The 56,542-nt window shown below is 63.9% G+C and carries 50 protein-coding genes and 1 tRNA gene (1 of these 51 running past the window's edge); 21 read left to right on the forward strand and 30 right to left on the reverse strand.

Annotation, left to right across the window (positions count from 1 at the left end; all coding sequences use genetic code 11):
* Positions 1 to 84: 84 nt before the first annotated feature.
* On the reverse strand, positions 85 to 435 hold the full coding sequence (locus tag AC07PQ_RS05000; protein WP_101338568.1) for a BON domain-containing protein: 351 nt from the start codon (positions 433 to 435) through the stop codon (positions 85 to 87).
* A 702-nt stretch (positions 436 to 1,137) separates the two neighbouring features.
* Here AC07PQ_RS05000 and AC07PQ_RS05005 point away from each other — a divergent pair.
* Positions 1,138 to 2,121 (forward strand): hypothetical protein, encoded by a 984-nt coding sequence (locus tag AC07PQ_RS05005; RefSeq protein ID WP_493184324.1) that lies wholly within the window; start codon positions 1,138 to 1,140, stop codon positions 2,119 to 2,121.
* A 145-nt stretch (positions 2,122 to 2,266) separates the two neighbouring features.
* On the opposite strand, the gene AC07PQ_RS05010 is transcribed toward AC07PQ_RS05005, so the two are convergent.
* From AC07PQ_RS05010 to katG, 5 genes are all read right to left on the reverse strand, one after another.
* The gene (locus AC07PQ_RS05010) at positions 2,267 to 2,548 is read right to left on the reverse strand and encodes a DUF3077 domain-containing protein (protein WP_493184323.1); all 282 of its coding nucleotides are present in this window, start codon (positions 2,546 to 2,548) and stop codon (positions 2,267 to 2,269) included.
* A 508-nt stretch (positions 2,549 to 3,056) separates the two neighbouring features.
* The gene (locus AC07PQ_RS05015; protein WP_150052334.1) at positions 3,057 to 3,317 is read right to left on the reverse strand and encodes a PAAR domain-containing protein; all 261 of its coding nucleotides are present in this window, start codon (positions 3,315 to 3,317) and stop codon (positions 3,057 to 3,059) included.
* Between the two features lie 66 nt (positions 3,318 to 3,383).
* Positions 3,384 to 4,409 carry a T6SS immunity protein Tli4 family protein gene (locus AC07PQ_RS05020; protein WP_493184322.1) on the reverse strand — a complete coding sequence of 342 codons (1,026 nt, stop codon included), beginning with the start codon at positions 4,407 to 4,409 and terminating at the stop codon, positions 3,384 to 3,386.
* Positions 4,409 to 4,675 carry a hypothetical protein gene (locus tag AC07PQ_RS05025; RefSeq protein ID WP_178081082.1) on the reverse strand — a complete coding sequence of 89 codons (267 nt, stop codon included), beginning with the start codon at positions 4,673 to 4,675 and terminating at the stop codon, positions 4,409 to 4,411. Before AC07PQ_RS05025 ends, AC07PQ_RS05020 begins: the two co-directional genes overlap by 1 nt.
* 530 nt (positions 4,676 to 5,205) lie before the next feature.
* On the reverse strand, positions 5,206 to 7,470 hold the full coding sequence (gene katG / locus AC07PQ_RS05030) for a catalase/peroxidase HPI (RefSeq protein WP_101338574.1): 2,265 nt from the start codon (positions 7,468 to 7,470) through the stop codon (positions 5,206 to 5,208).
* Between the two features lie 439 nt (positions 7,471 to 7,909).
* Between katG and AC07PQ_RS05035 the strand changes: the two genes are divergently transcribed.
* The 3 genes from AC07PQ_RS05035 (at position 7,910) to AC07PQ_RS05045 (ending at position 11,089) form a co-directional block, all read left to right on the forward strand.
* Positions 7,910 to 8,500, forward strand: coding sequence for a hypothetical protein (locus AC07PQ_RS05035; RefSeq protein ID WP_493184321.1), 591 nt, complete (start codon positions 7,910 to 7,912; stop codon positions 8,498 to 8,500).
* Between the two features lie 114 nt (positions 8,501 to 8,614).
* A complete protein-coding gene (locus AC07PQ_RS05040; protein ID WP_284169400.1) occupies positions 8,615 to 9,391 on the forward strand; it encodes a nucleotidyltransferase domain-containing protein in 777 nt (258 codons plus the stop codon).
* Positions 9,392 to 9,571: 180 nt separating this feature from the next.
* Positions 9,572 to 11,089, forward strand: a complete 1,518-nt coding sequence (locus AC07PQ_RS05045) for a T6SS phospholipase effector Tle1-like catalytic domain-containing protein (protein WP_493184320.1) — start codon at positions 9,572 to 9,574, stop codon at positions 11,087 to 11,089.
* Between the two features lie 109 nt (positions 11,090 to 11,198).
* Here AC07PQ_RS05045 and AC07PQ_RS05050 read toward each other — a convergent pair whose 3' ends face one another.
* Positions 11,199 to 12,623: an MFS transporter gene (locus tag AC07PQ_RS05050; protein ID WP_492570886.1), complete on the reverse strand. Its 1,425-nt coding sequence runs from the start codon at positions 12,621 to 12,623 to the stop codon at positions 11,199 to 11,201.
* A 140-nt stretch (positions 12,624 to 12,763) separates the two neighbouring features.
* On the opposite strand from AC07PQ_RS05050, the gene AC07PQ_RS05055 reads away from it, so the two are divergent.
* Positions 12,764 to 13,654 carry a LysR family transcriptional regulator gene (locus tag AC07PQ_RS05055; RefSeq protein WP_101338579.1) on the forward strand — a complete coding sequence of 297 codons (891 nt, stop codon included), beginning with the start codon at positions 12,764 to 12,766 and terminating at the stop codon, positions 13,652 to 13,654.
* Positions 13,655 to 13,774: 120 nt separating this feature from the next.
* Positions 13,775 to 14,476, forward strand: coding sequence for an 8-oxoguanine DNA glycosylase OGG fold protein (locus AC07PQ_RS05060; RefSeq protein ID WP_007927903.1), 702 nt, complete (start codon positions 13,775 to 13,777; stop codon positions 14,474 to 14,476).
* A 127-nt stretch (positions 14,477 to 14,603) separates the two neighbouring features.
* Here the strand turns inward: AC07PQ_RS05060 and AC07PQ_RS05065 are convergent, their stop codons facing one another.
* Positions 14,604 to 16,232 (reverse strand): ATP-binding response regulator, encoded by a 1,629-nt coding sequence (locus tag AC07PQ_RS05065; protein WP_493184319.1) that lies wholly within the window; start codon positions 16,230 to 16,232, stop codon positions 14,604 to 14,606.
* A 113-nt stretch (positions 16,233 to 16,345) separates the two neighbouring features.
* Here AC07PQ_RS05065 and AC07PQ_RS05070 point away from each other — a divergent pair, with 113 nt between their 5' ends.
* Both AC07PQ_RS05070 and AC07PQ_RS05075 read left to right on the forward strand, forming a co-directional pair.
* On the forward strand, positions 16,346 to 16,951 hold the full coding sequence (locus tag AC07PQ_RS05070) for a LuxR C-terminal-related transcriptional regulator (RefSeq protein ID WP_007927901.1): 606 nt from the start codon (positions 16,346 to 16,348) through the stop codon (positions 16,949 to 16,951).
* 105 nt (positions 16,952 to 17,056) lie between these two features.
* Positions 17,057 to 17,719 carry a glutathione S-transferase family protein gene (locus AC07PQ_RS05075; protein ID WP_101338581.1) on the forward strand — a complete coding sequence of 221 codons (663 nt, stop codon included), beginning with the start codon at positions 17,057 to 17,059 and terminating at the stop codon, positions 17,717 to 17,719.
* 127 nt (positions 17,720 to 17,846) lie between these two features.
* Here AC07PQ_RS05075 and AC07PQ_RS05080 read toward each other — a convergent pair.
* Positions 17,847 to 17,921 (reverse strand) — tRNA-Gln (locus tag AC07PQ_RS05080).
* Positions 17,922 to 18,349: 428 nt separating this feature from the next.
* On the opposite strand from AC07PQ_RS05080, the gene AC07PQ_RS05085 reads away from it, so the two are divergent.
* Positions 18,350 to 20,062, forward strand: a complete 1,713-nt coding sequence (locus AC07PQ_RS05085) for an amidase (protein WP_493184318.1) — start codon at positions 18,350 to 18,352, stop codon at positions 20,060 to 20,062.
* Between the two features lie 130 nt (positions 20,063 to 20,192).
* Here AC07PQ_RS05085 and AC07PQ_RS05090 read toward each other — a convergent pair whose 3' ends face one another.
* Entirely contained in the window at positions 20,193 to 20,672 is a 480-nt protein-coding gene (locus tag AC07PQ_RS05090; protein WP_493184317.1) for a YybH family protein, read from the reverse strand.
* 16 nt (positions 20,673 to 20,688) lie between these two features.
* The gene (locus AC07PQ_RS05095; protein ID WP_493184316.1) at positions 20,689 to 21,675 is read right to left on the reverse strand and encodes a zinc-binding dehydrogenase; all 987 of its coding nucleotides are present in this window, start codon (positions 21,673 to 21,675) and stop codon (positions 20,689 to 20,691) included.
* Positions 21,676 to 21,807: 132 nt separating this feature from the next.
* Between AC07PQ_RS05095 and AC07PQ_RS05100 the strand changes: the two genes are divergently transcribed.
* Complete coding sequence (locus AC07PQ_RS05100; RefSeq protein WP_102680648.1) at positions 21,808 to 22,695, forward strand: LysR family transcriptional regulator; 888 nt, start codon at positions 21,808 to 21,810, stop codon at positions 22,693 to 22,695.
* Between the two features lie 204 nt (positions 22,696 to 22,899).
* Here AC07PQ_RS05100 and AC07PQ_RS05105 read toward each other — a convergent pair whose 3' ends face one another.
* The 3 genes from AC07PQ_RS05105 to AC07PQ_RS05115 form a co-directional block, all read right to left on the reverse strand.
* On the reverse strand, positions 22,900 to 23,685 hold the full coding sequence (locus AC07PQ_RS05105) for a PhzF family phenazine biosynthesis protein (RefSeq protein ID WP_493184315.1): 786 nt from the start codon (positions 23,683 to 23,685) through the stop codon (positions 22,900 to 22,902).
* Positions 23,686 to 23,690: 5 nt separating this feature from the next.
* Positions 23,691 to 24,407, reverse strand: a complete 717-nt coding sequence (locus AC07PQ_RS05110) for a helix-turn-helix transcriptional regulator (protein ID WP_493184314.1) — start codon at positions 24,405 to 24,407, stop codon at positions 23,691 to 23,693.
* Positions 24,408 to 24,485: 78 nt separating this feature from the next.
* Complete coding sequence (locus AC07PQ_RS05115) at positions 24,486 to 25,364, reverse strand: LysR family transcriptional regulator (protein WP_007927890.1); 879 nt, start codon at positions 25,362 to 25,364, stop codon at positions 24,486 to 24,488.
* A 182-nt stretch (positions 25,365 to 25,546) separates the two neighbouring features.
* Between AC07PQ_RS05115 and ampC the strand changes: the two genes are divergently transcribed.
* Together ampC and AC07PQ_RS05125 are read left to right on the forward strand one after the other, a co-directional pair.
* Positions 25,547 to 26,722 carry a class C beta-lactamase gene (ampC, locus tag AC07PQ_RS05120; protein WP_493184313.1) on the forward strand — a complete coding sequence of 392 codons (1,176 nt, stop codon included), beginning with the start codon at positions 25,547 to 25,549 and terminating at the stop codon, positions 26,720 to 26,722.
* 182 nt (positions 26,723 to 26,904) lie between these two features.
* Positions 26,905 to 27,459 carry a UPF0149 family protein gene (locus AC07PQ_RS05125; RefSeq protein WP_493184312.1) on the forward strand — a complete coding sequence of 185 codons (555 nt, stop codon included), beginning with the start codon at positions 26,905 to 26,907 and terminating at the stop codon, positions 27,457 to 27,459.
* Positions 27,460 to 27,570: 111 nt separating this feature from the next.
* On the opposite strand, the gene AC07PQ_RS05130 is transcribed toward AC07PQ_RS05125, so the two are convergent.
* The 8 genes from AC07PQ_RS05130 to AC07PQ_RS05165 all read right to left on the reverse strand — a co-directional run bounded on the left by AC07PQ_RS05130 (position 27,571) and on the right by AC07PQ_RS05165 (position 35,080).
* Positions 27,571 to 28,356 (reverse strand): sulfite exporter TauE/SafE family protein, encoded by a 786-nt coding sequence (locus AC07PQ_RS05130; RefSeq protein ID WP_037004885.1) that lies wholly within the window; start codon positions 28,354 to 28,356, stop codon positions 27,571 to 27,573.
* Positions 28,357 to 28,577: 221 nt separating this feature from the next.
* Complete coding sequence (locus AC07PQ_RS05135; RefSeq protein WP_493184311.1) at positions 28,578 to 29,111, reverse strand: DUF3087 domain-containing protein; 534 nt, start codon at positions 29,109 to 29,111, stop codon at positions 28,578 to 28,580.
* A 222-nt stretch (positions 29,112 to 29,333) separates the two neighbouring features.
* On the reverse strand, positions 29,334 to 30,077 hold the full coding sequence (locus AC07PQ_RS05140; protein WP_492570880.1) for a tellurite resistance TerB family protein: 744 nt from the start codon (positions 30,075 to 30,077) through the stop codon (positions 29,334 to 29,336).
* Between the two features lie 155 nt (positions 30,078 to 30,232).
* Positions 30,233 to 30,673 carry a carboxymuconolactone decarboxylase family protein gene (locus tag AC07PQ_RS05145; protein ID WP_007927880.1) on the reverse strand — a complete coding sequence of 147 codons (441 nt, stop codon included), beginning with the start codon at positions 30,671 to 30,673 and terminating at the stop codon, positions 30,233 to 30,235.
* 203 nt (positions 30,674 to 30,876) lie between these two features.
* On the reverse strand, positions 30,877 to 32,316 hold the full coding sequence (locus tag AC07PQ_RS05150; protein ID WP_493184310.1) for a mechanosensitive ion channel domain-containing protein: 1,440 nt from the start codon (positions 32,314 to 32,316) through the stop codon (positions 30,877 to 30,879).
* 433 nt (positions 32,317 to 32,749) lie between these two features.
* Positions 32,750 to 33,376: an isochorismate family cysteine hydrolase YcaC gene (gene ycaC, locus AC07PQ_RS05155; RefSeq protein WP_007927871.1), complete on the reverse strand. Its 627-nt coding sequence runs from the start codon at positions 33,374 to 33,376 to the stop codon at positions 32,750 to 32,752.
* A 56-nt stretch (positions 33,377 to 33,432) separates the two neighbouring features.
* Positions 33,433 to 34,116 carry an isochorismatase family protein gene (locus AC07PQ_RS05160; protein ID WP_062825194.1) on the reverse strand — a complete coding sequence of 228 codons (684 nt, stop codon included), beginning with the start codon at positions 34,114 to 34,116 and terminating at the stop codon, positions 33,433 to 33,435.
* Between the two features lie 97 nt (positions 34,117 to 34,213).
* Positions 34,214 to 35,080, reverse strand: a complete 867-nt coding sequence (locus AC07PQ_RS05165) for a pirin family protein (protein WP_493184309.1) — start codon at positions 35,078 to 35,080, stop codon at positions 34,214 to 34,216.
* A 108-nt stretch (positions 35,081 to 35,188) separates the two neighbouring features.
* Between AC07PQ_RS05165 and AC07PQ_RS05170 the strand changes: the two genes are divergently transcribed.
* The 3 genes from AC07PQ_RS05170 to dkgB all read left to right on the forward strand — a co-directional run bounded on the left by AC07PQ_RS05170 (position 35,189) and on the right by dkgB (position 37,790).
* Positions 35,189 to 36,097 carry a LysR family transcriptional regulator gene (locus AC07PQ_RS05170; RefSeq protein ID WP_493184308.1) on the forward strand — a complete coding sequence of 303 codons (909 nt, stop codon included), beginning with the start codon at positions 35,189 to 35,191 and terminating at the stop codon, positions 36,095 to 36,097.
* A gap of 124 nt (positions 36,098 to 36,221) precedes the next feature.
* Positions 36,222 to 36,761, forward strand: coding sequence for a PaaI family thioesterase (locus tag AC07PQ_RS05175; RefSeq protein WP_053262004.1), 540 nt, complete (start codon positions 36,222 to 36,224; stop codon positions 36,759 to 36,761).
* 225 nt (positions 36,762 to 36,986) lie between these two features.
* On the forward strand, positions 36,987 to 37,790 hold the full coding sequence (gene dkgB, locus AC07PQ_RS05180; protein WP_493184307.1) for a 2,5-didehydrogluconate reductase DkgB: 804 nt from the start codon (positions 36,987 to 36,989) through the stop codon (positions 37,788 to 37,790).
* A 4-nt stretch (positions 37,791 to 37,794) separates the two neighbouring features.
* Here dkgB and AC07PQ_RS05185 read toward each other — a convergent pair whose 3' ends face one another.
* The 6 genes from AC07PQ_RS05185 to AC07PQ_RS05210 all read right to left on the reverse strand — a co-directional run bounded on the left by AC07PQ_RS05185 (position 37,795) and on the right by AC07PQ_RS05210 (position 45,530).
* The gene (locus AC07PQ_RS05185) at positions 37,795 to 38,274 is read right to left on the reverse strand and encodes a hypothetical protein (RefSeq protein WP_007927859.1); all 480 of its coding nucleotides are present in this window, start codon (positions 38,272 to 38,274) and stop codon (positions 37,795 to 37,797) included.
* A 369-nt stretch (positions 38,275 to 38,643) separates the two neighbouring features.
* Complete coding sequence (locus AC07PQ_RS05190; protein ID WP_007927857.1) at positions 38,644 to 39,063, reverse strand: hypothetical protein; 420 nt, start codon at positions 39,061 to 39,063, stop codon at positions 38,644 to 38,646.
* A gap of 134 nt (positions 39,064 to 39,197) precedes the next feature.
* Positions 39,198 to 39,914, reverse strand: a complete 717-nt coding sequence (locus AC07PQ_RS05195) for an MgtC/SapB family protein (protein ID WP_007927856.1) — start codon at positions 39,912 to 39,914, stop codon at positions 39,198 to 39,200.
* A gap of 311 nt (positions 39,915 to 40,225) precedes the next feature.
* Entirely contained in the window at positions 40,226 to 42,991 is a 2,766-nt protein-coding gene (gene mgtA / locus AC07PQ_RS05200; protein ID WP_493184306.1) for a magnesium-translocating P-type ATPase, read from the reverse strand.
* Between the two features lie 590 nt (positions 42,992 to 43,581).
* A complete protein-coding gene (locus AC07PQ_RS05205) occupies positions 43,582 to 44,916 on the reverse strand; it encodes a lysine N(6)-hydroxylase/L-ornithine N(5)-oxygenase family protein (protein WP_493184305.1) in 1,335 nt (444 codons plus the stop codon).
* Positions 44,917 to 45,047: 131 nt separating this feature from the next.
* Positions 45,048 to 45,530, reverse strand: coding sequence for a sigma-70 family RNA polymerase sigma factor (locus tag AC07PQ_RS05210; protein ID WP_037035587.1), 483 nt, complete (start codon positions 45,528 to 45,530; stop codon positions 45,048 to 45,050).
* 333 nt (positions 45,531 to 45,863) lie between these two features.
* On the opposite strand from AC07PQ_RS05210, the gene AC07PQ_RS05215 reads away from it, so the two are divergent.
* From AC07PQ_RS05215 to AC07PQ_RS05225, 3 genes are read left to right on the forward strand one after another with little or no spacing between them, the layout of a single operon-like run.
* A complete protein-coding gene (locus tag AC07PQ_RS05215; protein WP_493184304.1) occupies positions 45,864 to 47,036 on the forward strand; it encodes an efflux RND transporter periplasmic adaptor subunit in 1,173 nt (390 codons plus the stop codon).
* Positions 47,037 to 49,010, forward strand: coding sequence for a MacB family efflux pump subunit (locus tag AC07PQ_RS05220; protein WP_493184303.1), 1,974 nt, complete (start codon positions 47,037 to 47,039; stop codon positions 49,008 to 49,010).
* 7 nt (positions 49,011 to 49,017) lie between these two features.
* Positions 49,018 to 50,427 (forward strand): efflux transporter outer membrane subunit, encoded by a 1,410-nt coding sequence (locus AC07PQ_RS05225; RefSeq protein ID WP_493184302.1) that lies wholly within the window; start codon positions 49,018 to 49,020, stop codon positions 50,425 to 50,427.
* Positions 50,428 to 50,540: 113 nt separating this feature from the next.
* Here the strand turns inward: AC07PQ_RS05225 and pvdP are convergent, their stop codons facing one another.
* Positions 50,541 to 52,163, reverse strand: coding sequence for a pyoverdine maturation tyrosinase PvdP (pvdP, locus tag AC07PQ_RS05230; protein ID WP_493184301.1), 1,623 nt, complete (start codon positions 52,161 to 52,163; stop codon positions 50,541 to 50,543).
* A gap of 207 nt (positions 52,164 to 52,370) precedes the next feature.
* Between pvdP and pvdM the strand changes: the two genes are divergently transcribed.
* The 3 genes from pvdM to pvdO are packed head-to-tail and all read left to right on the forward strand — an operon-like array spanning position 52,371 to position 56,068.
* On the forward strand, positions 52,371 to 53,795 hold the full coding sequence (gene pvdM / locus AC07PQ_RS05235; RefSeq protein WP_493184300.1) for a pyoverdine-tailoring dipeptidase-like protein PvdM: 1,425 nt from the start codon (positions 52,371 to 52,373) through the stop codon (positions 53,793 to 53,795).
* Between the two features lie 36 nt (positions 53,796 to 53,831).
* On the forward strand, positions 53,832 to 55,130 hold the full coding sequence (pvdN, locus tag AC07PQ_RS05240; protein WP_037035589.1) for a pyoverdine-tailoring periplasmic protein PvdN: 1,299 nt from the start codon (positions 53,832 to 53,834) through the stop codon (positions 55,128 to 55,130).
* 44 nt (positions 55,131 to 55,174) lie between these two features.
* Entirely contained in the window at positions 55,175 to 56,068 is an 894-nt protein-coding gene (gene pvdO / locus AC07PQ_RS05245; protein ID WP_052034498.1) for a dihydropyoverdine dehydrogenase, read from the forward strand.
* Between the two features lie 54 nt (positions 56,069 to 56,122).
* Here pvdO and AC07PQ_RS05250 read toward each other — a convergent pair whose 3' ends face one another.
* Positions 56,123 to 56,542, reverse strand: partial view of a formyltransferase family protein gene (locus tag AC07PQ_RS05250; RefSeq protein WP_493184299.1) — the final stretch only. The gene runs 432 nt beyond the window's last position; the window shows 420 of its 852 coding nt (coding positions 433-852); its start codon lies off the right edge, out of view; it ends in the stop codon at positions 56,123 to 56,125.

Below are 56,542 nucleotides of genomic sequence, written 5' to 3' on the forward strand. Positions count from 1 at the left end.
GATCCTCCTGAGGCCCCGCCGAAAAGGCTAGCGAACCCAGCGCCGCCCTGGCCTCCCGGCGCGACGCTCAAGCCTTCGCCTTGGTCATTTGTCGTCCCTCTTCGTCGCCGACGGCGAAGGGTATTCGCTGCTCTCTTCGGCGTTGGGCGCTTCGGGCAGGCTTCCCGGGGTGAACATATGGGTCTGCAAGTCACTGGCATCGATGCCGGCGACGCCGTGTACCCCACGGGTCAGGCTGACAGCCTGCTCACACTGTTTATGGGTGTTGAGCCGACCGCTCAAGGTAACCATGCCGGCATGGGTTTTGACATGGATAGGCAAACCACGGGTCGATTCGGCAAAGGTCAGTGCCGACCTCACCTTGGTGGTGACCCATGCATCGTGAACGGCCATTTCCAGACCATGGGAGTAATGCTGGAAGGAATGAAGTTTCATGGCGGGTCCCTCTCGTGTCATCAGTTGGGCGTCCCGTCCCATTGGTTGGACTGCCCTCTGCCGGGCGGGTGAGCTTGCGGGGTAACCGATGGGCGCAGCGGTACTCGCCGGGCAGATGGGGTGCTTGTTAATTATAGTTCGGCGGTTGGCGGGGCTTGGTGCGCGGGGGTTCTGGTCACCCCAGCAGGGACCGGAGTGTGGCCGTTCTTGGTTTGAAGTCCCCTTGCTATCTAACAAGCGTACCTGCAACGACAACGACTAATGCAAACCGAGGAGGTGCTGAATCAAGCTCAGCCTTAAATAGTGGCTTTTGGCCTATTCTGTTGAAAAAGTCGGACTTGAGTTTTAGCGGCAAAATGCAGGCGTTCAGAATTGAAATCTGCATTGCTTTTGGGGACTCAGGCTTCATATCTACCGCACCCATACAGCTGTTTTTCAGCCCCATTTTGGCGAATGCCGAGCCATAGCGGCTTTTTCAACAGAGTCGGCCAAAAACAGTCGGTCGTGACAGGTGAAAAACACCCCAAAGCAGCCGCTGATGCTAGGGCAGAAAGAAGTCCAACCAAGAGAATGACAGCTACTCGAGACTATTTTTTGTCTGATCCCAGAATTGACCGATAGCATACGGCAGGCCGTAGAACGTGAAACACTGTAGCCTGATCGAAATTCCTTCAACTCCACTCCACAACAAGGGCGCAATGGATGGCTGACCGATTCCTCCTCTATATCGACATCTTGGGTTTTACCGAAATGGTTCGCAAAGACCCAAGGAAAGTGGCGCGAGTTTATTCAATCCTCGATTCGCTAAATGTTCACAGACATAACAGTTTCAAGACAATTGTCTTTTCCGATACAGTATTAGTTTACAATGTCACATCACCTACTAATGACGAAGAAAGGCGATATTTGGTTTGGTATTTGACGGAGTTCGCAGAAGACCTACATGACCGGCTGATCGGTCAGGACATCTACTTTAGGGCCGCTTTGGTTGCCGGAGATTTTTTCCATTACGAACTCAATCACGTCGAGTGCTTTTTTGGAAGTGCTTTGATCACAGCTTATCTGGCAGAGAAGGATATCCCGTCTCTGGGGCTATTCATGGACAAGGAGTGCGCTAAGTACAACCAGTTCTTCCGTCTTGATCAGTTTAATTCCGACTTTTCTTTCGTTTACCTCAATCGGCAACTGGAGATGCTCAATATGCATACCTTCGGCCATTTTCCCACTGTGTTCGATCTCCCAGTCGGCGATATAGCTCCTGACGTCTACGGACAGATTAAATTCCTCCAACATATCCATGAACAAATGCGCTCACACCCTTCGCCTCAAGTGAGAGTTAAGTTTCTTGCTGCTTGGGACTTCCATAAGAAGCGCTACCCCCAGATGTTGCGCGTCCTTGAAGACAACGAGTTCAGAGCTGATTCATTGGGGGCTTCAGGAGATTGGGTGACGATGGATAAAGTGCATGAAGATAATGTCGCTTACTTCAAACGAATCGGTAGTGGAACAGTACTTTCCATGTCCATTACGGGAGCTGCGAGAAAAAAATCAAAATCACCTACTGGAAGACTCGTAAAAACTTCAACCCCAACAGTCACCAAATCCAAACCTCGAAAACCAACACTAAACGAAACCGTGGTTCAATCACCATCGAAGCTGAAGAAGCCTACCCCAAGCAAGCCTTGACGAATCTGATGATTAAATTGCCGCAGTCATAAATAACGTGAATCGACCGATTGAATCCACAGCCGAAAGCTACCTCCCCGACAATAAAAAACGCCACTTATCACCCAACAATAAGCGGCGTTTTCATGATTCACGCTATAAAGCTTTAACTCAAAATCCCCCCGTCCCCCACCCCCAAACAAACATCATCAATCACCGCCTTCCCCATCTCTGCCAGAAAGTGCGAAGCCCAGGCATAGCGCTCGCCCTGTTCTTCCATGGCCGCGTCCAATGCGAGTTTCTTGGCGTAGTACAGCAGGGTCGAAGCGTGTTCCAGGGCTTGTTGCAAGGGCACGTCGGCGTTGACGCGGAATAGGCTTTGTTCAGGATCTGCGCAATTACCGAAGGTGACGACGCCCAGGGTTTTGATGGGGGTTGGCATGCTCATAAGGCACCTCCTGCAACCGCCAGGAAGTAGGTGTTATTGAGCAGACGAAGCCGAAACGAAAGACAGAGAAATACAGACAGATTGCGGGCGTACATGGTTGAACCTCCCATATCAAAAGAGAGCTGCCATGTTCGTTCTCAGGCGAATGGGTGGCAGCTGTGCGCAGGCTGAGAAACCGGAGATACAGGAACCCGGCAGACCCGAAGGTCTCCCACGCACAGCCGCCATGACACGAGAAGACGGGCACAAAAATGCGCCTGCAATCGTGGGCGGGCGCTTGTGCGCCTGCATCTTACCGGGTTCTCAGGCCCGATCGCTGATTTTGCAGCGACAGGGACAGACTAGTTTTTTGGGTGGTGGCGAACAACCTTAAAACCGTCGCTGTTTATGTCCATCTCTCCAGCAGCAGATCCCCACTTACGCCACCCGAAACGTCAAGCAATCTGTACTCGCCGAACGGTTACTACGCCCTCGCCTTGGGCAAACAAAAACACCACCCTCTACCTGACTAACTCTCAGCATCGCCTTTCGGTCCGCTGGCAATCAGGCTGGCGCCACAGGCGGTTTTCATTCCATGGAGCGCCACGGGAACACCGCCGACATCCAGCAAGGCACTGCCCTCGGCAATAGGAAACACACCTTTGCATAGAGGGCAGGTGACCTTGTGCCCGACCCCGGCCATGGGTTTGCCGTTCAGGTCGGTCTGGTTGAACGCTTCGATCACGGTTCCACCGTGACTGGTGGAATCGCCGAGTCGGATGATGTCCATGTCTGCTCCTTTTCCGTTGTACTCACAAACACTCCTCCCTCCTTGCGCCCTCCGAAGGATAAATATTCAGGAGCCTGCTGTATTACCGTCACGCGAAGACACCGGGCGCAGGCGGACGGAGCCGATGATGGTGTCCCAGAACGCCAGCGCTTCTTTGTCTGATTTGAATGGCGGCGCTGGCAGCCTGCCGTTGCTGTCGGGGCTACGTTGAAGTACACCAAGCGCGGCTGAAATGTTTGGCTCGGTAATCGAGTCATCTTTGCCTTGAGCTTCCCAGGCGAACGTATAGATGCGTTGCCCCTTGTCAGTACTGGCCAACAGGTATTCGTCGGCAGGAACCGCGCCGCCACGCTCCTTTTTGCGCAGGGTCTCGATCCCCAGCACCGTCCTGGCGGCATCTGCGAGGAAACCACTCACCCGATCCAGCAGACGGTTCTCTTCTGCTCCGGTGCTGGAGGTGAATTCGAAGTGGGCGCCGGGGTGATCCGGGAAAGTCACGCCGATATCGAAACGTTCGCTCTGGAAGTGGTTGCCTGCGATATAGCCACGATCAATGCAAAAACCCGGCTCGGTGGGAATTTCACTGGGTTCGCGAGAGCGAAGATCGCGTACCAGGTTCTTCGCGACCTCAATGCCACGAGGCTCGCGATCTGGCTCCATCTCAATCCTCCAGTAATAAGGCTGCCACACAGGTTCTGAAACAGCATAGGCGTACAGGTAATACGACTCGATACTGGCATCGGAAGCCCAAGACAGGATCCCGGTTGAGCCTTTGCCCAGATCATACCGGCGCACAAACATGCTTCCCTTCGTATCATGCTGCTGCCGTTTAAGCTCCTGCTCGTGCTGATCGATCCTGGACGTGAATGCAGCGAGATCGTCCCTTAGTGGCTCAATAACCTGCCCACGCAAGTAATACCCCGCTCTGACTTCCGCTTGGGGCGGCAAATCGATCAGGAATCTGCCCAAGCAATGGGTGATCCATCCGGTCTTGTCCATGGAAGAGTTCCGAGAAGAGGAAAATGATGTGCAACTGGTGATACTGGTCAAGGCGACCATGCCAAGAACAGTGAAGAGCTGACGCAGGCGCATCATGAACCTCCTGCCCAGTCAGCATGCTGGGCAATCTTGATAACGCCATAGAGAGTGGCCCATTGGGCACGTTTGTCGTTGTAGCTTTTTTGATATTCGTAGCCTTTGTCGGTGTTGTACTGCCCGACGCCCTTGCCGCCCTGGCGGAAGCTGGCCTTGATGCCGGCTCTGCCGGGGGCCAGTCCGGAGTCGGTGGGAACGGTCCCGTCCCCACCGCTGCCAGATGACTCCTGTGTCACGGCAAACCGTAGCGGACCTTCGACCACAGCAGGCAGGCCACGGCGGAACCAACCGTTGTAACTGCCGTTCTCATCATCCTTGACGGCAGCAACCTATTTGTAAAAATGCACGAGGGTCAACTCCGCACTCACACCGTTTGCATGTTCTCGACGCCCGATCTGATGGGCCTGTGGCCGCCACATCAGGCGTCCAAATCAGGCTTGCCACCATACCCAAAGAGACGAAGGTATAGGGGTAGGAATTATCCAAAATTGCCGTAAGGAAAACCTGATCCTGATCAGATCAAATGCACTTGAGCAGTCAGAGAAAGGACAGGTCATCGACACCTATCAAGAGATGGATATCCCCCGTTCTGTCCCAATGAGCCCAGGCAATCTCCACCCCGCGAACAGTCACCGCTACCTTCCCCTCGGACAAAAAAACGCCTCCACACTGGGAGGCGTCAGCAACTTTCAAAAACACCGAATGGTTTATGAGGCGCCTACCTCCGGCCTGGTGCCCCCGACCTGAACCATCGGGTCGAGAGCCCTGTTTCCAGACCTCAAGGCGCTTCCCCTCACCTCAGATCAAACCGATCCAGATTCATCACCTTGACCCAGGCCGCGACAAAGTCCTGCACGAACTGCCCCTGCCCATCCGCGCTGGCATAGACCTCGGCCAATGCCCGCAACTGGGCGTTGGAGCCGAAGACCAGGTCGACGCGGGTGCCGGTCCATTTGACCTGGCCGGTCTTGCGGTCGCGGGCTTCGAACTCTTGTTGGGCGTCGGAGACAGGTTTCCATTCCACGCCCATGTCCAGCAGGTTGACGAAGAAGTCGTTGGTCAGCGCGCCCGGCCGTGTGGTGAAGACGCCGTGGGGGGTGTGGCCGACGTTGATGTCGAGCACGCGCAGGCCGCCGATCAGCACCGTCATTTGGGGGGCGGTGAGCGTCAGCAGTTGCGCCTTGTCGATCAGCAGCGCTTCGGCCGGTACCGCGTAGCGGGTCTTGAGGTAGTTGCGAAAGCCATCGGCGATGGGTTCGAGGTAGCCGAACGACTCGACGTCCGTCTGCTCCTGGCTAGCGTCCATGCGCCCTGGGGAAAACGGCACGCTGATGTCGAGGCCGGCGTTTTTCGCGGCCTGTTCGATGCCGGCGCTACCGCCGAGCACGATCAGGTCGGCCAGGGAGACTTTCTTGCCACCGGATTGCGCACTGTTGAAATCCTTCTGGACCCCTTCGAGGGTCGCCAGCACCTTGGCCAGTTGCTCGGGCTGGTTGGCCGGCCAGTCCTTTTGCGGGGCCAGGCGCAGGCGCCCGCCGTTGGCGCCGCCGCGTTTGTCGGAGCCACGGAAGCTGGAAGCCGCCGCCCAGGCGGTGGACACCAGTTGCGACACCGACAGGCCCGAGGCCAGCAATTTGGCCTTGAGTGCGGCGATATCGCTGTCGTTGACCAGGGCATGATCCACCGCGGGGATCGGGTCTTGCCACAGCAGTTCTTCGTGGGGCAGTTCCGGGCCCAGGTAGCGCGAGAGCGGGCCCATGTCGCGGTGGATCAGCTTGAACCAGGCGCGGGCGAAGGCGTCGGCCAGCTGATCGGGGTTCGCCAGGAAGCGTCGCGAGATCGGCTCGTAGATCGGGTCGAAGCGCAGCGCCAGGTCGGTGGTCAGCATGGTCGGGTTGCGCCGCTTGGAGGGGTCGTGGGCATCGGGGATGATGCCGGCGCCGGCGCCACCTTTGGGCGTCCACTGGTGCGCGCCCGCCGGGCTCTTGGTCAGCTCCCACTCGAAGCCGAACAGGTTTTCCAGGTAGTTGTTGCTCCAGCGGGTGGGCGTGGTGGTCCAGGTCACTTCCAGGCCGCTGGTGATGGTGTCGGCGCCCTTGCCACTGCCGAAGGTGCTCTTCCAGCCCAGGCCCTGCAGTTCCAGGCCGGCGGCTTCAGGTTCGGCGCCGACATTGTCGGCGGGGCCGGCGCCGTGGGTCTTGCCGAAGGCGTGGCCGCCGGCGATCAGGGCCACGGTTTCTTCGTCGTTCATCGCCATGCGGGCGAAGGTTTCGCGGATATCTACCCCGGCGGCCACCGGGTCCGGGTTGCCCTCGGGGCCTTCGGGGTTCACATAGATCAGGCCCATCTGCACCGCGGCCAGGGGGTTTTCCAGGTTGCGCCCCTGGTCGGTGCGGCTTTCTTCATTGCCAGGCTCGGCCACCAATTGGCCCTCGCCGGGTTCTTGCATGGCGGCTTTATCCGGTTTGCCATAGCGGGTGTCGCCGCCCAGCCATTTGTTTTCCGAGCCCCAATAGACGTCTTCGTCCGGTTCCCAGGCGTCCGGGCGACCGCCGGAAAAACCGAAGGTCTTGAAGCCCATGGATTCCAGGGCGACGTTGCCGGTAAGCACGATCAGGTCGGCCCAGGAGATGTTGCGGCCGTACTTCTGTTTGATCGGCCACAGCAGCCGGCGCGCCTTATCGAGACTGACGTTGTCCGGCCAGCTGTTGAGCGGGGCGAAACGCTGCTGGCCGGAACCGGCGCCGCCACGGCCGTCACCGACGCGGTAGGTCCCGGCGCTGTGCCAGGCCATGCGGATAAACAGCGGCCCATAGTGGCCGAAGTCGGCGGGCCACCAGTCCTGGGAGTCGGTCATCAGCGCATGCAGGTCTTGTTTCAGGGCCTGGAAATCCAGGCGCTTGAAGGCTTCGGCATAGTTGAAGTCCTCGCCCATGGGGTCGGACAGGGACGAGTGCTGGTGCAGGATCTTCAGGTTCAGTTGGTTCGGCCACCAGTCGCGGTTGGTTACCCCACCGCCGGCGGCGTGGTTGAACGGGCATTTCGATTCGTTTGCCATGAGGAGCTACCTTTGGTCGTATTCATCCAGCTATCCGCCCCGGATGGGCACGAAATAGCGACAGGCGAAAGCAATGACATAGGTTGCGGGGCTCACAGTTCGCTCAACTGATGGGTGTGGCCACAGGGCATGTTGCAGAGCGGCAAGCGAGTTGCCAGGACGGTGGCCCACGGTAAGCCCAGTACGCTTCTGACTCGTTCTTCGTTATCTCTTGATCAGGTCTCATCCGGCCGGCTCGCGCCAGCGCTGAATTAAGGCTAGACCCTCTGTGGCGGATCGCTAATAGCCGGACTATTGGTTGTTGATAGGGACAAACTTTTACCCGGGGCCCAAGGCCGAAGCCAATGATAGGGACAGCCCCGCGGGGCTCTGACGGCTTTTGCGACTGATGCCCCGCCCTTTTCGTCCGCCCGACGCGTACAGAGCACGGGAGAAGACCATGAACCAGCGCCCGCGTTGCACGGCCATCCACGAAGCCGGCCACGCCCTGGCCTTCTGGTGGAACGGTCAACCGATCGCCCGCATTACCGTGCGCACCAAGGCCGAAGCCGACGCGGGTCCGATGCTCGATCGGCGGGGCAACCCGCGCTATGTAGAGGGGTTGGTGGAAGCCGATTACCTGGTCCCGCGCCCGGCCTTCGACGCCCCGGGGATCGCCGAATACCTGCCGTCGATGGTCGAGGCCATCGAACGCGACCTGCTGCATTGCTTTGCCGGCCCGGTGGCCGAAGCGATCTACCGCCACGGCCGATCCGACAGGCTGATAAGAGGCAGCGGCCGCGGCGACCTGAGCCGCGCTCATGAGCTGATCAGCCTGCTGCCACCGCGCAAGCTGCTCGACGCCGAATCCCGGGCCCTGGCCCGCGCCAGTTGCCTGGTGCATCGCTACTGGCCGGCGGTCGGCGCGGTGGCGGACCTGCTGCAAGAGCGCGGCATGGTCGAGGGGGAAGCCATCACGGCGCTGTTGTGCGCGATCAACGGCGAGTCGCCGACGCCCCTCGGTAACGATCTGGCGAGCCTCGACCCGTGACGGCGTGGCGTTGAACCGCGCCGGCTTGCGCGATCCGTGAAGTCAGCCAGACTGTCTGCCAATCGCCCGCCTGGCCCGGGCGGTTTTCATCGCCATTGCCCCACCGAGATCACCATGTCGCAGTACCCAGGCGTCGACGCCGAAGGTTTTATCCAGTCCCTGCCCGACCAGCCGTTGCAACCAGCGTTCAGCCACCTAGTGGATGAGTTGCGTGCGATGCTCTCGCGGCGTTTTCCGGCGCTGCTCGATGGCCTGTACCTGTACGGCAGTGTGGCCCGTGGCGACGCGCGGCCGGGCACCTCCGACCTGGATGTGACCCTGGTCCTGGCCTGGGCACCGAGCCCCGCGGAGCGCCAGCGGCTGGAGCAGACGCGGCAGGCGCTGGAGGCGCGGCACCCGGAGGTGTCGAAGATCGATTTCGACATCGGTGTGCTCAGCGAAGTGCTGGCGCCCGACAATCGTTACCGCTGGGGTTTCTGGCTCAAGCATCAGTGCCGCTGCATCTGGGGCAATGACCTGGGGCTGCGCTTCGAACCCTTCCGTCCGAGCCGGACCATCGCCCTGGCACTGAATGGCGACTTCTCCCAAGTGCTGGAAGGCTACGCTCAGCAGCTGGAACAAAGCCGCGAACCGTTGCAGCAGCAACGCCTGCAACGGGCCGCGGCGCGCAAGGCGCTGCGCTCGGCCAACCTGCTGCGCGGCGAGCAGGAACGCGGCTGGCCGACCACCCTGGAGGAGCATGCGCAGCTGCTGACCGCGGCCGAACCAGGGATGGCCGAGTACGCCGCGTTCTTCCTCAAGCAGGCCTATGTTCCCCAGGGTTCGGTGAGTGAGTTCGTGCAGCGGTTGCGGGCCTACAGCGCGTTGCTGGTGGGGGAAAGCGCGGGGTGACTCCTGGCCGCCCTCTCCGCTCATGGCGCTGGCGTCGCTCAGGGGAACCTGATTCCGACCCGATGATGGCATTTTGACAACCTTCGACTAGGTTCACTTGAGCAGCCAGCGGGGCACCCTCACCGACCTCCATCGGCTGCATTGCCACGCCTTCCGTATCCGGTCACGGAGACCTTCGATATGCGCATCACCCTTCTGTTGAGCCTCGCCCTCCTGTCAGCCTGTTCCACCCCACACAACAGCGCGATCAAACTGCAAACCACACAAGCTCTCGACACCCAATTACTGAGCAAAGCCCGAACGGCCCCATCGCAGGCCTCAGCACAAAAGTGCGCGAATGCGTTCGATACCGAGGGTATTGAAGACGGCTATTTCAAAGTCCGGGAGCGCTGGAAACTCCTCGACTGCCTGTACAGCGATGCCAAGCCCAGAAAACTCGTGGTGCTGCTCGACGGCACGGAAAACACCAAGGAGGACAACACCAATATCTGGCGCATGTACAACCAGGCGCTCGAGCAGGCCAGGAACGGGGCCAGGGTCATTCCCTATTACGACAAGGGCGTGGCCACCAGCATTACTACTCCCTTCGGTGCCCTGTTCGGCAGCGGGGTCAGCCTGAATATCCGCCAGGCCTACCGCTTTCTGATTGAGGCTTACCGGCCCGGTGACGAGATCTATATCTTCGGTTTCAGCCGCGGCGCCTTCACCGCTCGTTCGTTGAACGGTTTTATCGAAGTCGCCGGCCTGCCCAGCAACCTGAAAGCCGATAGCCGCGACGACAGTTTCCTGTGGGGCTGGACCGGCCATATGCACGATGTGGTCGAAGACATGTACGACATCTACAAGTCGAGAAACGATGGCGTGCCTGGGTTCGACGACAAGCTGCGCAAGCTTCTGGCGCAGTACCGGCACGACAACGGCATCAGGGTCTATGGCGACACCCCCGACAAGAGCGCTGAAAAAGTCGTGGTCAAAGTCATCGGGGTATTCGACACCGTACCGGCGGTGGGCACCAATCTGAAGGAAGAGCCCGATGAACACCGCCTGGAGCTGTATGCCGAGCGCGGTTACCACGCCATGTCCCTGGACGAACAGAGAGCCTCGTTCCGCCTGCTGCGCTTCGGCCTGCAGCAATCGAAATCACAGGTACTGGAAGAGGTATGGTTCGCCGGCGCGCATGCCGATGTGGGGGGCGGTTACCTGAATGCCCCGGACACCGCCAAGTGCGGTGAAAGCCCGTATGCCAAGGGCGGCCAGGGGCTGGAGACCATCCCGCTGCGCTGGATGCTGAAGAACCTCGAGAGCGACGGCCTATTCGCCAACAGCACGAGCTGGCCGGCCGAGTGCATCGGCGGTCCGCTGCATGATGAATTCCACGATGCCAAATACGTGATCAGTTCCGCCTACAAGGAAGCCGGGCTGATTCGCCGCAAACCGGTGGAACGAGACAAGGTCCATGCCAGTGTGTTTCTGAGAATGGACATCCCCCAATTGAAGGCGCCTCATCCCTTGCGCGAACCCGAGGCCCGCTACGACCCGATCAACCTGGGTTACGCCAGGCGCGAGCGCTGCCAGAACGACGACCTGGAGCGCAACTACACCATTGTCGGCACCTACAAAGCCAACTGCACAACCACCAACGGCACCGTCAGGAAAGGCGCAAACAACGACGCGGTGAACGTCGAGAGTGCCCAATAAAACCACCGGACCAGGAACGGCCCGCGATTGTCCCACGCAATCGCAGCCGCTCCCCGCCACGCCTCGCTCCTACAGAAGATGTTTGCAGTCGGCTGACGCTGCCTGCGGGCTAAACCGTCGAATCCACTGCCTGCCGCCCACGCAGCTGGCTGGCCAGCGCAACAGACAACGCCATGACCACCAGCCCCGCGGCCAGGGCGAAGGTGAAGCCCATACCACTGCCGACGGCCTCGGCGCTCGCCGTGCTCAGGTCCCCTGTCACCGCGGCGAACACCGCGCCCATCAGCGAGGCGCCGGTGATCAGCCCGAGGTTGCGCGACAGGTTGAGCAGGCCGGAGATCACTCCGCGCTGTTCGGCGCCCACCTCGCTCATCACCGCGGTGTTGTTGGCGGTCTGAAACGTTGCATAGCCCAGGGTGATGACAACGATGGGCGCCAGGTAGCCGCCAATGCCCAGGCTCGCCGGCAGCAACGCCAGCATCAGGCAACCGAGGACCATGGCGCCGAGACCGGCGAGGATCATCGGCCGCACGCCCAAACGATCGGCGATGCGCCCGGCCGGCACGCCGCTCAGCGCGGTGACACAGGGGCCGAGCGACATCGCCAGGCCCACCGTAAAGGTTTCCAGCCCGAGCCCGTGGGCCAGGTAAAAAGGCCCGACCACCAGCGTTGCCATCATCACCGTCGAGACCAGCGCACTCATGGCCAGGCTGCCGCTCAAGGCCGCATCGCGAAACAGCGCCAGGCGTATCAGCGGCGCGGCCACCCGCGCTTCCACCCAGACAAACAGGCCGGCCGCCATCAGCGCCGCCAACAGCAGCCCGGCGTTGAGCAGGCCGAAATGGCCGCGGCCCAGGGTCATGGCCATCCCGTAGGCCAGCAGCGTGAGGGCCAGCAGCAAGGTGCCCAGCGGGTCGAACGCGCCTCGTTCAAGGGCCCGCGCCTGACCAGCAGCCGGCAGATACCGATAAGCCAGCACCCAGGTCAGCCCGCCCAACGGCACGCAGGCCAGGAACAACGCCTGCCAGCCGAACCCGGCGATCAATCCCCCGCCCAGGGACGGGCCGAGGGCGGTGCCGATCGCCGACATCGTGCCCAGCAGGCCCATGGCGCTGCCGGTGCGGGCCTTGCTGACCGTCTCGCCAACCAGGGCCAGGGTCAACGCCATCATGATCGCCGCGCCGACGCCCTGCAGCGCCCGGGCGCCGATCAGCATCCCCAGCGTCGGGGCGGCGGCGCAGAGCATCGAGGCCAGGGTGAACAGCAGGATCCCCACCAGCAGCAGGCGCCGCCGTCCCAGCAAATCGCCGAGCCGGCCGACACTGACGATCAGCGCGGTCATCGCCAGCAGGTAGGCAAGGACCACCCACTGCACCTGCTGGAAGCTCGCCCCGAACGCCTGCACCAGGGTCGGCAAGCCCACATTGGCGATGCTGGTGCCCAGCGACGCCAGCAACATCGACAACGACAGGCTGGCCAGCGCCCAGCCGACTGACACAACGTCCGGTTCTGTTCCGCTACTGACTGGCTTCACTCTGCACTCCCGCTCTGACCCGCGCGAAATGGCGCTGTCGCCAATCTAGCCCGCGGTCTAACATGGCGGAAGACGCAGCCTTTGCAGGTTATTCGTGCGCCTGACGCCATCTCACTTTTGTGCCAGACAGGACCGCCGCCATGTCCACACCCGATCTCAATCTGCTGATCACCCTCGACGTGCTGCTCGCCGAAGGCAGTGTGGCGCGCGCCGCCCAGCGCCTGCGGCTAAGCCCGTCGGCGATGAGCCGGGCCCTGGCGCGCCTGCGCGAAACCACCGGCGATCCGCTGCTGGTGCGCGCCGGCCGCGGCCTGGTGCCGACCCCGCGCGCCCTGGAACTGCGCGAGCGGGTCGGCCATCTGGTGCAGGACGCCGAAGCCATGTTGCGCCCCGTCGAACGGCTCGACCTGCAGCGCCTGGTGCGCACCTTCACCCTGCGCAGCAGCGACGGTTTCGTCGAGAACTTCGGCCCGGCCCTGGTCGCCCGCCTGCGCGCCGAAGCCCCAGGGGTGCGCCTGCATTTCATGCAGAAAACCAGCAAGGACAGCACGCCCCTGCGCGACGGCACGGTCGACCTCGACACCGGCGTGGTAGACGCCAACGCCAGCCCGGAAATCCATACCCGCGCGCTGTTCCGCGATCGTTTTATCGGCGTGGTGCGCAACGGTCATCCGCTGAGCCGCGGGCCGATCAGCGCCGCCCGTTATGCCGCTGGCGAGCATGTGCTGGTATCGCGCCTGGGCCCAGGTCGCGGGCTGGTGGACGATGCGTTGCAGGCGGCGGGCCTGACGCGCGATATCGCCACTGTCGTTGGCGGTTTCTCCGCCGCCCTGGCCCTGGTCCGCGCCTCGGACCTGATCGCCGCCGTCCCCGAGCGCCACACCCACAACCTGCGCAGCGGCCTGCACAGCTTCGCCCTGCCGCTGGCCACGCCGGAAATCACCGTGTCCATGCTCTGGCATCCACGCATGAACAGCGACCCGGCGCATCGCTGGTTGCGCGAGTGCGTGCGGGAGGTGTGTGGAAAGTGAGGTAAAAAACACGGGGACGGATGATCCAAGGCCGTCATCGGGCGCTTTGCGCCATGCTCACCATGGGCGTGCAGGAAGGATCGCGGTAAAAAGCGCTTCAACGATTTCACTACCACTGGAATGACTCTTGTGAACAAGAAAATAGCCACGACGGCTGCCACTCCTGTCAGCCTGGTCGACTTGCTCCGCGGCACCCGGACTATCGACCCCCTGCGACAGTCCATCGGCATGAAGTGGTCGAGCTTCGAACGTTATGGCGCGGCCTTCCAACCGGTATTCGATGGTGCCAAGGCAATCACCCTGAGCAGAGCGGATGTGTTCAGTGCATTCCAGCAGGATCCCCATCTGGGGGCTCTGAGCGCTATCGCCTGGGGCTTCCCGCGTGGCGGGCTGCCGGGCGGCAGAACGCTTCAACACGCACTGAACGCTCTCCCGTTCATTCTCGAGCAGATTGGCCCAGGCGCCACCTTGAACGACGAGCTATACGAGCAGGTCAACTCACTGCCCAACGTCAAGAACGGCATCACCACCAAGTTGCTGCACTTTGGCGGTATCACGACCAGCGAAGGCCATAGGGCACAGATATACGACTCGAGAATACATAAGTACCTCACTCGGACAAGGCCGCAGGAATATGCGTCCCTGACAGCGAAAATGGCCACTTACCGATACGTTCCAACGCCCTCTCAATACCTTGAATACCTGCGAATCACTGAGCAGGTGGCACTTGAGGTCGGGTACAGCGACCCGTCTCGAGTAGAAATCTTCATGTTCAGCAATGCACCTGAGACACGCAAAGCCCGGCACGGAGCCGAGCCCTGATTCGCGGTGCCTTTCACAGTGGTTCGCGAATCACCGCCCTGGCACATTTGCGCTAATCGACCCCCCTCCCCCAGCACCACGGTTTTGCGGCGCGAAGGAAGCGGCCAGGGCTCGCCGAACCGCCCTGTCACGCCTCGGGCATGACCGCCGGCGCAGAATGCTGGCGCAGCGCCCGCAAGCTGCCGCGCAGTTCGGCCGGGCGCACCGGCTTGGACAGGATGGCGATATTGCGGTCGTGCAACGCGGCCTGGATCTTCTCCACCTCATGCCCGGTGAGGATCAGCGCCGGCACCGCCCAGCCGCGCTGCCGGCGCAGGCTGTCGATGCACTCGATGCCCGTGGCGTGGTTGCCCAGGTCATAGTCGGCGACGATGACGTCGCAGTCGCTGACCAGGTCCTTACCGCAAAGCTCGGCCTGGACCACACAGCCCCAGCGCTCGAGCAAGGCCGAGGTGGCCAGCAGCACGTTGCGATCATCCTCCACCAGGCACACTTTCAAGCCGGTCAGCAGCCCCGCCTGCCGCGCCTCGTCGAGGCTGGCGGCTTGCAACTGCGGTGGCGCCAGGGGCAACCCGTACAGGCTCACCGCCGTGCCGTGGCCCAGCCGCGAACGGATCGCCACCTCGAGCCCCATCAACTGCCCCAGGCGCTTGACGATGGACAGGCCCAGGCCCACGCCTTCGACGTCCTTGTCCCGTAGCTCGCGCACCCGATAGAACTCCTCGAACAGGTTCGGCAGGTGTTCTTCGGCAATCCCCCGGCCCTGGTCATAGATGACGATGGCCAGCCCCGCCCCCCGCTGGCGCACGCCAATCAGCACCGGTCGCCGCGCCGCGTACTTGAAGCAGTTGGATAGCACGTTCTGGACCATGGTGGTGAGCAGCGCCGGGTCCGCCCGGACCCAGTGCGAACAGGGGCGCAGGCGCAGCTCGACCCCGGCCCAGCGTGCGGCTTCGGCGTTCTGCCGCATCTGGTCGGCGAGGAATTCGCCCAGGTGCAGGGTCTGGAAACTGGGTTGCACCCGCCCGTTGTCGAGGGTGTAGAGGTCGAGAATCGAGCGGAACAATTGCGAGACGTTGAGCAGCGAGCGGTCGATGTTATCCACCAGGCGCCGCTCTTCGTCGCCCAGGCGCGCCTCGCGCAGGCAGGCGGTGAACAGGCCGATGGAGTGGATCGGCTGGCGCAGGTCGTGGCTGGCCTGGGCGAGAAAACGCGACTTTTCCAGGTTGGCGGCAATCGCCTCTTCCGAAGCCTTGCGCGTGCGCTCCAGCAAGATATGGGCGTAGACCGGGATCACCGTGCTGGTGATCAGCAGCATCAGCACCATGAAGGGTTGCGCCTGCCACAGCGGCGTCAGGCGATAGACCACCAGCAGCGCCATTAGCGCCAGGGCCGTGGCAATCGCCAGGTAGCGCGAGCCATAGCGCATGCCATTGCCCAGGTTGACCCAGACCATCACCGCGTACAGCGGCAACGCCGCCTCCCCGCCGACCACCAGGCCGAACGAGGTGCCGGTGTAGTCGTGGACCATGCTCAGGATCCGTCGCGCCGGATAATGCCCGGGCCAGTGCACGATGGCCTGGCGCAGGACGATCGACAGCAGCAGGAACAGGACGATATAGATCACGATCGGCAGGTAGGTATCGACCCGCTGCCCGGGCAGGAAACCCAGCACGCCGATATAGGCCACGGCACAGGAACCGACAATAATGCGCAGGTTGGCCTGGTCGAGCTCGGTGTTTTTCTCGAATTTCATGGGGAACATCCTTGTGCGCCAGTCGTCGTACTCGACACGAACCACAGGCAGTTGCCTGGCCCGCTGCTAAAGTAGCTGCCTCAAGGAAAGCTCGACCCAAGGAGAGTCACCCCATGGCATGCCGGATTATCATAGCCGACGATCACCCGCTGTTTCGCGAGGGCATGTTGCGCACGGTCCAGCGCCTGCTGCCGGATGCGCTGATCGAACAGGCCGGCGACCTGGACAGGGTACTCGCCCTGACCCGGGCCGGTGACGAACTGGACACGCTGATCCTCGACCTGCGTTTTCCAGGCCTGACCTGCGTCAGCCAGCTGGCCGAACTGCGCAAGCAATTGCCGCGCACCACCCTGATCGTGGTGTCGATGGTCGATGACCAGACGCTGATCGGCGAGGTCATGGCCGCCGGCGTCGACGGCTTTATCGGCAAGAACATCGCCCCCGACGAGATCGGCCAGGCGGTCCTGGCCATTCGCCAAGGCGAAGTACTGGTCAAGTTCGCCCCTTCCGGCCTGCTGCCGCTGGGCACCGGCGCCACCCTGACCGCGCGCCAGCACGAGGTGCTGCGCCTGATCGCCCAGGGCAAGACCAACAAGGAAATCGCCCGCGAACTGGAGATCTCGCCCTTCACCGTGCGCATCCATGTGTCGTCGCTGCTGCGCATCCTCAATGTGCCATCACGGGCCGCGGCGGCGGTGAAATATTCAGGGGGGCTGTAGCCCGGTTCGTCGCCTGCCGACGCGTGGCCATCCAGGCAGGCCGATACTGTGTGGGTTTCCCTGCTGGCACGTCGTGCGCCCCACCCTTCACCGAGGAACCGGAACATGCCGCTGACCCTGTATTTCCATCCCCTGTCGTCGTTCTGCCACAAGGTGCTGATCGCCCTGTACGAACACGGCATCGCCTTTGAAAAACGCATCATCGACCTGGCCAACGACGCCGACCGGGCCGAGCTGCAAAGCCTGTGGCCGCTGGGCAAGTTCCCGGTCATCCGCGATCACGCCCGGCAGCGCGATGTGCCGGAATCGAGTGTGATCATCGAGTACCTGGATCGGTTTTATCGGGGCCGGCAGCCATTGATTCCGGATGATTGGGACAGCGCGCTGGAGGTCCGGCTGTGGGACCGTTTTTTCGATTGCCATGTCCAGGGGCCGATGCAGCGGATAGTCGCCGATCGCCTGTATGGCACCAATGGGGACCTGAGCCGGGAACGCGCAGCCCTGCTGAGCGCATACACCATGCTCGAACGGCGCCTGGCCTCGAGGACCTGGGTGGCCAGCCCGGACTTCAGCCTGGCCGATTGCGCCGCCGCCCCGGCCTTGTTCTATGCCAGCACGCTGGTGGCCTTTGCCGATGACCATCGCCATTTGCGCGCCTATTTCGAGCGGCTGATACAGCGCCCCTCGTTCCAGCGGGTCATCGACGAAGCCCGTCCCTACTTTGTCCACTACCCGTTTGCCGAGGCCATTGCGCCGCGCTTTCGCTAGCCGCCGAACCAGAGCTGAGGTGATGGGAATATTCCGGGCACACAAAAGCGGGCCGCTTGAGCATCCGGATGGAGCCGAGGCCGTGCCTTGGGGGGAGCGTTTGATAAATAGAGGGAGGGATGAGAGATGGCAGGGGCGGCTGGATTCGAACCAACGCATGGCAGGATCAAAACCTGCTGCCTTACCGCTTGGCGACGCCCCTATCTCTGCTGTTGCTTGCTTTCACTGCAAGCCCCGTGGGGGCCTCTGCAAGAACGCGCGGAAATTTATCAACTTTTTCGTCGTCTGTGAAGTCAAAGATGCATAAATTTGTTTTTAAAACAGCTACTTACTTTTTGGGGCCTGAGTGAGGTAAAAACCGCCGATGCCCGGCAACCGCTATACGGCGGGCGCCAGTCGCCGATCAGCCGCCAACAACGACGGCGAAACCTTTAACGATTCCCCGCCGGCAACTTGGTGCAAAATACCCCGCTCAGGTTGTAGCCCAGCCCCAGTCGCGTCGTGCCGCGCAACGAGAACCAATATGAACACCCATTGTGAGATAAGCGATGTGCCCAAGCCGCCCCAACCCCAGCGCCAGTGTGATGGCAACTTTCACTACATCACCCCTCAGCAGCCGGCGGTAACAGCATGATCGAAGTCACCGAGGTTTCCATTGCCCAACTGCGCGCCGCGCTCGAAGCTGGCCAGACCACGGCGGTCGAACTGGTCCAGGCCTATCTCGCCAGGATCGATGCCTACGACGGCCCCGATACGCCTACCGCCCTCAATGCGGTAGTGGTACGCAACCCCGACGCGCTCAAGGAAGCCCAGACCTCCGACGCCCGCCGGGCCAAGGGTGAAACCCTGGGTCCGCTCGATGGAATACCCTACACCGCCAAGGACAGCTATCTGGTCAAGGGCCTCACCGCGGCTTCCGGCAGCCCCGCCTTCGCCAGGCTGATCGCCTATCGCGACGCGTTCACCATCGAACGGCTGCGCGCCGCCGGGGCGATCTGCCTGGGCAAGACCAATATGCCGCCCATGGCCAACGGCGGCATGCAGCGCGGAGTCTATGGCCGCGCGGAAAGCCCGTACAACGCCGCCTACCTCACCGCACCGTTCGCCTCGGGCTCGTCGAACGGCGCGGGTACCGCCACCGCCGCCAGCTTCGCCGCCTTTGGCCTGGCAGAGGAAACCTGGTCCAGCGGCCGGGGACCTGCCTCGAACAACGGCTTGTGTGCCTATACCCCGTCGCGCGGGGTGATCTCGGTGCGCGGCAACTGGCCGCTGACCCCGACCATGGACGTGGTGGTGCCCTATGCCCGGACCATGGCCGACCTGCTCGAAGTGCTCGACGTGGTGGTCGCCGAGGACCCGGACACCCGTGGCGATCTGTGGCGCCTGCAACCCTGGGTGCCGATTCCCAGCGTGGCCTCGGTGCGCCCGGCGTCCTATCAGGAACTGGCCGCCAGCAGCAGCGCCCTGGCCGGCAAGCGCTTCGGCGTGCCGCGCATGTACATCAACGCCGACCCCGAGGCGGGCACCAGCGAGGCGCCGGGGATCGGTGGCCCGACCGGGCAACGCATCGACACCCGCCCTTCGGTGATCGGCCTCTGGCAGCAGGCGCGCCAGGCGCTCGAAGCCGCCGGCGCCGAGGTGCTCGAAGTGGATTTCCCCCTGGTGTCCAATTGCGAGGGCGATCGCCCCGGCGCGCCGACGGTGTTCAACCGCGGCCTGGTGTCCAAGGAGTTCCTGCACCATGAGTTGTGGGACCTGACCGCCTGGGCCTTCGATGACTTCCTGCAAGCCAACGGCGACCCGCAGCTCAATCGCCTGGTGGACGTCGACGGCCCGCTGATTTTCCCTCACGACCCGGGCACCCTGCCCAATCGCGAAGGCGACCTCGCCGCCGGCATGGACGAGTACGTGAAGATGGCCGAGCGCGGCATCACCCCCTGGGACCAGATCCCCAGCGTGCCCGACGGCCTGCGCGGCCTGGAGAAAACCCGCAAGCTCGACCTCGAGGACTGGATGGACCGTCTCGGCCTTGATGCGGTGATCTTCCCCACCGTGGCCGACGTCGGCCCGGCCAATGCCGATGTCGACCCGGCGTCCGCGGACATTGCCTGGAGCAATGGCGTCTGGGTGGCCAACGGCAACCTCGCCATCCGCCACCTGGGCGTGCCCACGGTCACCGTGCCGATGGGCGTCATGCCGGACATCGGCATGCCTGTCGGGCTGACCTTCGCCGGCCGCGCCTACGACGATTCGAACCTGCTGCGCCTGGCGGCGGCCTACGAGTCCACCGGCAGCAAACGCCTGATCCCGCCGCGCACTCCGGCGTTGCTGGCGGGCAAGTAATCGGCGGGTAAACAAGCAAGGGCGGGATGGAGCATGACCAGCTCCAATCCCACCCGCTAACAGCGCGCTTGAACACCGAGCCCCATCCGTGGCCTGTTCCAAGGCAGCGCCGCGCCTCTGCTTCCTTCAGCTACTTGCGTGGCTGGGTGGTCGAGAAGATATAGCGTGCAAAACGCCATTGGCCATCGCTTTCTCGATGCAACAGGAAAACCTCCTGATTGCCTTCACCGCTGGCAGGCTGATCCCCCCTCAGCAACTTCACCGTACCGTTGGAACGGGTCCGGGCGAACGCCCAGTCCCGTGACAGCGGCTGGATTTCATCGATGGTGAAACGCACGTCGAGCCTGAGCAGGTCGAAGATCTGCCGATACGCCGCGCGTATCGCGTCACTTCCCACGGCCGGCGGGCTGTTCTGCGGCATGAACACCGCGTCGCCGGCATACAGGGTCATGACGTGGTCGAGGTCGGATGCGTTCAACGCCGTTTCATAGCGCTTGAGCTGTTGGGTGACCGCCGCCGTCACGCTTGCCTCGGCGGCTGGCTGGGCAGCCTGGGCCGCCAGGGACAGCAACAGGCTGGCAAGCACCAATGTGATCAATCGAATACCCATGATGTTCTCCTTGAGATCAAAGCACGACGACGAGCTTGCCCAGTGCGCGATCGCTTTCTATCAGGCGATGCGCCTCGCGGACTTCGTCAAAGGCAAAGGTTCGGGTATGGATGGACGGTATGCGCTGGGCGGCGAGTTCCTTGGCCAGCCACGGCAGCGGAGTGTCCTGCAAGGGCAGGGCCGGCGTACCGAACAAGCCGCTCGGGAAAAAGTTCAGACGCACGCCCGCGGGCAGGTCCTGCATCAGGTGGAACTGCTCCAGAATCGGCGCGCCGCCAAGCAGCCCGATCACGCTCACCGCACCGAAGGGGCGCAGGGTCTTGAGGGTATCTCGCAGTGTGGGCGCGCCAACGACTTCCAGGGCCGCATCGACCCCAGCAGACGCAATTTCGCGGATGCGCGGGGCGATATCGCCGTTGTCGACCACCACCACGTCGGCCCCTGCCTGGTAAAGGCGCTGGCTGTTTTCCGGGGCGCGGGTGGTGGCGATGACTTTTAATCCACGAGCCTTGGCATAGGTGATGGCGGCCAGGCCAACCGATGAGGTGCCTCCGCGAACCAGCAAGGTCTGGCCCTTCTGGATGCCCAGGCTCTTGTCCAGCGCACCCCATACCGTGAGGTAGGCCTCCGGCAGCGTAGCCAGTTGTTCCCAGGACAAAGAAGTGTCATCCAGCGCAATCACGTTGCTGCGTAGCACCGTCACCTGCTCGGCGTAGCTGCCATTGCGGGTGAACTGCATGCCGCCCATGGCCGTGACCACCCGCTGGCCCGTGCGCAACAGACCCGAGGGGTCCTGGATGACTTCACCTACCGCCTCGATGCCCGGCACCCGAGGTGCGCTGATGGCGCCCATCTTGCCAGCGCGCAGATAGGTTTCGGCGCGGTTGAGACCAAAGGCGCGGACGCGGATCTGGACTTCGTCGGCCGTCGGCTCGGGGGACGGGATATCCCGCAATTGCAGGACTTGCGGGCCACCGGTCTGTTCGATCACATAAGCTTTCATGCTGGAATTCCTCAAGTACGCTGTGGGTCGGAGCGATTGCCGTCAAGGCAGTGGCGTCACTATCCTTCAAGCGAAACTGGAAGATAATCCACACAACAGATAGGCTTCCTCTCATAAACGAGAGGATCAGCCATGGACTTCAACGCCGTCCGGATGTTTGTCAGCGTGGCGCAGGCCGGCAGCCTTTCCGCCGCCGCCGAGCGCCTGGAGATTCCCCTGCCCACCTTGAGCCGACGCATTCGCGAGCTCGAACAGCAGCTGAAAGTGCAACTGCTCGAACGCTCGGTACGGGGCACCAAGCTCACCGACTCGGGGGCGCGCCTGTACGAACACGCCAGCCGCGGTATCGAGGCGCTGATCGAAGGGGAACAGGCGGTGATCAGCGATCAGGCCCTGTTGAAAGGCCGCTTGCGGCTGTCGTTGCCGCCCTCGTTCGAACCCTGGTGGGATGTGCTGTCGGCGTTCCAGCGCCGCTACCCGCAGGTCGAGGTCAGCGTCCATACCACGGAGCGACGCATCGACCTCATCGAAGACGGCGTGGATGTGGCGTTACGGGTCGGCGCGATTACCCATGAGACCATGGTCGCCCGCCGCCTGCTGAGCTATCGCCACCTGCTGGTAGCCAGCCCGGCGTTGCTTGAGCGGCTGGGCCCGCCCCGCAGCGTCGAGGCGCTGAATGCTTACCCCTGCGGAGTCTGGAGCCAGGGCAGCCCGGGGACCTGGCAGTTGGGAGAGGTGGCCTTCAAGCCCAGGGCCATGCTCGCCACCAACGACTATGCGCACCTGCGCAGCCGGGCGCTGGCCGGTGACCTGGTGACGGAACTGCCGCCCTTCCTCGCGGCGCGTGCCATCCGCGAAGGCCGGCTGCTGGCGCTGCTGCCCGACTATCCCTTGCCCGAGCAGCAAATCAATCTGCTCTACCCGTCCCACCGTCACCCCTCGGCCATCGTGCGGGCGTACCTGGACTTCTCCCAGGGGTACATGGGCTACCTGACAGAGGTGTCGTCCACTCAGCAGTGATTCGCTCCTGAAGGGCCCAGGCACGAGCCGAATCGATCAACCCTCCTCCAGCCGCTCCCGCAGGAACTCGATAAAGCGCTGGGCCTTCGCCGGCAGCAGGCGGGTTCGGTAAAGACGTAGAGCGGAATGGGACGCCAGAGCCGCATGAAGCGGTTCCGGCGAGCTTCGTTCACTGATGATCCTGGCGAAGGAAACGCCAGGCCGTCAGATAAAGATCGTGCCCTTCAGGTACAGCGCGCCCTGGCCGCTGATCAGCACCCGGCCGTTATCCAGCACCTCGCACCACAGCTGGCCCTTGCGCGCCCCGCCCTGCTCCGCGCTCAGCCGGGTTTTGCCCAGGCGCTGGGCCCAGTACGGCGCCAGGGAGGTGTGGGCCGAGCCGGTGACCGGGTCTTCGTTGACCCCGACGCTCGGGCCGAACCAGCGGGAGACGAAATCGAACTGCTTGCCCGGCGCGGTGACAGCGATGCCGCGCACATCGAACTTGGCCAGGGCAGCGAAGTCGGGCTTGAGGCCGGCGATGACCGCTTCGTCCTCAACCACCAGCAAATAGTCGTCGGTGCGGTACAGGGCTTCTGCGCGCGGCAGGCCGAGGGCGTGCAGCAGGCTTGGTGGCATCTCCACGGCCGCCGGCTGCTTGGCCGGGAAGTCCATGGACAGCCGCTCGCCGTCACGGCGTACGCGCAACTCGCCGCTGCGGGTGCTGAAGCGCAGCAGTTCGCTGGGTTCGTTCAGCTGTTCGAATAACACCCAGGCCGCCGCCAGGGTGGCGTGGCCACAGAGGTCGACTTCCACGGTCGGGGTGAACCAGCGCAATTCGAACAGCTCGCCGTTGCGCACGAAGTAGGCGGTTTCCGAGAGGTTGTTCTCCTCGGCGATCCGTTGCAGCGTGGCGTCGGGCAGCCAGGCGTCCAGCGGGCAAACCGCGGCCGGGTTGCCACCGAAAGGCGTGGAGGAAAAGGCATCCACCTGAAAGATATCGAGCTGCATCGGCTTCACTCCTGTTGACTGGCTTGGTCTGTGGCCCGGATCTGGTCCAGGTAGTTGTAGATGGTGTAGCGGGTGACGCCGAGGGCCGCGGCGGCCTTCTCGATACCACCCTTGACGATGAACAGCCCGCGGTCCTGCATCTGGCGCACGGCTTCGAGCTTCTGGGCTTTCTTCATCAAGGCCCGGCCGCCGGGGCAGGCTTGTTGAATGATTTGCGCCATTAACTGCTCCATGTCCTGGGGCTCGTCGTGGCGTAGTTCGGGGGCTGCGCCCAGGCCCAGCAGCTCGCCCAGGCAGGCATGGGCGGCGGCGATACCACTGAGGTCGGCGTTGGTGCACAGAGTGGCGAAGGGCTGGCCGCTGCTGTCGCGATACACCACCGTCGAGCTGCGCAACGGGCGACCGTCGGGCGCGGTGGTCGGGTAGTTCTCCACCAGCACCGGTTCGCTGCTGGAGCGATCCTCCATGGCCCGGCGCACGGCGATAAACCCCAGGTCTTCGCGCGGCCCGGCCAACACCGGGCTGCCGACCCGGCGACCGGTGACATGGCCATTGGCGATGGCGACGATGGAGGCCTCGGGCCGGCTCAGGTCATGCAGGACGATTTCGGTGTGCCGGCCCACCACGCTGCCGAGCATGCTCAGGGTGCTGTGCAGCACCTTGAACACCAGTTGGCGTTCGGCGGCACACTCGGGGGAAAAACGGCTGTCGGGGGTTTTCATGGCGGTTTCGCGAAAAAAGAATTCGGCGAAAATATCAACACCAAGCTTAATATTCAACTTAATGTTGAATCAAGCTATTCAACCTTCCTGCACGGTCCCCAACAGCCATTCCTTGAACGCCAGCATCGCCGGGCTTTGCGCCCGGGACTGCAAGCGGGTCAGCCAATAGCTGCCGGTGGTGATGCCCACCGCGAACGGCTGGACGATGCTGCCAGCGTGCAACTGCCGGGAGAACATCAGCGGCGGCGCCAGGGCCACGCCTATACCCTGCTGCGCGGCTTCCATCATGCCCAGGGACGAGTCGAAGACGATGCTGCGCGCAGGCAGGGTGCTGGCCGGCAAGCCGGCGGCGCTGAACCATTCCGGCCATTCGTCGGTGCGGTAGGAGCGCAGCAGGGTCTGGCCGAGCAGGTCGGCGGGGCTACGCAACTGCCGAGCCAGTTCCGGCACGCAGAGCACCGACAGCGGTGCTTCCAATAGCTGGACAGCATCGGTGCCGTGCCAGGCGCCGTTACCGAAGCGGATGGCGTAGTCCAGGCCTTCGGCGGCGACGTCGACCCGGTTGTTGTGGGTCGACAGGCGCAGGTCGATAAACGGGTGGCGGGCCTGGAAGTCCTCCAGGCGCGGCAACAACCAGCCGACGGCAAAGGTGCCGACCGCGCCGACGCTGAGCATTTCGCGGTAGTGCCCGCCTTCGAAGCGGCCGAGGGTTTCGGCGATGCGGTCGAAACACTCGCACAGCACCGGCAGCAGGGTTTCGCCCTCGCTGGTCAGCATCAGCCCGCGGGGCAAGCGCTTGAACAGGGTCACGTTGAGCTGGACCTCAAGGCTTTTCACCTGATGACTGACCGCCGCCTGGGTCACGCACAGCTCGATAGCCGCGCGGGTAAAACTCAAATGCCGCGCCGAGGCCTCGAAAGCGCGCAGGGCATTCAGCGGCAGATGGGGTCGGATCATGACCACTCCCTAGTTTTTCTAATGGCTCCTGCGAAATATCGTCGTTTGCCGATCCTTCGCCGACCGCCTACATTGAGCCGGCTCGCAGCGCCCTGTTCCCTGACTGCAAGGGCAGGCGCTGGCAAAAGCCGCTCGGAGTGTAGCGGCCATCACCCTGCAAAATCATGGAATGCCAGCCCATCATGCACAACAAAAACCTAGCCCTATCCGGATTTTTCACCATTTCCCTGCTGCTGTCCGGCGCCAGCATCTGCCTGGCCGCCAGCCAGCCGGACAGCGCGCTCAAACCCCTGGTCGACGCGGCGATCCGCCCGTTGATGCAACAACAGGACATCGCCGGGATGGCGGTGGCCATCACCCTCAAGGGCCAGCCCCATTACTTTAACTACGGCCTGGCCTCCAAAGAAGGGAAAAAGGCCGTCGACGCCGACACGCTGTTCGAGGTCGGGTCGGTGAGCAAGCTCTTCACCGCGACCCTGGGGGCCTATGCCCAGGCCAGCGGCAAGCTGTCCCTGAACGACCCGGCCAGCCGCTACCTGCCGGCGTTGAAAGGCAGCGCCTTCGAGCACATCAGCCTGTTGCAACTGGGGACCTACAGCGCCGGCGGCCTGCCGTTGCAGTTCCCGGAACAATGGGACAGCCAGGACAAGATGCTCGGCTACTACCAGGGCTGGAAGCCGGCCTTTGCCCCCGGCGCCCAGCGCCTGTACTCGAACCCGAGCATCGGTCTGTTCGGCTACCTGGCCGCGCAAAGCCTGGGGCAGCCCTTCGAGCAATTGATGGAGCAGCGGCTGTTCCCGCAGTTGGGCCTGCAGCACAGCTATGTCCAGGTACCGAAGTCACAGATGGACAATTACGCCCAGGGCTACGGCAAGGACGGCAAGCCGGTGCGGGTCGGCCCCGGCGCCCTGGATGCCGAGGCCTACGGGGTCAAGACCAGCGCCGCCGACCTGCTGCGTTTCGTCCAGGCCAACCTCAAGCCCGAGTCGCTGGCGCAACCCTGGCCGCAGGCCATCGCCCTCACCCACACCGGCTACTACCAGGTCGAGGGCATGACCCAGGGACTGGGCTGGGAGCTCTACCCCTACCCGCTCAGCCTGGACGCCCTGCTGGCCGGCAACTCGTCGCAGATGGCCTTCGAACCGCACCCGACCCGCTGGTTCACCCCGCCCCAGGCACCGCGGGCCGATACCCTGCTGAACAAGACCGGTTCCACCGGCGGTTTCGGCGCCTATGTGCTGTTCGTGCCCGGCAAGGACATCGGCCTGGTGCTGCTGGCGAACAAGAACTACCCCAACGCCGAACGGGTCAAGGTCGCCCATGCCCTGCTCAAGGCACTGGATGACGCGCAACCCTGAGAACAACAGCGACCGGATCGGTTAACGGGCCGATCGCTGGAGTGGCCAGGAGCGCGTCGCAGCCATGACAACGCGCTCCGCGACGATGATCGGCGCTGGATAAAAGCCGCGGAACGCGCCATCCTCCGCGTCTTTTTTCCGCGCAGCCCCTGGGGCTGCACGTTTTTCCAAGGAAACCCTCCATGCACAACCAGCCGCTCAGCCCCGCCGAGTTCAAATTCATCGAAGACACCCTGCTCAAGTATGGCGACGACCACTCCGTGCTCAACCTGGCCGAGCTCGACGGTTTTTGCACCGCCCTGGTGTCCGGCCCGGCCCAGGTGGACATCGCCGAATGGTTCCCGGCCATCTGGGGCGGGCAGAACCCGGACTGGCAGGACCCCGAGGAGTGCAAGCGCTTCATCGAGCTGAGCGTGCGCCATCTGAACGCCCTCGCCACGGCGCTGGCGAATGACTCGGCGAGTTTTCAGCCGCGTTTCGAACAGACCGAGCATCAGGACCAGCCGCTGACGCTGGCGGAAGAATGGTGTTTCGGCTACATCCGCGCCATGGCCGTGAGCAACTGGCCCGAGCTGCCCGCTGCCCAGGCCGCCCAGCTGCAAGCCATCATCACCTGCGCCGAACAGGACAACTTCGAACTGCCGGCCGACCTCGATCTGGCTCAGCATCGCCAGACCGTGGCCAGCGTCGAACAGGCCGCCCGTGGGCTGCACGATTACTGGTTGGCGCAACGCTGAGAGAGGCCTGGGGGTGGGTCCATCACGGCCCACCCCAAGTGTGCGCACTCAAACCGCAAAAACACAAAAGCCTCCCGCAGGAGGCTCTTGGCTCGACCCGCCAGCGCGGGGTCAGAACGCCAGTTTGTAGCCGATGGAAAACAGCATGAGCGCCAGGAACGGCCGCAGCAGTTCGTCCGAGACGCGGCCGGTCATGTGGCTGCCGAGCCAGATCCCCGGCAGCGAGCCCATCAGCAGAAAGCCCAGCAGTTGCCAGTCCATGTTGCCCATGCTCGCGTGCCCCAGGCCGGCGACCAGGGTCAGCGGCACGGCGTGGGCGATTTCAGTGCCGACCAGGCGCTTGGTGGCGAGGAAGGGATAAAGGATGAACAGCGCCACGGTGCCCAGGGCACCGGCGCCGATGGAGGTCAGGGCGACCATGGTGCCCAGGACCACGCCGGTGACCACCGTCAGGCCGTTGAGGCTGGAGTCCTTCAGGTGGTAGTGATCGCCGGCATGCTTCTGGGCAAATGCCAGGAGCTTTTTCTTGAACAGGATCGCCAGGGCGGTGAGCAGCAGCACAAAACCCAAGGCCTGCTTGATCACGCTGTTCAGCGCTTGCGGATCGGTGTGCAGGCTCTTGAGGAACCACAGGGTGGCCAGCACCGCGGGCACACTGCCCAGGGTCAGCCAGCCGGTGATCTTCCAGTCGATGTTGCGGTTTTTCTGATGGACCAGCACACCACCGGACTTGGTGATGGCGGCGTACAGCAGGTCGGTGCCGACAGCGGTCGCCGGGTTGATACCAAACCACAACAGGATCGGGGTCATCAGCGACCCGCCTCCCACCCCCGTCATCCCCACGATGAAACCCACCAACAGGCCCGCGATTACAAAACCAAAATTACCCACATCCATCAATAAGCCCTACGCATCAACCGCGGCCAGGTAAAAAACTGGCGGCAGCATAGCGCTAATGCTTATGTCCATTTATATAAATAAAATCTAACGTTATAACTCTTTGCCTTTTTGCCATGTATTCAGCGCATACAACCCGCGGATTGCATGCACCCATCACATGCCGAGATTGGCTCGGAAACGGCCGGGGAAAACCTTCGAAACCGCGCGCCCTTTGCAGGTCATTTTGCTAGCGGAATCCGCTTCACCGCTTCGATCCAGTCCGGATTCAAGCGCTTCTGCTCGGTGTCCATGCCCAGGGCTTGCATCCGCTCCTTGTGCCGGTCGATCTCATGCACCACCTGGCTCAACGCGCTGGAGTTGGCATCCAGCTGGTGCATCTGGGTCAGGCCCAGGTGGTAGAAGCGCAGCAGTTTCATCGCTGTCGGGTCCTGGGCCTCGACGCCCGCGGTGACGTGGTGCATGACGTTGGTCACGCTCATCAGGCTGCGCTTGAGCTGCCAGCCGTAGACCGCTGCGGCCATCCACGGCTGCGACCAGAAGCGCACGCGCATCAGCACCATGCTCAGCACCAGCCCGGCCAGCACGCCGGCGACATTGAGCTTGAAGTTATCGCCGCCAGGCGTGCCGAACAGCAGCACCGCGGCGCTGGACAGCAGCATGGCCAGGGACAGGAAAATCAGGGCAATGAACAAGGTACTGCGGCGGGTCTGCTGGCGAAAAAGCTCGGGGTTCTGCGGCTGGATCTCGAACATGGCGACGGTGCGCTCGCATGATGGACAGGCCGGCATTATCACCCTGCCCGCCCCCGGAGATGGCGAATAAATCCACGCTGCGACAATCCACCTCGGCCACCGGGGCGTGCCGTCGGAGCCAAGCAGAGATTGGGCGGGATGCGGATCGAGCATGCCGGGCGTCGAATGGCATGCCCGACGCGGACAAATGGACCGGCCCCTGGCGGAGCCGGTCCTCGTGGCTCAGGCCACCTGGCCCTTGGCCTGTTGCTCCAGGTGCAGTTGCAGCTCGGGGTCGATCCGCAGCGCCGCCGCCAGCTCGTCCAGGTAACTGCGCTCGGCGTCCTGCTGATCGTCCACCAGCATCACGCTGGCCAGGTACATTTCCGCCGCCATGCCCGGCTCGCCCGCGGCCGACTGGGCCACGTCGGCGGCGTCCAGGGGACGTGCGACTTCGTCGTCGAGCCATTGCTGCAATTGCGGGTCATCGGTGTGACGGCCGATCTCGGCGCTGATCAGTTGTTTTTCCTGCTCGTCGATGCGGCCATCGGCCTTGGCCGCGGCGATCAGGGCACGGAGGATCGCATGGCTGTGTTCTTCGACTTCCGGGCCGGCCAGCTGGTCGACGGTACGCAACGCCTGTTGCGGCGCCGCCGATTGCTGCTGGCGCTGCCAGGCCTGATAAGCCTGGAACGCCATCATCCCCAGGGAAGCTAGCGCCGCGTAGTTCGCGCCACCGCCGGAACGGCCCTGCGGGGCTCCACCGGAAGCCGCGCCGCCCAACCCGGAACCGCCCAGCAAGCCGCCCAGCAGACCACCCAGCCCGCCGGCCGGCGCTCCGCCGCCGCTGCTACCGCCCAGTAGACCACCGAGCAAGCCACCCAGGCCTCCCAGGCCATCCTGCGGTGCCGAGGCCCCGCCACCCTGCTGCGTCATCGAAGCCTGGCCGGCGCGCAGCAACTGTTCAAGCAAATCACTGGTGTTCATGGCATCGCTCTCTTCGGGCAGTTATTCAGATTGCCAACAATAGTCTTCGCCACGCATTGCGCCAACTGCTTCCGCTTGGGCCCTGATCCCTTCTCGCCAGACGCCGCGCTGGCGGCCCACTCCATCCGCCAGCCGACGGCCAGTGAGCCCGGGAATCAGGCCTGGGGCATTTTGCGGAAACCCACCGCCAGGCGGTTCCAGCTGTTGATGGTGGCGATGGCCAGGCTCAGGTCGACCTGTTCGCTGGGGCTGAACTGGCTGCTCAGCAGCTCGTAGTCGGCATCCGGCGCGTGGGTTTCGCTGACCCGGGTCAGGGACTCGGTCCAGGCCAGGGCGGCCCGTTCGCGGTCGGTGAAGAACGGCGCTTCGCGCCAGACCGAGACAGCGTACAAGCGGCGCTCGGTTTCCCCGCTCTTGCGCGCGTCGGCGGTGTGCATGTCGACGCAGAAGGCACAGCCGTTGATCTGCGAGGCGCGCAGCTTCACCAGCTCGATCAGCGACTTTTCCAGGGGCAGTTTCGATACCGCGGTTTCCAGCGCGATCATGGCTTTGAGGGCGTCTGGCGAAGCGGTGTAGAAGTCGATACGCGGTTGCATGGTGTGGCTCCAGATCAAATGAATGTGGCGCTACGTTAAGCCCGGGCCCGGTCCCAACCAATAACCAATTCCGGCTAAGACCAGGTGACCAATGCCCCCCCTCTTGCGTAGGAGCGCAGCTTGCGCGCGATCCGCGCAGCGGCCATTCACCGATGACGCTATCGCGCGCAAGCTGCGCGCCTGCAGGGGGCGTGCATGGACGCTCAGGCGCGCCGGCGCAGCCACTGCATAAAGCCTTTTTTCACCGCCGGCCGCGGGCTTTCCTGGGTCAGGGTCTGGGCGATGTGCTGGCGGAAATCCAGGAGGTTTTTCATCGCGTCGCTGATGTCGCGCCGCGCATCCAGGCACGGCTTGAGGTATTCGTTTTCGATGCGGTACAGGGTGCAGAAGGTCTTGGCCGAGAAGTCCGCCGCGGTCGCCTGATCGGCGACCCCCGCCTCGCCTATCACTTCGCCCGGCCCCATGCGCCCGGCCTCGAAGGGCTTGCCATCGCGGATCAGGCTGACCGAGACCACCCCCGATTCGATGATCAGCAGGTGATCGCTGACCTCGCCCGCCGGCAGGATGGTCTCGCCGGCGCGGAAGGTCTGCAGGGTCATGTTCTGGCTGAAGGTTTCCTTCTCTTCCTGGCGCAGGGTGGAGAAGATGCTCGAGCTGTCCAGCAGCGCCCGCGGGCGCGACAGGTGGGCCGCCACGCTGCTTTCACCGCTGGACAACAGACTGACGCCGGACGCCTGCAAGTGCCGGAAGGCCAGGTCGAACAGCTGGTTGCGCACTTCGCGCTTCTGGCCCATGGAGGCCACGAAACCGCTGATCTCGTACTCCACCCCGGCGTTGCCCGAGCTTTTCAGGGCCACGCTGGGGGCCGGCTTGGGGAGCAGGAAACGGCAACCGAGCATGGCCCGTTCCAGCGCTTCGATCACCGTTTGCGGCCGCTCATGGGGGCTGACCTGGAGGCTGATGGAAAGCCCGTGCATATCGGCGGGACGGCTGAAGTTGATGATCTTGGCCTTGGCCGCCAGGGAATTGGGGATCACCGCCATGCTGCCCTGGGAGGTCTGCAGCCGGGTGGCGCGCCAGTCGATGTCGGTGACCCGGCCTTCGGTGCCGTCGATGGAGATCCAGTCATCGAGCTGATACGGCTTGGTGGTGTTCAGCACGATGCCGGAGAACACGTCGCTGAGGGTGCTTTGCAGCGCCAGGCCGACAATGATCGCCACCGCGCCGGAGGTGGCCAGCACGCCCTTGACCGGCAGCTCCAGCACATAGGCCATGGCGGCGATGATGGCGATCAGGAAAATCACCGCCCCCATCAAGTCCTGCAACAGCCGCCCGGTATGCCCGACCCGCTGCATCATCAGGGTGCCGAGCAACACCGTCAGGGTCCGCGCACCGAACAGCCACCAACCGATCTGCAACCCGGTGGCGGCCAGGTGCAGCGGCACGTCCTCCGGCCAGGGCGCCGCCTGCATCGGGTTCAGGCCCTGGTTGAACAGCAGCACGCTGTACAGGGTGAAGATCAGCACCCGCACCAGCAGCTTCCAGTAACCGCCCCGCGCGCCGATCAGGCGCCACAGCAGCATGTCCAGCAGGATCAGGACCAGCGCGGCGAACAGCGGGTGGTCGGCGAACAGGTTCGGCATCAAGCAACTCCAGCACGGTCAGAGGCGCGACAATCTCACACAAGCGACCTTGCAGGTATAGCCGCAGAAACAAAAACAGGGGCCTCATGGGAAGCCCCTGCCTGCAACGATGTCGCTCACTCTGTAGCCGCTGCAGCCTGCGAGGCTGCGAGCGACCCCGCAGGGGGCGCAGGATCTTGAGATCGCTTAAGGACCTTCGGTCCTATCGCAGCCTGCGGCAGCGGCTACAGGGGTTGTGACCTACCGATCGGCGCTAACCCTGTAGCCGCTGCCGAGCTTGCGAGGCTGCGATCGACTGCGCAGCAGGCGCAGGGTCTTGAAACCGCTTAAGGACCTTCGGTCCTATCGCAGCCTGCAGCAGCGGCTACAGGGAATCGCGACACCTCCGATAGCCCGGTCGTGCTCGCTGCCTTGTGTAGCCGCCGCTGGCAGGTCACTTGCCCTGGGTCAAAGTGGTGTAGCTGGTGATCAGGTTGCGGTAGTCCGGGATGTGGTTGGAGAACAAGGTGCCCAGGCCCTCGATGTCGTTGCGCCAGTCGCGGTGCAGCTCGCAGGCCAGGCCGAACCAGGTCATCAACTGGGCGCCGGCGGTGGACATGCGGTTCCATGCCGAATCGCGAGTCAGGGCATTGAAGGTGCCGGAGGCGTCGGTGACCACGAACACCTCGAAGCCTTCTTCCAGGGCCGACAGCGCCGGGAAGGCCACGCAAACCTCGGTCACCACGCCGGCGATGATCAGCTGCTTCTTGCCGGTGGCCTTGATCGCCTTGACGAAGTCTTCGTTGTCCCAGGCGTTGATCTGCCCGGGCCGGGCGATATACGGCGCGTCCGGGAACAACGCCTTGAGCTCGGGCACCAGCGGGCCGTTGGGGCCGGTTTCGAAGCTGGTGGTGAGGATGGTCGGCAACTTGAAGTACTTGGCCAGGTCGGCCAGGGCCAGCACGTTGTTCTTGAACTTGTCCGGGTCGATGTCGCGCACCAGGGACAGCAGGCCGGCCTGGTGATCCACCAGCAGCACGGCGGCGTTGTCTTTGTCGAGACGCTTGTAGGCGGTAGTCATGGGGTAGTCCTCGCTTCTTGTCGATACCGACTGGACGTCGGCGTGGGGGTGCAGCTTCAGCGCTGGGAGTCCAGCACTTCGTGCTCGTTCGCCACTTGCTGGGCCTTGAGGTAGCTCTCGATCAGCAACTGGTAATGCGGCATGGCCTGGGCGTAGACCGCGGCCCACTGCTCGGCGTCCGGGCGGTTCCACGAACCCTGCAGCTCGGAAAGCGTCGCCATGATGTCGATCGGCACCACCCCGGCCTGGGCCAGGCGGGCGATGGTCAGGTCAGTGGCCAGCCGCGAATGGTTGCCCGAGGCATCGACCACCGCGAACACCTTGTAGCCTTCATGCACCGCGGCGATCGACGGAAACGCCAGGCAAACGCTGGTCAGGGTGCCGGCGATCACCAGGGTTTTCTTGCCGGTGGCTTCTACCGCCGCCCGGAACTCGGGATTGTCCCAGGCGTTGATTTCGCCTTTGCGCGCCACGTACTGGGCATGGGGCGCCTCCTGGTGGATTTCCGGGATCAGCGGGCCGTTGGGGCCCTGGGGCACCGAGGCGGTGGTGATCACCGGCATCTTCAGCAAGGTCGCAGCTTTCGCCAGAGCGATGGCATTGGCCCGCAATTGCGGCACGTCCATGTCCTTGACGATCTGGAACAGCCCGCTCTGGTGGTCGATCAGCAGCATCGCTGCGTCGTTGGGGTCGATGGTCGGCTTGGCGCCATTGAAGTTGGCAGCATTGAAGTTGTTCATGTGCAGTTCCTCTTTCGTTTAGGGCATTTATTGAAGGCAACAGCCATCCCTGGCCCTGAACCGGCCGACACGTCCTGTGCAAGTCGGTAAGTGGGGGTCAGCCAGGCATCTGGCCGAAACGACCGGACTGGAAGTCGACGAAGGCCTGGTGGATCTCGGCCTCGCTGTTCATCACGAACGGACCATGACCGACGATGGGCTCGTCGATCGGTTCGCCGCTGAGCAGCAGCACCACCGCGTCGTTGTTGGCCTCCAGGCTGAGCTGGTCGCCGTCACGCTCGAACAGCACCAGCTGGCCTTCACGCACTACTTCCTGGCCATTGACCTGGAGCGTGCCGCGCAGCAGCACCAGGGCGGTGTTGCGCCCCTCGTGCAGGTCGAGGGTCAGGGGCTTGCCGGCATTCAGGCGGATGTCCCAGACGTCGATGGGCGTGAAGGTGCGGGCCGGGCCCTTGACGCCGTCGTACTCGCCGGCGATCAACCGCAGGGTGCCGGCCTTGTCCTTCAGGGCGATGGCCGGGATGTCGCCATCGAGGATGGTCTGGTAACCGGGCGCGGCCATCTTGTCCCGCGCCGGCAGGTTGACCCACAGCTGGACCATGTCCAGGGTGCCGCCGGACCGGGCGAACGCTGCGGAGTGAAACTCCTCATGGAGAATCCCCGAGGCCGCGGTCATCCATTGCACATCGCCAGGGCCGATCTTGCCGCCGCTGCCGGTGGAGTCGCGGTGCTCCACCTCGCCCTTGTAGACGATGGTCACGGTTTCGAAGCCGCGGTGGGGGTGCTGGCCCACGCCGCGCCGTCCCTGGGTCGGGGTGAATTCAGCCGGGCCGGCGTGGTCGAGCAGCAGGAACGGGCTGATGTGCTTGCCCAGGTTGTCGTAGGAAAACAGTGTGTGCACCGGGAAGCCGTCGCCCACCCAATGGGCCCGTGGGCTGGTGTAGATACCGATGATGTTTTTCATGCGGGTGCCTCCGAAATGGGTGAGTTATTTCGTTGGATACACCTTAAAACCCATACCTTTGATGCACTAGACTGCAAAAATCGCTCTTAGCGTTCTATCTGGAGAACGATGGTGGAAGACCTCAATACCCTCTACTACTTCACCCAGGTCGTCGAACACCGTGGTTTCGCCGCTGCCGGACGCGCCCTGGACATGCCCAAGTCCAAGCTCAGCCGGCGCATTGCCCAGCTCGAGGAACGCCTCGGCGTGCGCCTGATTCACCGCACCAGTCGCCACTGCTCGCTCACCGAGATCGGCCATGAGTACTACCAGCGCTGCCTGGCCATGCGCGTGGAAGCGGAAAGCGCCGCGGAAGTCATCGAGCGCAACCGTTCCGAGCCCCAGGGCCTGGTGCGCATCAGTTGCCCGACCGCGCTGCTCAACTCCTGGGTCGGGCCGATGCTGACCCGCTACATGCTCAAGTACCCGCTGGTGGAGCTGTTCATCGAGAGCACCAACCGCCGGGTCGACCTGATCCACGAAGGTTTCGACATCGCCCTGCGGGTGCGCTTCCCGCCATTGGAAAGCAGCGACCTGGTGATGAAGGTTCTGGGCAACAGCACCCAGTGCCTGGTCGGCCACCCGGACTTTCTTGCGCGCCTGTCGAGCCCCGCCTCGCCCGCCGACCTCAGCGGCCTGCCGAGCCTGCATTGGGGCGCGGCGCAACGCGAATACCAGTGGGAGCTGTTCGGCCCCGACGAGACGCTCGCGCAGATTCGCCACAAGCCGCGGATGGTCACCGACGACCTGATTGCCCTGCGCCAGGCGGCGCTGGCGGGAATCGGCATCGTCCACCTGCCCAGCGTGGTGGTGCGCGACGATATGGCCGCCGAACGCCTGGTGCAGCTGGTACCGGACTGGGCGCCCAAGTGCGGGATCGTCCATGCGATCTTCCCGTCGCGCCGTGGCCTGCTGCCGTCGGTGCGCACCCTGATCGACTTTCTCGGCGAGGAGTTCAGCCGCAGCGATATCACCTGAGGATGCGCGCAAGGTGAAGCCTGGCCGAATCTTCCGACCTGTGGCGTTTTTGACACTGGCCGGAATAATATTTCGAACATAATATTTTCCTCGTCATCTTGTTCCGCCCAGTGAGGAAACGCCCATGCAAAGCCCATCACGCGAGGCCACCCTGGCCCAGTGGATTGCCCAGGAACAGGCCATGCGCGCGCGCCTGGCCGGTCCGGGCAGCCTGTCCCTGGCCGAGGTCAGCGCCCTCTCGCCCGCCGAGTTCTTCGACGGCATCGGCAACGGCGAATTGCCCTCGCCGCCCATCGGCACGTTGCTGGATTTCATCCCCATCGAATGGTCCGCCGGGCACTTCGTGTTCCAGGGCACCCCGGATGCCCGCCATTACAACCCGCTGGGCAGCGTGCACGGCGGTTATGCCGCAACCCTGCTGGACTCCTGCATGGGTTGCGCGATCCACACCCGCCTGAACAAAGGCCAGGGCTACACCACCCTGGACCTGCGCATCAGCTATGTGCGGGCCCTGACCGGCAGCAGCGGGCCGATCCGCGCCGAAGGCAAGATCGTCCACCTGGGCCGCTCCACCGCCCTGGCCGAAGGGCGGATCTACGACGTCGATGGCCGCCTGTACGCCACCGGCTCCACCACCTGCATGATTCTTGAAGCGCGTGGCTGAAACCGCCTCTGCGTCTGTAGAAGCGGGCCCGTTCGCGAAAAAACTACGGCTTGCGCTCAGCGGTGGCCGGGAGGAGGTCTCGCGAGCAAGCTCGCGCCTACCAGGGTTCGTGCCTGCCCGCGCATTCGTGATTCGCGGTAAAGATTGCTTTGCCTGTCCGGCGGTTTTTCTCAAGGGTGCGGATCGGGATACTCGTGGCCTTTCCACTGCCATCTGGAGTCATCCATGTCTGTACCTGCTTTCGGCCTCGGCACCTTTCGCCTGCAAGGCCAGGTGGTCATCGACTCGGTCAGCACCGCGCTCGAACTGGGCTACCGGGCGATCGACACCGCACAGATCTACGAGAACGAAGCCGAGGTCGGCCAGGCCATCGCCGACAGCGGCATCCCCCGCGACGAGCTGTTCGTCACCAGCAAGATCTGGGTCGCCCATTTCGCCCGCGACAAGCTGATCCCCAGCCTCAAGGACAGCCTGCGCAAGCTGCGGACCGACTACCTGGACCTGACCCTGATCCACTGGCCGTCACCGGACAACCAGGTACCGGTCGAAGAGTTCATGGCGGCGCTGCTGGAGGCCAGGCAACTGGGGTTGACCCGGCAGATCGGTGTTTCCAACTTCACCATCGACCTGATGCGGCAGGCCATCGCCGCGGTCGGTGCCGAGCACATCGCCACTAATCAGATCGAACTGCATCCTTACCTGCAGAACCGCAAGGTCGTGGAGTTCGCGCAAAACCAGGGGATTCACATCACCTCGTACATGACGCTGGCCTACGGTGAAGTGCTCGAGGACCCGGTCATCCAGCAGATCGCCCAGCAGCATCGGGCAACGCCGGCCCAAGTGACCCTGGCCTGGGCCATGCAATCGGGTCATGCGGTGATTCCCTCCTCGACCAGGCGCGCGAACCTGGAAAGTAACCTCAAGGCCTGTGCCCTGAGCCTGAGCGAGGCAGACATGCAACGCATCGCCAGTCTGGAGCGCGGTCATCGTCTGACCAGCCCCGCCGGCATTGCACCGGCGTGGGACTGAAGCCTTAACGCACCACGGCATTCAACCGAATGCCATCGGGGGCGATCTCTTCCTCATTGGAACTGCTGGGAAACTTTCCGGCCGCCGGGATCTTGCTCCGGTGGCCGGTGTCGATGGCCGCCATCAAGCGGCTGAGGGTCTCGTGGTCCGGCAGCGGCAGGCTGCTGATATACAGCTTGCGCTGCGGACCGAGTGGAATCGAAGGCACGCCGAGAAGCTCGGAGTCATAGACCAGCACATGACGGATCTGCGGGTTATCCATGCAGAACGCCACGATATCGAGCCGGGCCTGCAACCCCAGCGAAGCGTTGATGATCAGCAGGTCCATTGGCTCACTGCCATATTCCACGACGTTCAACACCTCGACGAGTCGATACATCGGTGCAATCCGGTAATAGCCCAGCTGGTTCAGCACCCGCTCGATCTTCATTCGATGAAAATGCTGTTCATCGGCGATCAGGATTCGTAACGTTTTATTCGGCATTTGTTCGCGACCATGAAAAAAGTCTGAGATGACAGGCTCCAAGCCTATGAATAAAGGCTAGGGGAGCAGCCGATAGTTTTCTCTAAGGGTTTTCTGAAAAGCCCTACTCCGAATTACTAAAATGCGGCTTTCCCCTACTTTTCGAGCCCGAAATGCTCGTTTCCCTGGTATTTCCGCCCACACCGGCGGCACTCATCGGCTATCCATGGGCGGCCATGAATCCTGCTTTTTGCCCGCTCCGGATGGAAACAAAAGACCCCGCCCGGCCCCGGTAGCGGCCATCGGAGAACCGCTGGCCAGGTGGTGATTCCACCTCCAGTAGCGCGACGCAAGCCCTGTTCCCAGCAACTGCGGAGGGCTATTCAGCATTCAGAAGGTTCGGTCTTTGCCCGAGGAGGCGGGAGGATTGATATGGGCAATGAAGCGCTGGAGGATCTCCTGCGTGGCGCCCTGCACCCAGAGAATCTCCTGTAGCGCAGAGGCACCGAGGACCACCGGCAATGCCTGTTCGGTGCGACCGCCATAGATCATGGCATGGCGGATCTGCGGGTTGCCCTGGCAGAACGCGCCGGCGTCCACCCCGGCGGCGAACGCCAGCTCGCCGCTGAGCAGCAACAGATCGAAGTTCTCGAAGGGGTCGCAGGAATAGTGAGTCAGGGTCACCAGTTCGCGGAAAGACTCCACCGCCGCGACGCGGAAATACCCCAGGCCATTCAACAAACGCTCGATGCGCCCACACTGCTCCCGGGACGCATCGGCAATCAATATTCTCAAGCGCTTGTTGGGCATCGGCGTGGCAACTATCGGTTGAACACAGAGGCTCGACAGACTATCCGATGGCCCCTGGCCGACTCTTTAAGACAATTCCCAAAAATTGCCGCGCACAAGACATTTCTCCCAGGAAAGCCCCCTGTACGGGCGCTTTATTCGGTGGTGCTGGGGCTCCAGAACGCCTGCTCCACCAGGGCAGAGGTGGACAGGCGCGCCACCAGGGCGTCGAGCTCGTCGCCGTCCACCGAGGTGGTGGCCAGGGTGGCTTCGATCTCCACGTCGTCGTTGCCGAAGGCATGGACATCGATGTCGCTGGCCGGGTAGTTGCTGCGTTCCAGTTCCGCTTCGAGCAGGGCGAACACGGCCTTCTGCTTGGAGCGATGGGCGATGACATAGACGATGTTGGTGACCTCGGCGGAGATCACATCCAGCGGCTGGCGGTTGATGTTGTTGACGATCGGTCGCAGCAGGGTGTTGGCCGCCAGCACGAACAAAGTGCCAAGAAAGGCTTCGAGAATCAGGTCGGCGCCGGCGCAGGCGCCCACCGCCGCCGAGGCCCAGAGGGTGGCCGCGGTGTTCAGGCCACGGACATTGCCCTCCTCGCGCATGATCACCCCGGCGCCGAGAAAACCGATGCCGGACACCACATAGGCCACCACCCGCACCGCGCCCTCGGCGCCGCCGAGGCGGTTGGCCATGTCGACGAAAATCGCCGCGCCCACCGCCACCAGCACGTTGGTGCGCAGGCCGGCGGTGCGTTGCCGGTACTGGCGCTCGAAGCCGATCAGGCCACCGAGGATAAAGGCCGCGCTGAGGCTGACCAGGGTGTCCACCAGGGAGGTCAGGTTGATGTTCTGGAGTGCTTGCATGAAGGGAGTCCTTGAGTACGCGGCGGTCGGCTGCCGTTAAGGATAGGTGCACTTTGCCGGTGCGAGCGGGCGGCGATCCGACGGGTCCGCGATGAGGCCGGCCAGGGTGCCGGGTATCTTGCACCGGCTGGCATTACGAGCAGATGGCGATTACCGGTTAACCCTGTAGCCGCTGCCGCAGGCTGCGATCGGCCCGGAGGGCCGCGGCGATCCCGCCAACGCCGGAGGCCCTGCGAACAGCGTGGCCCGGACCATCGCAGCCTGCGGCAGCGGCCACAGGATGTTGTGCAACGTCGGCCGCGAGCCGCAGCTTATTGCCAGCCGAACCGACGGATATAAAAGCCCTTCACCGCCTGGGTCAGCGCCATGTACGCCAGCAGGATCACCGGCAGGAACACGAAGTACAGCGACGGCAGCGCCTGCAGCTTGAAGTAGTGCGCCAGCGGGCCCATGGGCAGGAAGATGCCGATGGCCATGATCAACCCGGTCATCACCAGCAGCGGCATGGCTGCGCGGCTTTGCAGGAACGGGATCTTCGGCGTGCGGATCATGTGCACGATCAGGGTCTGGGTCAGCAGCCCGACCACGAACCAGCCGGACTGGAACAGGGTCTGGTGGTCCGGGGTATTGGCGTCGAACACGTACCACATCAGGGCAAAGGTACTGATGTCGAAGATCGAACTGATCGGCCCGAAAAACAGCATGAAACGCCCGACGTCCACCGGCTGCCAGCGCTGCGGACGGGCCAGCATTTCGTCATCGACGTTGTCGAACGGAATGGCGATCTGGGAAATGTCGTACAGCAGGTTCTGTACCAGCAGGTGCATCGGCAGCATCGGCAGGAACGGAATGAAGGCGCTGGCCACCAGCACCGAGAACACGTTGCCGAAGTTCGAGCTGGCGGTCATCTTGATGTACTTGAGCATGTTGGCGAAGGTCCGCCGCCCTTCCAGCACGCCCTCCTCCAGCACCATCAGGCTTTTCTCCAGGAGGATGATGTCCGCCGCTTCCTTGGCGATGTCCACGGCGCTGTCCACCGAGATGCCGATATCCGCGGTGCGCAGCGCCGGCGCGTCGTTGATGCCGTCGCCCATGAAGCCGACCACATGGCCGTTGCCCTTGAGCAGACGGACGATGCGTTCCTTGTGCGAGGGCGTGAGCCGGGCGAAGACATTGGTGGTTTCCACGGCCTTGGCCAGCTGCGTGTCGCTCATGCGCTCGATGTCGTTGCCCAGCAGCAGGCCCTGTTGTTCCAGGCCGACTTCGCGGCAGATCTTCGCCGTCACCAGTTCGTTGTCGCCGGTCAGCACCTTCACCGCCACGCCATGGGCGGCCAGGGCCTCAAGGGCCGGCGCGGTGCTTTCCTTGGGCGGGTCGAGGAACGCCACGTAACCGATCAGGGTCAGCCCCTGCTCGTCCGCCAGGCTGTAGCTGTCGCGGCCCCGGGGCATCGGCCGGGCGGCCACGGCCACCACCCGCAGGCCTTCGCCATTGAATTGGGCGGTGACCTGGCGGATCCGCGCCAGCAGCTCGTCGCTGAGCATTTCCTCGGCGGCGCCATGGCGCACCTGGGTGCACACCGCCAGCACCTCCTCCACCGCGCCCTTGCAGATCAGCAGGTGCGCACGCTCCTTCTCGGCCACCACCACCGACATGCGCCGCCGGTTGAAGTCGAAGGGAATCTCGTCGACCTTCTGGAACGCCGTGCCGACCCTCAGCTCGCGGTGCACTTCGACGTGCTCCAGCACCGCCACGTCCAGCAGGTTCTTCAGGCCGGTCTGGTAGTAGCTGTTCAGGTAGGCCATTTCCAGCACATCGTCGGACTCCTCGCCCCAGACATCCACATGCCGGGCGAGGAAGATCTTGTCCTGGGTCAGGGTGCCGGTCTTGTCGGTGCACAGCACGTCCATGGCGCCGAAGTTCTGAATCGCGTCCAGGCGCTTGACGATGACTTTCTTGCGCGACAGGAACACCGCGCCCTTGGCCAGGGTCGAGGTGACGATCATCGGCAGCATTTCCGGGGTCAGGCCCACGGCGATCGACAGCGCGAACAGCAGCGCCTCCATCCAGTCGCCCTTGGTGAAGCCGTTGATGAACAGCACCAGCGGCGCCATGACGAACATGAAGCGGATCAGCAGCCAGCTGACCTTGTTCACCCCGTTCTGGAACGAAGTCGGCGCCCGGTCGGTGGCCCCGACCCGCTGCGCCAGGGCGCCGAAATAGGTGGCGTTGCCAGTGGCCAGGACCAGCGCGGTGGCCGCGCCGGACACCACGTTGGTGCCCATGAACAGGATGTTGTCCAGCTCCAGCGGGTTGAGGGTGGCGGCGTCCTGCTGGCGCGGGAATTTCTCCACCGGCATCGATTCGCCGGTCATCGCCGCCTGGCTGACGAACAGGTCCTTGGCGCTGAGCACCCGGCAATCGGCGGGGATCATGTCGCCGGCCGAGAGCTGGATCAGGTCGCCCGGCACCAGTTGCCGGATCGGCAGTTCCAGGCGTTGCTGGCCCTGGCTGGCCACCGCCGCGCCATGCAGCCGGGCGAACACCGACGGCGCGGCGTCGACCACGTTGCGCCGCAGCACCGTGGCGGTGTTGCTGACCATTGCCTTGAGGGCATCGGCGGCCTTGTTCGACTTGGCCTCCTGCCAGAAGCGCAGCAGCGTGGAGAGCACCACCATGGAAAAAATCACCGTGGCCGCCTTCATGTCTTCGGTCAGCCAGGAGATCACCGCCAGCAGGGTCAGCAGCAGGTTGAAGGGGTTCTTGTAGCAATGCCACAAATGCGTCCACCACGGCAGCGGCTGCTCGTGCTCGACCTCGTTGAGGCCATGCTGCTCGCGCAGGGCCTGGGCCTCGGCCTCGCTCAGGCCATCGGTGTGGCTGCCGAGGCGTTGCAGCAGGTCCGTGGCATTGTCGTTGGCCGCAGCCACCAGGGTGTGCGCGAGGCTCGGCGGCAGGTCGCGGCTGACGCTGGCGTCGCTGAAGCTCTCCAGCAAGGCCAGGCGGCGAAAGTGCCGGGCGAAGTGCCGGGTCCGCAGGAAGCCGGCAAAAAACTCTTTGAGCAGGGTGAGGTTCATGGTGTGTCCCCTAACGGTCGGCGCCGGGAAACTCACAGCCAGGTCTGGTTCGCCGGCCGCGCAAACAGGCGCAGCCGTAGCGCGGCGATGCGCCAGGCATCACCCACTGTTGCAGTGTCGATGAGAAGGACATCGGGAACGGGCCCTGAAGGCCACGATCGGGAAGCCGCCGCTCGCTGTCATGGCGAGACAACGGCACACAAGGCGGGCGCGTTATCTTGCCGGGAAGGTGCCGGTTAGCGAAACCGGCCGACTACTGTCACTCGAACAAGTACCCACTGTGGGTCTCCGCTTGATGGAAAACGCGCGCAGCTTACGCCGCGGTTTTTGCAGAGTAAATCGACGGCAAGGCGCTGGCGGGGGAATCGAAAAGTTCTTCAGCGATGGTTCAGGAAGGGGCTACGGACAGGCCCCAAAGGCAGGAAATGCGGGGACGTCATGCCCCCTGTCGTGGGCACGCTCGCGCCTACAACGATAACGCGATCCTGTAGGAGCGAGCTTGCTCGCGAGGCGTCGGAGTAGTCGACGGAGCGTGCAAGCCGGGCCATTTTTTCGCGAGCAAGCTCGCTCCTACAAAGTTACCCGGGCAATCAGCTGGCGGTGGCCAGCAGCAGGTCGCGCACCGAACGGCTGTGGCGGCCTTTGTCGTGCTCGTACAGAGAGGCGGCGATTTCCTCGGCGCGGATCGGCAGCACCGACAGCAAGGTGTCGCTCAGGCCGTGGCTGGCCTGGCTGAAGCCCTGGGTGTAGATGCCGGCCTTGCAGCGCTCGTCGGTGATGAGCCGGTAGTTGCGGTCCACTTCGAAGTCGCCCAGATAGGCTTCCAGCGGCGCCAGCAACGCACGGTGAGTCTGGCGCTCGTAGCCGGTGGCCAGGATCACCGCGTCGTAGTGGCGGGTGCTCAGCTCGCCGGTGGAGGTGTTGCGCAGCACCAGTTCGACGCCCTGGGCGGTGGCGGTAGCTTTTTCCACGGTGGTCAGGGTGCGGAAGGCATGCCGCGCGATGCCGGAGACTTTCTGCCGGTAGAGAATCCCGTAGATGCGTTCGATCAGGTCGACATCCACCACCGAGTAGTTGGTGTTCTGGTACTCGTGGACCAGGCGCTCGCGCTCGCCGCTCGGCTGCTGGAACACCAGGTCGGTGAAAGCCGGCGAGAACACTTCGTTGACGAACGGGCTGTCGTCCGCCGGTTTCAGCGCCGAACCGCGCATCAGCATGTCCACCTGCACCGAAGGGAAGCTGTCGTTGAGGTCGATAAAGGCCTCGGCGGCGCTCTGCCCGCCACCGATGATCGCCACGTTCATCGGCTGGCCGCTGGCACACGGCTGGCTGGCCATGCGCTCCAGGTAGTGCGCGTGGTGGAACACCCGGCCGTCGTCCTTGAGCGCCTTGAAGGTGTCCGGGATCAGTGGCGTGCCGCCAGGGCTGACCACCACCGAACGGCTGGTACGGACGAATTCCTGGCCCTGGCTGTCGCGGGAAATCACCCGCAGTGCCTCGACCTGCTGGTTGTGCAGCACCGGTTCGATGGCCAGCACTTCTTCGCCGTAGCGGCTCTGCTCCTGGAAGTGCCCGGCGACCCAGCGCAGGTAATCGTTGAACTCCATGCGGCACGGATAGAAGGTGCCCAGGTTGATGAAGTCCACCAGGCGGCCGTGGTGCTTGAGGTAGTTGACGAAGGAATACGGGCTGGTCGGGTTGCGCAGGGTCACCAGGTCCTTGAGAAAGGAAATCTGCAGGTCGCTCTGGGCCACCAGCGTGTTGCCGTGCCAGCGGTAGTCGGCCTGCTTGTCGAGAAACAGCGCGTCCAGCGGACCCTGAATCTGGCCACGTTCTTCCAGCGCGATAGCCAGCGCCAGGTTCGAGGGGCCGAAACCGATACCGATCAGGTCGTGAACGATGGTCGATGCAATTGCCTGTGTCATTTCCAGTGTCCTCTGGATAAATCCCTCAACGCGGGGAGAAATCGACGGTGACCTGATCGGCCCATGGCGAGGCAGCAGGTCGTCTGTTGAGTAGGAACGAGGACAGTGAAAAAAAATTTAACAAAGAAGGATCAATGGGCGTCCCACTGCCGGACCCGCACCCGGCAATGTTTCATCGCATTGACGATGTGCTTCTCCACCAGGCTGCGGGAAATCCCCAGGCGCTCGGCGATCTCGGGGTGGGACAGGCCTTCGAGCTTGCGCAGCAGGAAACTTTCCCGGCACAGCGCCGGCAGCTCCGCCAGCGCCCGTTGCAGCATGTCCAGGCGCTGGCCGTGGTCGATGCAGGTGTGTGGCGAGGGGCTGAAAAAGCGCTCTTCGTTGTCGAGCACATCCAGGGATTCGACCTGGCGCAAGGCATTGCGCCGATGGCCGTCGATCACCAGGTTCAGCGCCGTGCGGTAGAGGAAGGCCCGCGGTTGCTCGATCGGCGTGTCGCTGGAACGCTCCAGCACCCGCACATAAGCGTCATGCACCACATCTTCGGCCACCTGCAGGTTGCCCAGCTTGGCGTTGAGGAAACACACCAGCTCGCGATAGTAGTTTTCCAACATGACTCCCGACCGCGATACGCGGCTTTTGTCCTTGAGCACAACCGGCACTCCGCCCCTGGGCAGGCGATTCGATGATGGCAGTTTAGAAGTGGCGTAATTTATAGTAATTCTCATATAGATTTAAAGTGCTGTGTCGATTCGCCGGTTTTATTTTCGTCGCCTAACCTGTAACCCCGCACCTGTAACGCCATGTGTCATGACTTAAATTCCCTCCGGCGCTTCTCGTCTACCTGACAGCTCCCCGTATCTGTCGCTCTGGCGGCAGCCTCCAGCCCTGCCCACCCCCTGGGCCAGGCCGGACGACGGGCCGACTTCCATTGGCCGGAACCCTGCATGAAACGTCCCCGTCATACCCGACGCGCCCTGCTTGTCACCCTGTGTCTGATTCCTGTCGTTGCCTTCGCCGCCTGGCAGTTCCTGCCGCCGGGGCGCGACCAGCTCGCCACCGTCCAAGTCAGCCGCGGCACCATCGAAAGCAGCGTGACCGCCCTGGGCACCCTGCAACCGCGGCGTTACGTGGATGTCGGCGCCCAGGCGTCCGGGCAGATCCGCAAGATCCATGTCGAGGCTGGCGACCCGGTCAAGGAAGGCCAACTGCTGGTGGAGATCGACCCCGCCACCCAGCAGGCCAAGCTCGATGCCAGCCGTTTCTCCATCGAGAACCTGCAGGCCCAGTTGCAAGAGCAGCGGGCACAGAACGAACTGGCCCGGCAGAAGTACCAGCGCCAGCAGAACCTCGCCGCCGGCGGCGCAACCCGCGACGAAGACGTGCAGACCGCCCGCGCCGAACTCAAGGCCACCCAGGCGCGGATCGACATGATCCAGGCGCAGATCCGCCAGGCCCAGGCCAGCCTGCGCAGCGACCAGGCCGAGCTGGGCTATACGCGGATCTACGCGCCGATGTCCGGCACCGTGGTCGCGGTGGACGCCCGCGAAGGCCAGACCCTCAACGCCCAGCAACAGACGCCGTTGATCCTGCGCATCGCCCGGCTGTCGCCGATGACCGTCTGGGCCGAGGTCTCCGAAGCCGATATCGGCCACGTCAAGCCGGGCATGACCGCCTACTTCACCACCTTGAGCGGCGGCGCCCGGCGCTGGACCAGCACCGTGCGGCAGATCCTGCCGATCCCGCCCAAGCCGCTGAACGAAAGCAGCCAGGGCAGCGGCAGCCCCAACAGTTCGAGCAAGAGCGGCAGTGGCCGCGTGGTGCTCTACACCGTGCTGCTGGATGTGGATAACGCCGACAACGCGCTGATGGCCGAGATGACCACCCAGGTGTTTTTTGTCGCCGAGCGCGCGCAGGACGTTCTCACCGCGCCGATCGCCGCCCTGCAGGGCAGCACCGAGAGCGGCGTCCAGCTGGCCCGGGTGGTGGCGAAAAACGGCTCGATCGAGGAGCGCAAGGTACGGGTCGGCATCAGCGACCGCTTGCGCATCCAGGTCCTGGACGGCCTCGCCGAAGGCGATCACTTGCTGATCGGTCCCGCGCAAAGCAGCGGAGGCTGAATGCAAACCCCGCTGATCGACCTCAAGGGCATCCGCAAATCCTATGGCGGCGGCGACACGCCGCAAGTGGACGTGCTGCGTGGCATCGACCTGTCGATCCACGCCGGCGAGTTCGTCGCCATCGTCGGCGCCTCCGGCTCCGGCAAATCGACGCTGATGAACATCCTCGGCTGCCTCGACCGCCCGACCTCGGGCGAGTACCTGTTCGCCGGGGAAAACGTCGCCCGGCTGGACAGCGACGAACTGGCCTGGCTGCGTCGCGAGGCCTTCGGCTTCGTGTTCCAGGGCTACCACCTGATTCCCTCTGGCTCGGCCCAGGAAAACGTCGAGATGCCGGCGATCTATGCCGGCACCCCGGCGGCCGAGCGCCACGCCCGCGCCGCCGCCCTGCTCGACCGCCTGGGCCTGGCCAGCCGCACCGGCAACCGCCCGCACCAGTTGTCCGGCGGCCAGCAGCAGCGGGTGTCGATCGCCCGCGCGCTGATGAACGGCGGCCATATCATCCTCGCCGACGAACCCACCGGCGCCCTCGACAGCCACAGCGGCGCCGAGGTCATGAGCCTGCTCGACGAACTGGCCAGCCAGGGCCACGTGGTGATCCTAATCACCCACGACCGCGAAGTCGCGGCGCGGGCCAAGCGCATCATCGAAATCCGCGACGGCGAGATCATCAGCGACACCGCCGACGAGCACCCCGAGGTCCAGGCCAGCGCCAACAGCGGCGCCCTGCAGGCAGTGGACCTGCGCCAGCGCCTGGCCGACGGCAGCGAACCCAACGGTGCCTGGAAAGGCGAGTTGGTGGATGCCGTGCAGGCGGCCTGGCGGGTGATGTGGATCAACCGTTTCCGCACCGCCCTGACCCTCTTGGGAATCGTCATCGGCGTGGCCTCGGTGGTGGTGATGCTGGCGGTAGGCGAAGGCAGCAAACGCCAGGTCATGGCGCAGATGGGCGCCTTCGGCTCGAACATCATCTACTTGAGCGGCTACTCGCCCAACCCGCGCACGCCCGCGGGCATCGTCACCCTGGACGACGTCGCGGCCCTGGCCAACCTGCCCCAGGTAAAACGCATCATGCCGGTCAATGGCGCGCAGGCCGGGGTCCGCTTCGGCAACGCCGACTACATGAGTTATGTGGGTGGCAACGACACCAACTTCCCGGAGATCTTCAACTGGCCCGTGGCCCAGGGCAGCTACTTCAGCGACGCCGACGAACGCTCGGCAGCGGCGGTGGCGGTGATCGGCCACAAGGTCCGGGAAAAACTCCTCAAGGACGTGGCCAATCCCATCGGCCAATACATCCTGATCGAGAACGTGCCGTTCCAGGTGGTCGGCGTGCTCTCGGAAAAGGGCGCCAGTTCCGGCGACAGCGACAGCGACGACCGCATCGCCGTGCCCTACTCCGCCGCCAGCATCCGCCTGTTCGGCGACCACAACCCGCAGTACGTGGCGATTGCCGCCGCCGATGCCAGCCGGGTCAAGCAGACCGAACGCGAAATCGACGAACTGATGCTGCGCATGCACGGCGGCAAGCGCGACTTCGAACTGACCAACAACGCCGCCATGATCCAGGCCGAGGCGCGGACCCAGAACACCCTGTCGCTGATGCTCGGCGCCATCGCCGCGATCTCGCTGCTGGTGGGCGGCATCGGAGTGATGAACATCATGCTCATGACCGTGCGCGAACGCACCCGGGAGATCGGCATCCGCATGGCCACCGGCGCCCGCCAGCGCGACATCCTGCGCCAGTTCCTCACCGAGGCGGTGATGCTCTCGGTGGTCGGCGGCCTGGCCGGGATCGGCGTGGCGCTGATCATCGGCGGCATCCTGATCCTCAGCGAGGTGGCCGTGGCCTTCTCCCTGGCCGCGATACTGGGGGCCTTCGGCTGCGCCCTGATCACCGGCGTCACCTTCGGCTTCATGCCAGCCCGCAAAGCTGCCCGGCTCGATCCGGTCAAGGCCCTTACCAGTGAATGATCGACCTATGAAAGTGCACCTGACCCTCCTGGCCGCCAGCCTGGCGCTGGCCGCCTGCAGCAGCCCGGCGCCGCGCCCGGACAGCGGCCTGCACGCCCCCGCCGCCTGGCACTCCGCCGCCAGCCTCGCGCCGCGCCAGCAAGATCCACGCTGGTGGCTGCAATTCGGCAGCCCGGAACTCGACCGCCTGATCGCCGAAGCCCGCGCCGGCAGCCACGACCTGGCGGCAGCCATGGCCCGGGTCCAGCAGGCCCAGGCCAGCGCCGTCATTGCCGGCGCGCCCTTGCTGCCCGCCGTCAACGGCACCTTCAACGCCAACCGGCAGAAGCTCCTGCGGGGCAGCGGCTACAGCCAGCTGGATACCAACAGCAACAACAAGGCCGTGGACTATTTCAATGCCGGCCTGAGCGCCACCTATGAAATCGATTTCTGGGGCGGCAAGCGCGCCGCCCGGGACAGCGCCCTGCTGGGCCTGCAGGCCAGCGAGTTCGACCGGGCCACCGTGGAACTGACCCTGCTCAGCGGCGTGGCCAACAGTTACGCCCAGGTACTGTCGCTGCGGGAACAGGGCCGGATTGCCGAGCTCAACCTGGCCAATGCGCAGAGCGTGCTCAGGCTGGTGCAGACCCGCTACGACGCGGGCTCGGCCACCGCCCTCGAGCTGGCCCAGCAGAAAAGCCTGGTGGCGGCCCAGCAGCGCCAGGTGCCGCAGGTCCGGCAACAGGCCGAAGAAGCCCTGATCGCCCTCGCCGCCCTCCTCGGCCGGCCAGTGCAGAGCCTGACCCTGAGCGACCAGCCTTTCGCCCAACTGAACTGGCCGGACATCGATGCCGGAGTGCCCAGCGACCTGCTGGCCCGCCGCCCCGATATCGCCAGCGCCGAAGCCCGGCTGGCGGCGGCCCAGGCCGATGTCAGGGTGGCACGGGCGGCGATGCTGCCCAACGTGACCCTGACCGCCAACCTCGGCTCTGGCGCCAACACGTTCAATGACGTGCTACGCAGCCCCTTCTACAACCTGACCGCCGCACTGGTGGCACCGATCTTCAACAACGGCCGCCTGGGCGCCGAGCGCGACAAGGCCACGGCACGCCAGCAGGAACTGCTGGAAAGCTACCGCGGGGCGATCATCAATGGCTTCGCCGATGTGGAAAAGGCCCTCACCAGCATTCGCGGCCTGGACCAGCAGCGGCAATGGCAAGGCGAAGAACTGAATCAGGCGCAGCGGGCCTTCGAGATCGCCCAGAGCCGTTATCAGGCTGGCGCCGAAGACCTGCTCACCGTGCTGGAAACCCAGCGCACCCTGTACGCCGCCCAGGACCAGAACGTGCAACTGCGGCTGTCCCGGGTGCAGTCGAGCATTGCCCTGTACAAAGCCCTGGGCGGTGGCTGGAAGACGCTCGAAACCAAGAGCCTCTGAACCCAGAGCCTGTAAATAAAGAGCCTCTCAATAACAGAGTCTCCCAATAAAGCGCTCCAGAAAACACAACGGCGCGGGCCCTGCGACAGGACCCGCGCCGCGGCCTTACCGGCTCACAACTTCAGGTGCTGGGCGTACCAGGGACGCCGCGGTGCCCGCTTGAGCAACTGTGGCACCTCCTCGTCACGGCTCAGGGCGATACGCAGGGCCAGCTTCATGACCTCCTGGTCCATCTCCAGCGACATCTCGCCAGGCGCGTTGCCCAGCGGGCCGCAGCCATGGGTCGAGGCCCCCAGCCACGGGTCGTCGATCTCGACCCAGCGCCCGGGCGCGAACCACGGCACACCGTTGACCTCGCGGCGCAGCACTTCGCCGGGATGGAAGCGCTCATGGGCGCGGAACCAATCGTCGATGCGGTCGTCGATCCAGCCATGGAACTTCCAGAACATCGGATGCACATGGGACGAGAACGGGTCGCCGAGAAAGTCGTTCTGCGCCAGGTACCAGCGTCCGGCGAAGTCCGAGGAAACCCGGGCCTCCATGACCGGCATGCCGTTGGCAGGGTCCCGGGCAACATCGGCCCAGCGCATGTGCAACCAGTCATGCAGGCCCAGCTCGACCTCCGAACCAAACTGCCCCAGGGTCAGGCGGCTGAGGTATTCGGGGTCCTGGTACTGCGACTCCCAGACCTGGAAATTGCCATAGAAGGCCGCGTCGCTCTTCAAGCCATGCAGCCATCGGGTGAACTCTTCATCGTCGTCGGCGATCCAGGCCGGCGGCACCGAGCAGCCGTCGTGGTTTTCGTAGTAGCGGATAAAGCCCTGGCGATCCTGCTCCAGGCGCGGCGACGGCAAGGGCAGCTGCTGCCAGGACACCAGGTCCGGCTGTAGCGAACGGGCCTGCAACAGCATGTGCCGGTGCATGAAGAGGAAGTCGACTCCCGAGGCGTTGCGATGCTTGCGTCGTCCACGGGCATCGCGCTCGTGCTTGAGCGGTCCCGGCTGCCAGCCAAGCCCCCGCAGGCTGTTTTGCTTGTCCTTGGGCAAGGAATGCCAGCGATCCCGGGAGGCATGCCAGAGCTGGTGGAACAGGCGATGCTGCGGCGACACCAGCCAGGCCAGCAACTCGGGGCTCAGGCCGTTCTGCTCCCGGGCCGCGGGAAAGGCCCGCTTGCGCGCCACGAAGCGCACCGCGGACACCGGCGCCAGGGGCGAGACCTGCAACGACTGCAGGCTGCCGCTGAGGGTGCCGCTGCCGGCATTGCCCCAGCTCGCCCAGACCTCGTCGAGCGCCACCTGGCACTCATGGCTGGGCGCGCCGCCGATCTGGCCTGCGGCGAACAGCCGCCAGCACAACTTCGCGGCGTCCACCGCCGCCAGCTCGCCCTGCACCCGAAACTCCACCGGACCGTCACCGCGCAGGCTTTGCGGATGCCCCAGAAAGCCGCGCAGGCCGCGCCCGGTCGGACCGACATCGAGCACCAGCTCACAGCCGCGACGCGGTAGCGGTGCCTGGGCGTCCAGAAACTCGATATCCCAGATGCCCCGCAGGTGATCGGCGAGACGCACGCCCGGATCGAGGGCGACTTCCAGCTTGGCTTCCCCCGGGGTGATTTCCAGCTCTTCCTGACGGCGCACGTCCTGGCGCTGCAACTCCTTGCGGGTGTAGAGCGCCACAGGAATAGCCGCCCCCGTCACCGCCAGACCGGTCAAAAATCCTCGTCTCGAAAACCTCATCGCTCTACCTATATCCAGTGGCGCGTCACGCATCTAGCTAGAACGTTGGATTTGCACGGAAATTTACCGGCGAGCCACTCCCGGGCCGCTAAATTTGCCGCCGGCCAGCTCGTTTATCGCGGATAGATGTACACAAAAGGTCGGACCTGGAAGCACCGCGCTTGCAGCCCCGACCCCGTCATCAGCCCGCCTGCGACTGGGATAGCAATGATCAAATTACCTGGTAAGAAAACCCTCTACCTGAGCCTGCTGGTACTTATTGTCGCCGTACTCGGTGTCGGTACCGGGGCCGCCTGGCACTACTACTGGAAAGGCCGGGTGTCTTACCCCAGCGACATCGTCAAGCGCGCCAACGACCTGCAGGAGCGCATCATCTCCTTCGACAGCCATGTCACCGTGCCCCTGGACTTCGGCACCGAAGGCACCGAGGCGGACAAGGACACCCATCGTCAGTTCGACCTGGTCAAGGCCGGTCGCGGCAGGATGTCCGGCGTGGCCCTGAGCATTCTCGCCTGGCCGGAAATGTGGAACGGCCCCAACGCCCCGCACCGCCCCACCGCCGGCTTCGTCGAAGAAGCCCGGCACCAGCGCGAGACCCGCTACCGGATCATCCAGGGCCTGGTGCGCGACTTCCCCAACCAGGTAGCCATCGCCTATACCCCCGCCGACCTGCGCCGCATCGCCTCCGAAGGCAAGCTGGCGGTGGTGGTCAGCCTGCTCAATGCCTATGCCATGGGCGACAACCTCGACCAGTTGGACAAGTGGGCCGCCCGCGGCATGCGCCTGTTCGGCTTCAGCTATGTGGGCAACAACGACTGGGCCGACTCCTCGCGCCCGCTGCCGTTCTTCAACGACACCCGGGACGCCCTCGGCGGCCTCTCGCCGATCGGCAAGCAGGCCGTGCACCGGCTCAATGACCTGGGGGTGGTGATCGACGTCTCGCAGATGTCCAGCAAGGCCCTGGACGATGTCGCGGCCCTGACCCGCGCGCCGCTGGTGGCCTCGCACTCCGCGCCCCGGGCCCTGGTGGACATCCCGCGCAACCTCAGCGACAAGGAACTGCAGGTCATCAAGGCCACCGGCGGGGTGGTCCAGGTCGTGGGCTTCTCCACCTACCTGCGCCCCCTCAGCCAGCCGACCCTGGACAAGCTCAACGCCCTGCGCAAGCGCTTCGACCTGGCCCCGCTGCCAGGCCTGGAAAACGCCCTGATGCCGGGCGACTCGGTCATCACCATCTGGCCGGAACAGCGCTTCGGCGAGTACGCCAGCTCCCTGTACGGCATCCTTGAAGAAGAGCCCAAAGCCAGCCTCAAGGACTATGTCGACGCCATCGACTACACGGTGAAAAAGATCGGCATCGATCACGTCGGCATCAGCTCGGACTTCAACGAGGGCGGCGGCGTCAACGGCTGGATGAGCGTGGCGGACAACCGCAACGTCACCGCCGAGCTGATCCAGCGCGGCTACACCGACATCGAGATCGCCAAGCTCTGGGGCGAGAACTACCTGCGCGTCTGGGAACAGGTGCGCAAACTCGCCAAGCCGGCGCAACCCACCGCGCAACCTGTCGCACATGCCGTCGATCGTGCCGTCGAGCATGCCTTAACCGAACACGCCGTCGTCGCCGACTGAACCATGACCGACCGAACCCTGAACGAGAACCCTCCCGTGACCAATCGCCGGACCTTCCTCAAGCACGCGGGCCTGCTGGCCGCCGCCCTGCCCCTGGGCAGCTTTGCCATCGGCCAGGCCCGGGCCGCCGCCACACCCGCCACCAGCCCCCAGCAATGGGCCCAATTGCGCCAGCTGTTCGACCTCGACCCGGACTATGTGCACCTGGCCAACTTCCTTATCACCTCGCACCCCAAGCCCGTGCGCGAGGCCATCGAACAGTACCGCGCGGTGCTGGATCGCAACCCGGCCATGGCCATGGACTACGACACCCAGTACACCTGGAAGCACGAGGCCCAGGTGCGCGAGAGCGTCGGCCGCTACCTGCAGATCAAGCCCGCCCAGGTGGCCCTGACCGGCAGCACCACCGAAGGCCTGGCCATGATGTATGGCGGCATCCACGTGCGCCCCGGGCAGGAAATACTGACCACGGTGCATGAACACTACTCGACCCGCAACGCACTCAAGTACCGCTCCCAGCGCGACGGCACCCAGGTGCGCACCATCGAGCTGTTCAAGTCGCCCCACCAGGTCTCCATCGACGAAGTGCTGGGCAATATCGACCGCAGCATCCGCCCCAACACTCGCGTCCTGGGGATGACCTGGGTGCAATCGGGTAGCAGCGTGAAGCTGCCGATCGGCGAGATCGGCAAGCTGGTGGACCAGCACAACCGCAATCGCGACGAGGGCGAGCGGATTCTCTACTGCGTCGACGGCGTCCACGGCCTGGGGGTGGAGGACGTCACCTTTGCCGACCTCAATTGCGACTTCTTCGTCGCCGGCACCCACAAATGGATGTTCGGCCCGCGGGGCACCGGGATCTTCTGCTCGCGTTCGGAAAAGCTCGAGCACCTGACGCCGATGGTGGCGACCTTCTCCGAGAACCAGGACTTCGCCACCACCATGACCCCTGGCGGCTACCACAGCTTCGAACACCGCTGGGCCGTGGACCAGGCCTTCGAACTGCACATGCGACTGGGCAAGGCCAACGTCCAGGCGCGGATCCACCAACTCAACAGCTACCTCAAGCAACGCCTGCAGGAACTGCCGGGCATCGAGCTGGTGACGCCCCTGAGCCCGCAGCTGTCCGCCGGCTTCACCTTCTTCCGAGGCCCGAACCTGGACACCGACGCCACCGCCGCCTGGCTGATCGAGAACCGCATCCTGGTGGACGCGGTGGACCGCGACGCGGGACCCGTGGTGCGCATGGCGCCTGGCCTGCTCAACAGCGAGGCGGATATCGACCGCGCCATGGACCTGCTGGGCAAGCGACTGCGCGGCGGCAAGACCGCCTGAGCCTCGTCCACCTCTTTTCTCTACATCGCACAAGGTTACTGATGATGAAACCTATCGCCTGCTCCTCACTCGCCGCGCTGCTCGGCTGCCTGGTCAGCCTCACTGCCCAGGCAGCCGAACCCGCCAAGCCCGGCAGCGTGTTCAAGGACTGCAAGAACTGCCCGGAAATGGTGGTGCTGCCCGCCGGCAGCTTCGTCATGGGCTCCCCCGAAGGCGAGGTCGGCAGGGAACCCGACGAAGGCCCGCAGCACAAGGTGACCTTCAGCAAGCCCTTCGCCATCAGCCGTTTCCACGTGACCGCCGGCGAGCTGGATGCCTACATCCGCGAGACCGGCACGGTGATCAAGGACGGTGACGACCGGCCCGGTCGCCTGTGCCAGGCCAGCAAGCCGCGCTATCAACAAGGCCCGCGCCAGCCCGCGGTCTGCGTCGACTATGCCGAGGTCCAGGCCTATGCCCAGTGGTTGTCGAAGAAGACCGGCCAGCACTACCGGATGATCAGCGAGGCCGAGCGCGAGTACGCCGCACGCGCCGGCAGCACCGGTTCCTTCCCCTTCCCGTTCGATGAAGAAGGCCAGTACCAGATCAGCAAGCACGCCAACACCTACGGCCCCAAGGACGGCTACAGCTACAGCTCCCCGGTGGGCAGCTATCCGCCCAACGCCTTCGGCATGTATGACATGCACGGCAATGTCTATGAGTGGGTCGCCGACTGCTGGCACCCCGACTATGTCGGCGCGCCCACCGATGGCAGTGCCTGGATGGAAGACTCGGGCGGCGTGTGTCTCGACGCGCAGATTCGCGGCAACGACTGGGGCGAGGCCCCGGTGTTCTCCCGCTCGGGCAACCGCAACAGCCGCAAGCGCGAGGTTCGTGGGGATTGGTTGAGCTTCCGTGTCGTGCGCGAACTGGAACAGCCCGGCGCCCAGCACCAGTAAAAGGCCCGATCGACAGCGATCAAGCGCGACTGTCGCGCTTGATCACCGCGGGCCTCAGGCGCCGGCCCGGGACTCGCCGACCGGCTGCTCGGCCAGCAGCGCCAGGCCTTCATGCAAGGCCGGGAACAGGCTGTTGTTGAAGTTGTTCCAGCGCAGTTCGAGGATGGTGTCCTCGGGCGCGATCTCGGTGTTGAGCACGTCGTGGAACACCTCGCCGGAATCGATGCCGTTGTCCACGTAGTGGAACGAAGCACCGGTCATGTACAGCGGCTCGACCGGCTCGGTTTCCCGGGTGGTCCAGTCCACCACCTTCTGCCCCCGGGCACCGTACAGCGCATTCCAGGTGGCATAGGCACCGCGGCGCTCGTAGGGCGACTCGAGGCGGGTGATGCCCGGATGGATGTTCATGATCCGCCGCGCGAAAGGCGCGCCCGGGCGCACCAGCTCGTCGAGGATCACCAGCAGGCCGTCGAG

The sequence above is a fragment of the Pseudomonas sp. GW821-FHT09E12 genome, assembly GCF_059416085.1.

Coding starts and splice junctions, on each gene's coding strand:
- AC07PQ_RS05045 (WP_493184320.1), top strand. CDS start 9,572: ATGCGCATCACCCTTCTGTTGAGCCTCGCCCTCCTGTCAGCCTGTTCC.
- AC07PQ_RS05005 (WP_493184324.1), top strand. CDS start 1,138: ATGGCTGACCGATTCCTCCTCTATATCGACATCTTGGGTTTTACCGAA.
- AC07PQ_RS05090 (WP_493184317.1), bottom strand. CDS start 20,672: ATGGGTATTCGATTGATCACATTGGTGCTTGCCAGCCTGTTGCTGTCC.
- AC07PQ_RS05170 (WP_493184308.1), top strand. CDS start 35,189: ATGGTGGAAGACCTCAATACCCTCTACTACTTCACCCAGGTCGTCGAA.
- pvdM (WP_493184300.1), top strand. CDS start 52,371: ATGATCAAATTACCTGGTAAGAAAACCCTCTACCTGAGCCTGCTGGTA.
- AC07PQ_RS05015 (WP_150052334.1), bottom strand. CDS start 3,317: ATGGACATCATCCGACTCGGCGATTCCACCAGTCACGGTGGAACCGTG.
- AC07PQ_RS05110 (WP_493184314.1), bottom strand. CDS start 24,407: ATGAAAACCCCCGACAGCCGTTTTTCCCCCGAGTGTGCCGCCGAACGC.
- AC07PQ_RS05000 (WP_101338568.1), bottom strand. CDS start 435: ATGAAACTTCATTCCTTCCAGCATTACTCCCATGGTCTGGAAATGGCC.
- AC07PQ_RS05115 (WP_007927890.1), bottom strand. CDS start 25,364: ATGATCCGACCCCATCTGCCGCTGAATGCCCTGCGCGCTTTCGAGGCC.
- AC07PQ_RS05220 (WP_493184303.1), top strand. CDS start 47,037: ATGCAAACCCCGCTGATCGACCTCAAGGGCATCCGCAAATCCTATGGC.
- katG (WP_101338574.1), bottom strand. CDS start 7,470: ATGGCAAACGAATCGAAATGCCCGTTCAACCACGCCGCCGGCGGTGGG.
- AC07PQ_RS05040 (WP_284169400.1), top strand. CDS start 8,615: ATGTCGCAGTACCCAGGCGTCGACGCCGAAGGTTTTATCCAGTCCCTG.
- AC07PQ_RS05065 (WP_493184319.1), bottom strand. CDS start 16,232: ATGAAATTCGAGAAAAACACCGAGCTCGACCAGGCCAACCTGCGCATT.
- pvdP (WP_493184301.1), bottom strand. CDS start 52,163: ATGAGGTTTTCGAGACGAGGATTTTTGACCGGTCTGGCGGTGACGGGG.
- AC07PQ_RS05095 (WP_493184316.1), bottom strand. CDS start 21,675: ATGAAAGCTTATGTGATCGAACAGACCGGTGGCCCGCAAGTCCTGCAA.
- AC07PQ_RS05125 (WP_493184312.1), top strand. CDS start 26,905: ATGCACAACCAGCCGCTCAGCCCCGCCGAGTTCAAATTCATCGAAGAC.
- AC07PQ_RS05215 (WP_493184304.1), top strand. CDS start 45,864: ATGAAACGTCCCCGTCATACCCGACGCGCCCTGCTTGTCACCCTGTGT.
- AC07PQ_RS05225 (WP_493184302.1), top strand. CDS start 49,018: ATGAAAGTGCACCTGACCCTCCTGGCCGCCAGCCTGGCGCTGGCCGCC.
- AC07PQ_RS05070 (WP_007927901.1), top strand. CDS start 16,346: ATGGCATGCCGGATTATCATAGCCGACGATCACCCGCTGTTTCGCGAG.
- AC07PQ_RS05010 (WP_493184323.1), bottom strand. CDS start 2,548: ATGAGCATGCCAACCCCCATCAAAACCCTGGGCGTCGTCACCTTCGGT.
- AC07PQ_RS05075 (WP_101338581.1), top strand. CDS start 17,057: ATGCCGCTGACCCTGTATTTCCATCCCCTGTCGTCGTTCTGCCACAAG.
- ampC (WP_493184313.1), top strand. CDS start 25,547: ATGCACAACAAAAACCTAGCCCTATCCGGATTTTTCACCATTTCCCTG.
- AC07PQ_RS05035 (WP_493184321.1), top strand. CDS start 7,910: ATGAACCAGCGCCCGCGTTGCACGGCCATCCACGAAGCCGGCCACGCC.
- AC07PQ_RS05140 (WP_492570880.1), bottom strand. CDS start 30,077: ATGAACACCAGTGATTTGCTTGAACAGTTGCTGCGCGCCGGCCAGGCT.
- AC07PQ_RS05205 (WP_493184305.1), bottom strand. CDS start 44,916: ATGACACAGGCAATTGCATCGACCATCGTTCACGACCTGATCGGTATC.
- dkgB (WP_493184307.1), top strand. CDS start 36,987: ATGTCTGTACCTGCTTTCGGCCTCGGCACCTTTCGCCTGCAAGGCCAG.
- AC07PQ_RS05055 (WP_101338579.1), top strand. CDS start 12,764: ATGTCCACACCCGATCTCAATCTGCTGATCACCCTCGACGTGCTGCTC.
- AC07PQ_RS05160 (WP_062825194.1), bottom strand. CDS start 34,116: ATGAACAACTTCAATGCTGCCAACTTCAATGGCGCCAAGCCGACCATC.
- AC07PQ_RS05130 (WP_037004885.1), bottom strand. CDS start 28,356: ATGGATGTGGGTAATTTTGGTTTTGTAATCGCGGGCCTGTTGGTGGGT.
- AC07PQ_RS05190 (WP_007927857.1), bottom strand. CDS start 39,063: ATGCCCAACAAGCGCTTGAGAATATTGATTGCCGATGCGTCCCGGGAG.
- AC07PQ_RS05100 (WP_102680648.1), top strand. CDS start 21,808: ATGGACTTCAACGCCGTCCGGATGTTTGTCAGCGTGGCGCAGGCCGGC.
- ycaC (WP_007927871.1), bottom strand. CDS start 33,376: ATGACTACCGCCTACAAGCGTCTCGACAAAGACAACGCCGCCGTGCTG.
- AC07PQ_RS05145 (WP_007927880.1), bottom strand. CDS start 30,673: ATGCAACCGCGTATCGACTTCTACACCGCTTCGCCAGACGCCCTCAAA.
- AC07PQ_RS05060 (WP_007927903.1), top strand. CDS start 13,775: ATGACTCTTGTGAACAAGAAAATAGCCACGACGGCTGCCACTCCTGTC.
- AC07PQ_RS05210 (WP_037035587.1), bottom strand. CDS start 45,530: ATGTTGGAAAACTACTATCGCGAGCTGGTGTGTTTCCTCAACGCCAAG.
- AC07PQ_RS05085 (WP_493184318.1), top strand. CDS start 18,350: ATGATCGAAGTCACCGAGGTTTCCATTGCCCAACTGCGCGCCGCGCTC.
- AC07PQ_RS05165 (WP_493184309.1), bottom strand. CDS start 35,080: ATGAAAAACATCATCGGTATCTACACCAGCCCACGGGCCCATTGGGTG.
- AC07PQ_RS05150 (WP_493184310.1), bottom strand. CDS start 32,316: ATGCCGAACCTGTTCGCCGACCACCCGCTGTTCGCCGCGCTGGTCCTG.
- AC07PQ_RS05105 (WP_493184315.1), bottom strand. CDS start 23,685: ATGCAGCTCGATATCTTTCAGGTGGATGCCTTTTCCTCCACGCCTTTC.
- AC07PQ_RS05020 (WP_493184322.1), bottom strand. CDS start 4,409: ATGCGCCTGCGTCAGCTCTTCACTGTTCTTGGCATGGTCGCCTTGACC.
- mgtA (WP_493184306.1), bottom strand. CDS start 42,991: ATGAACCTCACCCTGCTCAAAGAGTTTTTTGCCGGCTTCCTGCGGACC.
- AC07PQ_RS05195 (WP_007927856.1), bottom strand. CDS start 39,914: ATGCAAGCACTCCAGAACATCAACCTGACCTCCCTGGTGGACACCCTG.
- pvdO (WP_052034498.1), top strand. CDS start 55,175: ATGAAACCTATCGCCTGCTCCTCACTCGCCGCGCTGCTCGGCTGCCTG.
- AC07PQ_RS05185 (WP_007927859.1), bottom strand. CDS start 38,274: ATGCCGAATAAAACGTTACGAATCCTGATCGCCGATGAACAGCATTTT.
- AC07PQ_RS05175 (WP_053262004.1), top strand. CDS start 36,222: ATGCAAAGCCCATCACGCGAGGCCACCCTGGCCCAGTGGATTGCCCAG.
- AC07PQ_RS05135 (WP_493184311.1), bottom strand. CDS start 29,111: ATGTTCGAGATCCAGCCGCAGAACCCCGAGCTTTTTCGCCAGCAGACC.